We start from the raw sequence: 56847 nt of genomic DNA, 5'->3' as shown, positions 1-56847 counted from the left end.
TTTTAAAGGCTTCTTTGGCCGACTCAATCGCCCGGCTCATTTCATCTGCAGTGGCACAAGGAGCTTGTGCAATCACTTCCTGCGTCGCCGGGTTGGTCACCGGGATCCATTGCTCGGTTGTCGAGTCAATAAAGGCGCCATCAATAAATAGTTGGACTTGCTTGGTCATACAATGCTTCTCCCACGAATTCGAACATCAGCCCGCCAGGCTTATTATTAGTATGCTTGCCTGGCAGACTGCTCATTTAAAAAGAATGTTGTGTTACACCAGCTCCACAGCCAGTGCGACCGCTTCACCACCGCCGATGCACAATGAAGTGACACCGGTTTTCAGATTGCGTTTACGCAGCGCATGGATCAGAGTCACCAGCAAACGTGCGCCAGAAGCGCCGATGGGGTGGCCCAGTGCACAGGCACCGCCGTTGACATTGACTTTGGCAGGATCCAAGCCAAGCTCCTGAATCGCGAGCATGGTGACCATGGCAAAGGCTTCATTAATTTCCCACAAATCGACTTGCTCTTTATCCCAGCCGGCTTTGGCCAGGACTTTTTGCATGGCGCCAACCGGTGCTACGGTGAACAGTCCCGGCTCCATCGAATGGGTCGCATGCGCCACCACTTTGGCCAGTGGCGTCAGCCCTTTGGCTTTGGCATCGGATGCGCGCATCAGCACCAGAGCAGCAGCACCATCAGAAATGGAGCTTGAGTTGGCAGCAGTGATGGTGCCGTCTTTGGCAAAAGCAGGCCGCAGACCTGGAATTTTGTCGATTTTGGCATTGCCAGGCTGCTCGTCGATGGCAAAGGTGACTTCCCCTTTGCGGGTGCTGTAGCTGACAGGGGCGATTTCATCGGCAAAAGCACCGCTTTCAATGGCATTTTGCGCCCGGGTCAAGGAGTCGACAGCAAACTGGTCCATCGCTTCGCGGCCAATGCCGTACTCGTTGGCAGTGTCCTGGGCAAAACAGCCCATGGCTTTGCCGTCGTAGGCATTTTCCAGCCCGTCCAGCATCATGTGATCTTTGATTTCACCATGGCCCATGCGAAAACCAGCACGGGCTTTGGCCAACAGATAAGGCGCATTGGACATCGACTCCATGCCACCAGCAACCACGACATCAGCCGAACCAGCTTTCAGCAGATCGTGCGCCAGCATCACGGTTTTTAAACCAGAGCCACATACTTTGTTCAGGGTGGTCGCGCCCGCTGACAACGGCAAACCGGCTTTTAAGCTGGCCTGACGGGCAGGTGCCTGGCCAAGACCGGCCGGCAACACATTGCCCATAATGACTTCGCTGACAGCATCACCGTCAATTCCGGCTTCGGCCATCGCCGCTTTGATCGCCACCGCCCCCAGGTCCGTGGCGCTGACACTGGACAAACCGCCCATAAAACCACCCATCGCAGTGCGCTTGGCTGCGACAATCACAATTGCATCCTGTTCGGCCATCAGATTCTCTCCGTCATTGCTTCGTCAATTAAAAAGTCTGCGTCAGAGACTACACCATATTGACGTTTACGCCAACGTCAACCTTATACCACTATGGTGCAGTTTTGTCCCTTTTGTTCAGCGCAAGGCCCTGGTCCGCCCAGTTTAATTGGCATTTTTGCTTTACATCGGTTGGCAACCCCCCGGGGCAGTGACCGGTCCCAGCTTTACCTTTACGTAAACTTCACTTATAGTTGTCGGCAGATTTCAGGAAGGCAGTTATGACGCAAAAAACCGAAACCACCTATTCGATCAGCGAGCTGGCCAAAGAGTTTGATATCACCACCCGCAGCATCCGTTTTTACGAAGATCAGGGATTGCTGACGCCGATGCGCAATGGCCAAACCCGGATTTACAGCAAAAGGGATCGGGTGCGGCTGAAACTGATCCTGCGCGGTAAACGACTCGGCTTTAGCCTGGCAGAAACCGGCAAACTGTTCGAGCTGTACGATGCCGATAAAAGCAGCGTCACCCAGCTCAATACCATGCTGGCCTTGATCGAGCAAAAAAAAGCCGAACTGCACCAGCAAATGGACGACATTAAAGTGGTGCTGATGGAGCTGGTTACGGTAGAAAAACGCTGCCGCGAAACCCTTAGTCAGGCCAAACACAGCGGCAGCAAAACCGCCTCTGAAACCCTTGAATCAGAACCCTTTGAATCAACAGTGGAACAGCACCATGATCACGACTTATAAAACCCTGAATTTTGACCTTGGCGAAACCGTCGACATGATCCGTGAGCAGGTCAATGCCTTTGCCCGCGAAGAAATTGCCCCTCGTGCCGAGCAAATTGATCACGACAATGCGTTCCCGAACGAGTTATGGCGCAAGTTTGGTGATCTGGGCCTGCTCGGCATTACCGTTGATGAACAGTACGGCGGCTCTGGCCTTGGCTACCTGGAGCATGTGGTGGCGATGGAAGAGATCAGCCGGGCTTCTGCCTCGGTGGCCCTGTCTTATGGCGCCCACTCCAACCTGTGCGTGAATCAGATTTTCCGCAACGGCAATGAAGCACAAAAGCAAAAGTACCTGCCCAAGCTGTGCAGCGGTGAGCACATTGGCGCTTTGGCGATGAGCGAGCCCAATGCAGGTTCCGATGTGGTTAGCATGAAACTGCGCGCCGACAAGCAAGGCGATCGTTACATCTTAAACGGCAACAAGATGTGGATCACCAACGGCCCGGATGCGCACACCTATGTAATTTACGCTAAAACCGATGTCAATGCCGGCTCCAAGGGCATTACTGCCTTTATTGTTGAGCGTGGCTTTAAAGGTTTTAGCCAAGCGCAGAAACTGGACAAGCTCGGCATGCGTGGCTCCAACACCTGTGAGCTGGTGTTTGAAGACTGCGAAGTGCCGGCAGAAAACGTGCTGGGTGAAGTCGGCCGTGGTGTGCAGGTGCTGATGAGTGGCCTGGATTACGAGCGCGTGGTGCTCTCTGCCGGCCCACTCGGCATTATGACCGCTTGCATGGACGTAGTGGTGCCTTACATCCACGATCGCAAACAGTTTGGTCAGTCCATTGGTGAGTTTCAGCTGGTGCAGGGCAAAGTAGCCGATATGTACACCCGGATGAATGCCGCCCGCTCTTACGTCTATACCGTGGCTAAAGCCTGTGATCGCGGTGAAACTACCCGTAAAGATGCCGCTGCGGTGATCCTGTACGCTGCCGAGCTCGCCACCCAGATGGCACTGGATGCCATTCAGCTGCTGGGCGGTAATGGTTACATCAACGAGTACCCGACCGGACGTTTGCTGCGTGATGCCAAACTCTATGAGATCGGCGCCGGCACCTCGGAGATCCGCCGCATGTTGATTGGCCGTGAGCTTTTCACCGAGTCGAATTAATGAGTTTTCATCCAGAAACGGGCTTCGGCCCTTTTCTGGATCTACACAGCGGGCAGTTTCCAGCAACAGGTGACAGCAGTGACAAAAATTCTGAGTAAAGTAAACCCGCGCAGCGAAGAGTTCGTGCGCAACCAGGCTGCGATGGAGCAGCTGGTCGAGGATGTGAACAGCAAGGTGCAGCAAATCAAGCTGGGCGGTGGTGAAGCCCTGATCGCCCGTCATACGGCGCGTGGCAAGCTGTTTGTCCGCGATAGGATCCAAAAGTTGCTGGATCCGGGCTCACCCTTTCTGGAAGTCGGCCAGTTCGCCGGCTGGGACTGTTACGAAGACTACGTGCCCTGTGCCGGTGTGGTCGCTGGTATTGGCCGGGTCAGCGGCGTCGAGTGCATGGTGGTTGCCAACGATGCTACCGTCAAAGGCGGTACCTACTACCCGCTGACGGTGAAAAAGCACCTGCGGGCACAGGAAATCGCCGAGCGCTGCAACCTGCCCTGCATCTATCTGGTGGATTCAGGCGGTGCCAACCTGCCCCGTCAGGACGAAGTTTTCCCGGACAAACTGCATTTTGGGCGTATTTTCTTCAATCAGGCGCGGATGTCGGCCAAAGGCATTCCGCAAATTGCCGTGGTGATGGGGCTCTGTACTGCCGGCGGCGCTTATGTACCAGCCATGGCCGATGAGAGCATCATCGTCAAAGAGCAAGGCACCATCTTTTTGGCCGGCCCGCCGCTGGTCAAAGCCGCCACCGGCGAGGAAGTCAGCGCCGAGGAGCTGGGCGGAGCCGATGTGCACTGCAAAATCTCCGGTGTGGCCGATCACTATGCGGTCAATGATGAGCATGCACTGCAACTGGCCCGCAATGCGGTCTCGCGCTTAAACCGCAGCAAGCCACAGCAACTGGATGTGCGCGAGCCGGAAGAGCCGCTTTATGATGCCAAAGAAATTTACGGCATCGTCGGCACCGATCTGAAAAAGCCGTTTGATGTGAAAGAAGTCATCGCCCGCCTGGTTGACGGCTCGGATTTCGATGAATTTAAGCAGTATTACGGCAGCACCCTGGTCTGTGGCTTTGCGCGCATCTTCGGCTATCCGGTGGGCATTGTCGCCAATAACGGGATTTTATTCTCCGAGTCGGCGCAAAAAGGCGCCCACTTTATCGAGCTGTGCGGTCAGCGCAAAATTCCGTTGCTGTTTTTGCAAAACATCACCGGCTTTATGGTCGGTAAAAAATACGAAGCTGAAGGCATTGCCAAGCATGGCGCTAAAATGGTCACGGCAGTGTCCTGCGTCGAAGTGCCTAAATTCACCGTGCTGATTGGCGGCAGCTATGGTGCCGGCAACTACGGCATGTGTGGCCGTGCTTATGATCCCACCATGATGTGGATGTGGCCCAATGCCCGCATTTCAGTAATGGGCGGCGAACAGGCCGCTGGCGTGATGGCGCAGGTCACCAAAGATGGCCTGGCCCGTAAAGGCGAAACCTTATCGGCTGAGGCCGAGCAGGCACTGAAAAAGCCCATCGTCGCGCAGTACGAACAGCAGGGCCACCCCTACTACGCCAGCGCCCGTTTATGGGATGACGGCGTAATCGATCCGGCCCAAACCCGTATGACGGTTGGCCTGGCCCTGGCTGCTGCCTTAAATGCCCCTATTGCCGACACCCGCTTTGGCGTGTTCCGGATGTAATGCTGGAGATTACCTGTAATGGCTGAATCCTACCTGGAGCTGTCTGTATCCCCTCAGGGCGTCGCCAGTCTGACGCTGAACCGCCCCGAGGTGCACAACGCCTTTGACGATGTGATGATTGAGCAAATCATCGACGCCTTGCAGCAACTGGCAGAGAACCCTGCTGTGCGGCTGCTGCTGCTAAAAGCCAATGGCAAAAACTTTTCTGCCGGCGCCGATTTGAACTGGATGCGCTCAATGGCCGCCAAAGATTACCAGCAAAACCTGGCCGATGCCGGCCGGCTGGCCGAGCTGATGCGCAGCCTGGATCGCTTTCCAAAACCAACCATCGCCCTGGTGCAGGGCGCGGCCTTTGGCGGTGCTCTGGGGCTGGTGGCTTGCTGCGACATCGCCCTGGCCGAGCCCAAAGCCAGCTTTTGCTTAAGCGAAGTGAAAATTGGCCTGATCCCGGCCGTGATTAGCCCTTATGTAATGCGGGCCATTGGCGAGCGGGCCAGCCGGCGTTATTTTTTAACCGCCGAGCGCTTCTTTGCCGAGGAAGCCTTGCGACTGGGGCTGGTGCATCAGCTGGTGGCTGAAGGCGGTTTAGCCGAAGCCGCCGAGCAGCTGTGCCAGCAGCTGCTGCAAAACAGCCCGGCCGCCGTGACTGCGGCCAAGCAGCTAATTGCCGATGTCGACCAGCAGCCCATCAATGCCGCCCTGATTGCACACACCAGCGAAGCCATTGCCCGTATCCGGGTGTCGGCTGAAGGTCAGGAAGGTCTGACTGCATTTCTTACCAAGCGCAGCCCCGCCTGGCTGCCCAAGGATTAACCATGTTTCGTAAAATCCTGATTGCCAATCGCGGCGAAATCGCCTGCCGTATTATCGAAACCGCGCACAAGCTGGGGATCCGCTGTGTGGCAGTTTACTCGGAGGCCGATGCCAATGCCCGCCATGTCAATATGGCGGACGAAGCCTTCTTACTGGGGCCGGCACCCAGCAAAGACTCTTATTTAAAAGCCGATAAAATTCTGCAAATCGCCAAAGCGGCAGGTGCCGAAGCCATCCACCCGGGTTATGGCTTTTTATCGGAAAATGCCGATTTTGCCAAAGCTTGTGACGCAGCTGGTGTGGTCTTTATCGGCCCGCCGGTCGGTGCCATTGAAGCCATGGGTTCAAAAAGTGCCGCCAAAGACATTATGGCCAAAGCCGGGGTACCGCTGGTGCCCGGCTATCATGGCGATGAGCAGGCAGCGGATTTCCTGGCCAAAGAAGCGGAAAAAATTGGCTACCCCTTGCTGCTAAAAGCGGCCTATGGCGGCGGTGGCAAAGGCATGCGGGTGGTGTGGCAGCAAAGTGAATTTGCCGATGCATTGGCCGGTGCCAAACGCGAAGCCATGGCAGGTTTTGGCAACGACAAAATGCTGATGGAGCGCTACCTGACCAAGCCCCGCCATGTTGAGATCCAGGTGTTTGCCGACAACCATGGCCATGCCGTTTATCTGGCCGAGCGCGATTGCTCGATCCAGCGCCGTCATCAAAAAGTGATTGAAGAAGCCCCTGCGCCTGGTTTTAGTGAAGCCCAGCGTCAGTCAATGGGGGAAGCTGCCGTTAAAGCCGCTCAGGCCATTGATTACCGCGGTGCCGGTACCGTTGAGTTTTTGTTCGACGAAGACGGCTCTTTCTATTTTATGGAAATGAACACCCGTTTGCAGGTCGAACACCCGGTTACCGAGATGATCACCGGCCAGGATCTGGTGAAATGGCAGTTGCTGGTTGCCAGCGGCCAGCCATTGCCGTTGGCGCAGCACGAAGTGAGCCTGCATGGCCATGCCATCGAGGTGCGGGTCTATGCTGAAGATCCAGACAACGATTTCCTGCCGGCTACCGGCAAACTGACCTACTTGCGCCAACCGGAAGCCAGCCGTTATGTGCGGGTTGACAGCGGTGTGGTCGAGAACGATGAAATCAGCCCCTACTACGATCCGATGATCGCCAAGCTGATTGTCTGGGACGAAGATCGTGACCGTGCCATCAGCCGTATGCTGCGGGCGCTGGATGATTACCGCATCGCCGGGGTCACCACCAACCTGAGCTTCCTGACCAGTCTGGTCGAGCACCCGGCTTTTGTCGCCGCCGAGCTCGACACCAACTTTATTGAGCACCATCAGGAATCGCTGTTCGCACCAGCCACCAAAGAAAACAACCAAGCGCTGGTGCTGGCAGCTTTGTACATTCTGGAAACGCAAAAGCAACCGCAAAGCTGCAGCGATGCCTTCAGCCCCTGGCAGTTTAGCCATGGCTGGCGTTTGAATGAACAGCCGATGCAACTATTGAACCTGCAGCATCAGGAGCACAGCCATCAATTGCAGCTGCAGCAATTGCAAGATGCGGTGCTGGTGCAGCTGGATGGCCAGCAACTGCGCTGTCAGGCGCGTTTGCAGGGTGATGAGCTGATCGCCACCTTAGGTGAGCACAAGACCCGGGTGCGGATCAGTCAGTATCAGGACACCATCAGCGTCTTTATCCGCCACCATCGCTACGATTTCAGTTATCAGACCGAGCTGCTGACCGAAGCCGAGCTGAGCGACGACAGCGGCAGTCTGACAGCGCCGATGAACGGCACCATCGTTGCGGTACTGGTGGAAGCCGGCCAGCATGTCAAAGCCGGTCAAACCCTGGTAGTGATGGAAGCGATGAAAATGGAGTACAGCATCAAGGCCCCTACCGATGCCACCGTCAAAGCCGTGTTCTATCAGGCCGGTGAATTGGTGCAGGATGGTGCTGAGCTGGTCGAACTGGAGACGGAGGACGCCTGATGCTGCCAACCAAAGTTCGCCTGGTCGAAGTCGGCCCCCGTGACGGCCTGCAAAATGAAGTCGCGGTATCACTTGCGGCTAAAATCCAGCTGGTCAATCAGCTGAGCGCTACCGGGCTCGATACCATCGAAACCGGCGCTTTTGTGTCCCCTAAGTGGGTGCCGCAAATGGCCGACTCAGCCGAGGTTTTTGCCGGCATCGAGCGCAAGGCCGGTATTTGCTACGCCGCCCTAACGCCCAATTTAAAAGGCTACCAGGCCGCCAAAGCCGCCGGAGCCGATGAAGTGGCCATTTTTGGCGCGGCCTCAGAAGCCTTCAGCCAGAAAAACATCAACTGCAGCATCGACGAAAGCCTGGAACGCTTTGCGCCGGTGCTGGCCGCCGCCAAGGCCGATGGTATCCGGGTGCGTGGTTATGTCTCCTGCGTGGTGGGCTGTCCCTATCAGGGCGATGTGGCCCCGGCCGAAGTGGCCCGGGTCGCCAAAGCCTTACTGGATATGGGCTGCTACGAGATTTCACTCGGCGATACCATAGGGGTTGGCACGCCCAAAACCGTTGCTGCGATGCTGGATGCGGTGCTCACTGTGGTGCCGCTAGCGCAGGTGGCGGTGCATTTTCATGATACCTACGGCCAGGCGTTAACCAATATTTACACCGCGCTGCTACGCGGTGTTGCGGTGATTGACAGTGCCGTGGCTGGCCTGGGTGGCTGCCCTTATGCCGCCGGTGCGTCAGGCAATGTTGCCAGCGAAGATGTGGTTTATTTGCTAAATGGCCTTGGCATTGAGCACGGCGTGGATTTAAATGCGCTGGCACAAGCAGGCTGGGCAATTTGCGCCGAGCTCGGCAAGCCGGTTAGTTCTAAAGTAGGATTGGCTTTGCAGGCGAAGTGCCTTAAAAATTAAGCTGAATTCAGGCTCTTCGGAGCACGCAGGGGTTGCGTATCTTTTGGTGTGACGCATCCACCCCTGCTCGTTATAAGCAGCGGACGTCAGATGTTCGAAGCAATGAGGATTACAGATGGCAGGGTTTAATAAAGTCGTAGAAAGTTACGAAGCAGCGATGGCCGGGCTGGAAGACGGCATGACGGTAATTGCCGGTGGTTTTGGCCTGTGCGGTATTCCGGAAGGCTTGATTGCCCAAATCAAAACAATGGGTACCCGGGAGCTGACGGTAGTGTCCAACAACTGCGGCGTTGATGGTTTTGGCCTGGGCATTTTGCTGGAAGATAAGCAAATCAAGAAAATGGTCGCCTCCTATGTCGGTGAAAACGCTCTGTTCGAAAAACAACTGCTAAACGGTGAACTGGAAGTTGAACTGACACCGCAAGGCACGCTTGCTGAAAAAATGCGAGCAGGCGGTGCCGGTATTCCGGCCTTTTTCACCGCCACCGGTTACGGCACCCCGGTCGCCGAAGGCAAAGAGACCCGTGAAATTGATGGCCGCCATTATGTGCTGGAACCTGCCATTACCGGCGATTTTGCCATCGTCCGCGCCTGGAAAGCCGACCGTTACGGCAACCTGGTGTTCCGCCACACTGCGATGAACTTCAACCCAATGGCGGCCACCGCCGGCAAGATCACCGTGGCCGAAGTGGAAGAAATTGTCGAGCCGGGCGAGCTGGAACCCAGCCAAATTCACACCCCGGGTATTTATGTGCAGCGCGTGATCAAAGGCAACTTTGAAAAACGCATTGAACGCCGCATGGTTCGTCAAGGTTAAGGAGGCAGCAATGGCTTTATCACGTGAACAAGTCGCCATGCGAGTGGCGCAGGAACTGCAAGATGGCTTCTACGTTAACCTTGGCATTGGTATCCCGACCCTGGTCGCCAATTACGTGCCTGCGGGCATCGAGGTAATGCTGCAATCAGAAAACGGCTTGCTGGGCATGGGCCCCTACCCAACCGAAGCGGAGATCGATGCCGATATGATCAATGCCGGCAAAGAAACCGTGACCGCAGCGACCGGTGCTGCTATTTTCAGCTCAGCCGAAAGCTTTGCCATGATCCGCGGCGGCCATGTCGATTTAACGGTACTGGGTGCGTTTGAAGTCGACCAGCACGGCAACATCGCCAGCTGGATGATCCCAGGCAAACTGGTCAAAGGCATGGGCGGTGCGATGGATCTGGTGGCCGGCGCCCAGAACATCATTGTCACCATGACGCACGCCGACAAGCACGGCAACAGCAAGCTGTTACCGGACTGCACCCTGCCCCTGACCGGCGTGGGCTGTGTGAAGAAAATCGTCACCGATCTGGCGGTGCTGGAAGTACGCGATGGCGCTTTCCATTTGCTGGAGCGGGCGCCTGGCGTCTCAGTTGAAGAGATTCAGCAAAAAACCGGAGGTAAGCTGGTGGTTAACGGCGATATCCCGGAAATGCAGTTTTAATCGCACAGGGCGCCAGTAGAGAGCTTTTATTCCATACAGCTAAAGGTTGCATCTAAACGTACACACTACGCATAGTGGTGTGTACGTTTTTTTTGCGCCTACTCCAGCGGCAGTTACCATTTATTATTCGGCTTTGCTACGACTGCTATGTGCCAAAAGCGGACGTTGAATGTCCAAATATGAAACGTTAAATTAATGATCTATTACCTCAATATCATTCGTTGCGACAATTATTGAGCTGGCTAAAGCAGCCTAAAAGTTAATTAGTAATAAATCGTTTAAATTTGATTTTCAATCATAAAAATATTACTTTAAATAAATTTCATCCTAAGCAGGAACTCGTGTGATAGCTTTCCATTTTTTTGAGCATTTACCTTTACGTAGAATATTTGCTCTGCTTTATCGATTAAACAGGCGCTTGGAAAATTTTCACTTGCTTAGTGAAGAGAATACTTTATATGCCCGCGCTTATGCGGTGTCCATGCTCCAAATAGAATCCGTACTAACGGGTAGTGACTCTGGCGGGCCAAATCTCTTTACGAGTATTACTGATGTTCACGTTGCTGAGTCTTTTGCCAATATCCATGAAGAAGCATCTGATAATTATCTGTTTTCCTCTGCTCATTATTTGCTCAACGCTGTTAGTTTATGTGAATATTGCACGAAAAGTTGCCCGGGAATTGTTCCATATCATTACTATGGATTGGTCATTGAACTTTTACAGTTCCAAGTGAAATGTTTAAATCAATGTTTAGCTGAACTTAAACATGTTGAGGCTGCTGAATTATGCCAGACTATTCAGTGTGACCTAAAGCAAGCGTCGGGTTTGAATCACGGGGTGTTTATTGAGCTGGGTAGTTTTTTTGAACAGTTAGATTTGAACAACGGTTTGTGGTGTTCTCTTCCTTCATTTCAGGGTAAATACCCTTTCTCTGGAAATGTACAAAAGTTACTTGAATGTTCAGACAACGAGAATTCTCCAGAATTCCTGTATAAATACGTTTCTAAATCTACATTAGTAAAAATACTTTCCGGCTCGAGCATTAAGTTCACAGCGTTGTCTGAATTTAATGATCCTTTCGATGGGCAAATAACCCGTTCTTTTAGATACAGACGCGCTGAACTTGCATCAGCAGTTAAGGATTTACTCTTAAAACATGTGAGTGAAGGGCTTGAATTACCCTGTGTATTAAAATATGAAACGTTATTTGAAGGCAACGAAAAACAGCTGAGCAATGCTGAAAAAACAAATGCAACAGCTTTAATTATAAAAGAAATTACCGAAAAATATGACGGATTTCGTTTAGAGTCGAGGGACATTATAGATCCCAAAAAAGAAGCTACGATTATGATTTTGATAGTGCCAATGCTTTATCTATTGAAGATAGATAAAAGTTTTAATTACGTGCACAAAGAAAGCGTGATCAGTTTTATCAAAAAGGTATTTTCAGAGTTTGAAAATGGAAATGAAGTGATTACAGGAAGTCCAGTTTTCAATAAAGAGCAAATGCAACTATTGTCTAACGCCATACACGTTCTTTGCCTCAGCACGAATCAAAACTCTAAGCTTATGTGGGCGCACTATTCAGACGAGCATAAAGGCGCAATGATAAAAATAAGGACTGATCTTTTTAAAGATTCTGTAACTGGCCTTCTTAGGCAAGTCAAGTACAAAGATAAAGTACCCCACTCGCACTCTGTAGATGCTCTCGCTCGCTCATATTTAGGATTCAATGAATCTGTTGAAGATGACTTCTTAATTGAAACGTTAACCATTAAATCATGCGATTGGGAATACGAGAAAGAGTGGCGGGCATTTGGTAAAAAGGGAGGACTTGGGCCAATTGGCCTGACAAGTATCTCACTGGACATCATCGATTCTATCTACTTCGGATGCAGGTTTGATAAGTCTGACATCCGCGAGTTTTTGAATACTCATAAGCTTGCAGACACAAATATTAATTTGTTTTTTAGTGAAAAAGACGATGAGTTTTTTGAGGTTAACTACTTCCCATTCAGCAAAGGCAGGGTGAGGAATGCGGCAAAACACGATTCTGAATTCGTGATACAGGAAATTACCCGTATTCTGAATTGGACTTTTAAATCGTTAAAGCAAGAGCTAGACGCTAACCTGATGAAGCTGATTTCGCACGGCATGTTGGTTGACCTTTGTAGACACGAAGCCGCCGAAAAACTCGATGGATTATATGATGTCATAAATAAATGTATTGAATCAGCTAAACAGGCTCAATTTAATAATGAAGACGCATTGAAAATAGAACAAGTGAAGCAAAGTGAGCTTGGTAAATTTGTTCGTGCATACGATGAATTTAAACATTATCTGCAAGGCGAGTTAGGTGGCATCGAAATACCATCTGAAATTTAAGGCACAAGTCAGGTTGCTAAAGGTGCTGGTGAACACATAGTTGTGTAGCTGATGTCAGGTGTAACTTCTGCTTTTCGCTCTTAGCTGACGATCAATAAATTGGATAATTACTAAATCTGGTGGTTAGGTGAAAATTCAACTGATGTTAAGCAACCAGTAATGGTGGTGGTAAATTAAAAATCGGGGTCGTAACAAAAAATTAAAAATCGGGGTCGTAACAAAATAAATCCGGCATGCGTCATCTGCCCTGTGTGAAGCTGCACCGGAAGTGGGCCGCGCCTTAGCGCGGCTGGTTGGCAAGTACTACTTGCCCGCCGTTTCCAATTCGTGCCGGGCCGCAGTAGCCAGGAAGTGGCTACGGTCGCGGTAGCGATCTGGCGCTGCTTTGACCTTATGGTCGATACGGCTGATCAATGTATCAGGGATGCTGATATTAATGCGCTTAGGCTTACCCTCAAATGCAGTAATATCAACGTGGAGCATTAGCCAGGCATCGCAGTAGGCATAATCAGCTTGCTTCTGGTAGGTCAGGGCGCCCAAGTCACGCAAACCATCCGTAGCGGTGCCGTCTTCCTGCATGCTTTCCAGTACAAGCTGTATAGCCTCAGTTGCCATCGGTGCTATCTGATCTTCGGTATCTGCAGCACTGAAACAGCTAAACTTTTCACTGCACAATGCTGGCACTACAAGCCCGTAGGCTTCTGCCTCTGATTTTGGCGTTTCAATACCAACTGAAAAGTACATAACTCACCTCGTTAAATGCAGCGGGCTAGATGCCCGCTGACTTTTTTATCGCCTTCACAGTTCCGACTGGCAATGCCCCTTTTGGGTGCGGTACCGGGAAGGTTTTCCCTGTCACCGGGGAGTACCATATTTGGTGACTCCCTTTACCCTGCCGTTTCATGTAACAACCGGCTGCTTTTAGCTCTTGGATCAGGTCAGATGATTTCATAAGTACTCCGCTAACCTGCGTATTAGTATATACACACCGATACACACTCGCAAGAAAAGTCAACTTATTGGTTGTTTATGGGAGCATTGAAGCTCTAATAAAATAAACGTCAATAGACGTAAGTGGATTTTGGTGCGAGGGGTTGGTATGACCGAAAATTAGGGTCGCATTGACCAGGAGCAATCACCTGATATACTTTTGAGATATCAGATGATAGGTGACAACAATGTCTGCCATGATCCGTGAGTTTAGTCCCCGCCTCTCCACCAAGCCTGATATTTGGCAGCAGATCGGCATTGCTGAGCGTGGCTCTAAGCTGTATCAGGCACTGCACCAAGGCTTTGTCTACCAGGTGTTTGATAAACTGGCAGCACTGTCCACCCTGGATAAAAAGCAACTGGCAGCGGTTTGTCAGCTGGCCCCTGCTACCCTGGCTCGGCGTGCCAAAAGCGGCCGCTTTACTCAGGATGAAAGCGATCGGCTGTATCGCTTTGCCACCGTTTTTGCGGCTGCCAGCAGCTTGTTTGACGGCGATAATGCTGCCATCAAAGGCTGGCTGACACAGCCCGTATATGGCCTTGGCGATCAGGCCCCTATTGAGATGCTGGCCACCTCGGCAGAAAGCCAGGCAGTGCTGGATCTGATTGGCCGTTTAGAGCATGGCGTCTTCAGCTGATGCTGCTGTACCGGCTGGTGCATCAGAAATGGGCTGCTCAGGCGTTTGATGGCGAAGGTGCCAGGCTCTATGGCGGGCGCTGGAACAGCAAAGGCAAAGCCTGTATCTACACAGCAGGTTCGGAAGCTCTGGCTATGTTAGAAGTGCTGGTACATTTGAACAACCGAGTAGCACTAAAGCAGTTTCGCTTATTTCAGTTGCAGCTGCCGGACGATGCCTTACTTAGCCTAAGCCCACAGCACCTGCCCGCCAACTGGCAGATGCAACCGGCCAGCGCTGGGACCGCCAACATTGGTGACAGCTGGCTGCAAGAACAAGCCAGCCTGGCCTTAGCCGTTCCCAGTGTGTTGGCACCGCGTGAGCACAACATTCTGCTCAACCCAAGCCACCCCGACTATTCGGCCTGTCTTGACAATCGGATAGAACTGGATTTTATGCCGGATCCACGGCTCACGCCCTAAACAGTTCGCTATGTCGATAAAAGCTTTATCGCAATTGTTGTTGCAGCCAGCTTTTCATATCATCAAAGGACTCACGGAAAACATTGTGGCCGACATCCGGATAGATGTGCAACTGATGCGGCTGCTCCCGCTGCTCCAATAACTTGGCAAAACGCGTGGCATTGCTGACATGCACCCGATCATCCTGCTCGCCATGCAAAATCAGGATCGGCAGCTCAGCAGGGAATTCATCCAACCAGTTTACTACGGAGCGCTCAGCCAACGCCTCCTGCTTACGCTCGGCATAATTTGGGATCCTGGCCTGATACACATTTTCCATTTCAGGGCGAAACTCGAGCTCTTTCTCTAAATCAATCACACCAACAGAAAATACCAATGCTTTCACCTCTGGCATATTCCGCACCGCCATCAGGCTTTGCATGCCGCCGCGGCTGACGCCCCACATGGCAATCTTGCTTTGATCGGCTATTGGCATCTGCTGGATAATGGGCAATAAGGCTTCAACATCGGCAACATCGGCACCACCGAACTCATCCTGTTCACGGTAATTGCTGGCAATCACAATATAGCCCTGCTCTGCCCAGGTGATTAATTGGTGGTAGACAACTGGAAATCGTAAAGCGCCAAAATTGGCATTGCCACCCCGGTTGTAGATCAAAACTGGCAAGGGTTGCTCAGTTTTGTCAGGGTGCTTAGGAGCCACAACCACACCTCGTACTTCAACGCCATCAACCTGATAGATAAAGTCACGACAGTAAATCGTATTCACCCGCTGTTCAAATTGCGGTTGGGCAAATATACGACTCATCCGCTCTTGCTGCTCGGCAGGCATTTGCTCAATTCTTTGAGTTAAGGTGGTAAAATTCTCGAACGGCCCCCGAAAACAATTCGCCGTCGACTGAATCGACTCATGCGAACTAAAAGATCCAGCTTGTACAGATGACACCACCAAAGCCAAGCCCAATAACCAGCGCATACATTTTCCTTGTTGTGCTTTTTTTTCAATAAAATAAAAGCTAACACAAGCGATGGACTGCAACAATCTATAAACAGAGTATTGTCACAAAAAAGAAATGGGCATTTAAGTGTGAAGAAATCGGCAGATGCAGGGGCGCAATCATGCGCCCAGAGATTGATTGGTCAATTTATGCGGGTTTCTGCAAACGAGCCAGCAGACTGGACGTATCCCAACGGTTGCCGCCCATGCGCTGGACTTCGCTGTAGAACTGATCAACCAGAGCAGTCAGCGGCAGGTGGCTGCCATTTTTCCGGGCCTCACTCAGTGCGATACTGAGATCTTTGCGCATCCAGTCGACGGCAAAACCAAAATCGTATTCGCCTTTGAGCATAGTTTGATACCGGTTTTGCATCTGCCAGGACTGAGCAGCCCCTTGTGAAATCACCTCCACCACAGCAGCGGCATCCAAACCGGCGTTTTGGGCAAAATGCAGCCCTTCCGCCAGGCCTTGTACCACACCGGCGATGCAAATTTGATTGACCATCTTGGCAAGTTGCCCGGAGCCGGTCGGGCCCAGCAGCTTGCAGCAGCGGGCATAGGCCTGCATCACCGGTTCGGCGTTGGCGTAGGCTTCGCTGTCGCCGCCGACCATAATGGTCAGCACACCGTTTTCAGCCCCGGCCTGGCCACCAGACACCGGTGCATCCAAAAAGCCAATGCCTTGCTCAGCACAAGCTGCCGCCAGCTCACGGGCCAGCTCAGCTGAAGCGGTGGTGTGATCGATCAGCACCGAACCAGGCTGCATGCTGGCCAGCACCCCATGTTCGCCATAGACCACAGAGCGCACATCGTCGTCATTACCGACACACAAGAACACCAGCTCGGCGCCCATGGCGGCCGCTGCCGGGGTTTCACCATGCGCGCCACCATAACGATTAACCCAATCCATCGCTTTAGCTGTGGTACGGTTGTAAACCCGGGTGGCATAGCCCTGCTGCTGCAGGTAGCCCGCCATCGGGAACCCCATCACGCCAAGGCCGATAAAGGCCACATTCTTGATTGTTTTAGAATTTGTCATACCAGTGTCTTACTTCTGTCGTAAACTAATGAGATACCACCAAGCGTACAAAGATGGCTGCAAAAAGTAAAAAGCTTTCGGGGAGTCCCAATGAATAATCTGCATCATTTTACCGTGAAAGACGCTCAGGGCCAGCCACTGGATCTGGCGCAGTACAAAGGCAAAACTCTGCTGGTGGTCAATACCGCCAGTCAGTGCGGCTTTACCCCACAGTATCAGGAGCTGGAAACCTTGTATCAAAGCTACCAGGATCGCGGACTTGAGATCCTGGCTTTTCCCTGCAACCAGTTTGGCGGCCAGGAGCCCGGCACGGATCAGGACATTCAGCAGTTTTGCCAGCTCAACTATGGGGTGAGCTTTCCGGTGCTGGCCAAAGTTCAGGTGAATGGCCCGGACGCAGAGCCAGTGTTTGAGTTTTTAAAGAATCAGGCCCGTGGCCTGCTAAAAACCCGCGCTATCAAATGGAATTTCACCAAGTTTCTGGTCAACAGCCAGGGCGAAGTGGTGAAACGCTATGCCCCCCGCACCAAGCCACTGGCCATTCGCCAGAGCATTGAGGAGTTGCTTGCAGCACCAAAGCCTTGATCCCTAGCAATAAAGCCGTGCCATTTTTTGCTACACTGTGTACAAACTTAGCAAAGGAACTACGCATGAAAGTCACGGTGTACAGCGCAAAAAAATACGACCAACAGGCATTCAGCCGTTGGGCAGATCCAAAACTGGATTTTCATTATCTGGAGCTTAAGCTCAGCGAAGAAACCGTCAGCCTGGCCGCTGACAGTGCCGCGATCTGTGCTTTTGTCAATGACGACTTATCTGCCCCGGTACTGACCGCCTTGCAGGCACAGGGTGTACGGATGATTGCACTGCGCTGCGCGGGCTTTAACAATGTCGACCTGGATGCTGCCAAAGCGCTGGGCATTCAGGTGGCCAGGGTACCCGCCTACTCGCCCGAAGCCGTGGCTGAGCACACCGTCGGCATGATGCTGGCGCTGAACCGTAAGCTGCACAAAGCCTACAACCGGGTACGGGACGATAACTTTGCGCTCGATGGCCTGCTGGGGTTTAACATGCACGGCAAAACCGTTGGCCTGATTGGCACCGGTCGCATTGGCAAGGCCACTGCCCGGATCTTACTGGGCTTTGGCTGCACCTTACTGTGCCACGACTTGTACGAAGATGCCGAGCTGAAACAGCTGGGCGCCCGCTACGTGCCCTTGCCAGAGCTGTACCAGCAAAGCCATATCATCAGCCTGCACTGTCCGCTCACTCCGGAAACCCGTTATCTGATCAACGTCGATAGTCTGGCGCAGATGAAAGAGAATGTGATGTTGATCAACACCAGCCGCGGCGGCCTGATTGATACCAAAGCAGTGATTAACGCTCTTAAAAGCCGGAAAATTGGTTATCTGGGTTTGGATGTGTACGAACAGGAAGCCGATTTATTTTTTGAAAACCTGTCGGAAATGGTGATCGACGACGACGTCTTTAAACGCTTACTCACTTTCCCCAATGTGCTGATCACCGGCCATCAAGCCTTTTTTACCGAAGAGGCGATGCAGCAAATCAGTCAAATCACCAGCGACAATCTGGTTGCCTTCGACAAGGGCACAGCCAGTGGCAACGAGCTTTGCTAAACACCGGCCACTAAAAAGCGAGCCGAAGCTCGCTTTTTAAGGTCAACACGTCCTAGTGCCAGATTAGAAAAACTCATCCAGATAGGAATCGTCGTAATCGTCCTGCTCCGGCGGATTGCCGTCGTGAATTTCAAACAGTCGGTTTTGCAAATAGGCCTCACGCACAAAGGCGTAAGGATCAAAAGAGTCTTCCAGCAAATGCTCCATCGACATGGCTTTTTCGCGCTGGGTCAAGCCGCTTAGTACATAACGGGTGATGGTCAACGGAGTATTGAACAAACCCAGCGGCGAATACAGCGCATCCACCAGATCACCAGTGGTGTCACGCACTGTCGAGGGACCACGGGCAGGCACCATCAAAAATGAACCCTCACCGACGCCCCAGACCGCCAAGGTCTGACCAAAATCTTCCCGCCGTTCATGCAAGCCAATTTTAGTCGCCACATCAAACAGCCCCAAGACCCCCACCGTCGAGTTCACCAGAAAACGGCCGGCACTGATCGCCATGCTGGCCGGTTTTGCCTGCAAGCCAGCATTGACAAAGCTATCCGGCTCACGCAGGTTGCTTAAAAAGTTGTCTACACCGCGCCGCGCCGGGCTTGGCACCACCGCCATGTATCCGACCGTTGCCGGACGGAGAATGTTGGGATCCAGAATTTCATAATTGAGCTCCCACATGGCCCGGTTGAAAGGCTCCAGTTTATCTCTGGGATCCCGCTCGGGCTCTGGCGCATCCGGCGCACTGGCACAGGCAGCCAGCAGCCCGCTAAGGCTCAACAACAGCAGGCAACGCATTGCCAATGACTTTGTCTTCAAAATAGATCCTCTAAACGGCTTTACTGAGCTTTTAATTGCAAGGCGACCTGCACCCTGGCATCGGTAAAAGCTTGACGGGATGAGACCACTTCGAAACTGCCTTCAGTTTCATCGACCCGACCCGATGGTGAAAATCGTGCCACCACTTCCACTTCGTCAATGCTGGCCAGGGTCCAGCCGGTTTGCATCGACATCTCTTCAGTCAGCATCATTTGCAGCTCGCCAGCAGGCACCGGGATACGCTGAGCGGCCACTGGCATGGCAGGGCCATCCGGCTGGCGCACAAACACAAAAACGCTGGCATCCGGGTGCGACTGCCGCAAATCAGGATCAACCTCCAGCGTCAGGTAGACAGTTCGCTCTTCGCGCGCCTGCACGTCCTGCCCTAACTCTTGCAGCTTGTTCAGCACCACCGCATAACGCGGATCGGAGCTTGGCAGACGGTCCAGCAACAGGGTCCAGGCGGCAATGGCTTCGTCCAGGTCATCTTTTTCGTAAGCAATGTAAGCGAGTAAAGACAGCGCATCCAGATTGTCCGGTTCATTGGTCAATACCCGGGCCATAGCCCTGCCAGCTTTTGCTAACTTGTCATCGCCACCAACCACCAACATAGCCTGGCTGTAACTAATCAACAGTGAAGTGCGTTCCGGGGTCATCTGCAATGCTTTTTCAAAGGCGTCAATGGCATCCATCATCAGCCCTTGCGACATCCAAATGCGTCCCAATAAAAACCAGGCAGCAGCGTCATCACCCTCACGGGCCAGTTTGGTCCGCAGCGCCAAGGCAAAGCCAGTCAGCTCCTCATCATTCAAAGGCTCACCGCGGCCGAGCAAAGAGCGCTCGCCAAACTCAGGCAGCTTTTGCTGTGCCGTCTGCCAGTCGACCAGCTCACGGTAGTGACCATTCCAGCTGTAAATGCCGCCAACCATCGCGGCAACAGCCAGGGTTAAGCCACCGTACCAGCGCCAGCTGCTTTGCGATGCCTGCAATTGCACCGCCTTGGCTTCTTGTTCTAAAAACTGCTGCTTCAGCTCGTCTGCGGCACTGTCAAAATCTTGCTCTGCCAACTCGCCAGCATCTCGGGCTGTGGCCAGCAACTCCATCCGCTCGCTGAATAATTCCGCCGGCGTCTGCTGTTCGCCGACACGTGCACTTCGAGGCCAGGCCATAAATACCAGGCTCAGGGCCAACATCAACAGGGCCCCCAGTAGCAACTGCCACATCATGATTTTTTACTCCGATAAGCGTCGATAATGGCATCCAACTCCTGCTCCAATTCAGGATTGGATGCCCTGGCCGTTTGCGCGCTCTGGCGGCGGCGCAACATGTACCAGGCCATCAGCACCAGCCAAACCACCGGCAAGATCCAGAGCCAGATGGTTACCGGGTTCAGCGGTGGGCTGTAATGCACAAAGTCACCGTAACGGTCGACCATAAAGTCGATCACTTCTCGCCGGCTGTAGCCCTGCTGCACCAGCTCGTAGGTTTTATTGCGCATATCAATGGACACCACTGCATTGGACTCGGCAATGTTCTGATTTTGGCACTGTGGGCAGCGCAGTTGCTGCACCAGCTCTTGGTAGAGACTGCGCTTGGCATCGTCTTCAAACGGCAGAATTTCGTCACCCGCCAACAACGAAGTGCTGAACAAGACCCATGCGACCAGCAGCAACCGGCTCATGGCTTGGCTCCCTGATAGGCCAGCGAGGCTTGTTGCAGCTCCTCGAATGCCGGTGCAAAAAGATTGCGCCAAACCCGCGGGTTCAGATCGCCAACATGGTGCATCCGAATGGTGCCATCGGCATCGACCAGAAAGGTCTCAGGTGAGCCTGAAACCCCAAGGTCAAACGACAGGCGGCGGTTTTCATCCAGAATATTGAATTGGTAAGGATCGCCAAAGTAAGCCAGTTCCCGCTGCACATCACGCTGCAACTGGCCCAGGCTAAAGTGATCACCAAAAGCCGGATCCACCGGTAACGGATAATACAAACCAATGATGGGAATGCCCTGCTCCCTGAGCTCGGTCATAAAGCGCAGTTGAGCTTTGCAGGTTGGGCACCAAACGCCCCAGACACTGAGTAAAAAAGGCTCGCCGGTTAGCAGCTCGCGGTTCCAACGCTGTTGTGGCTGCATCAGATCCGGCAAGTCAAACTCGGGCATAGGCCGGTTTAACAACGCAGAGTCGCGGCTCCAGGGGTCGGAAAAGAGCCCAGTGTACAAAAAGACCGAAACCGCCAGAAAAATAGCCAAAGGTGCAAAAAACAGCCACTTACGCATGGGCGACCTCCTCGTTGTTGCGCGCCGGAGCCCTCAGGCGGCGCGTGACTTTACGGCGATAGCGCTCATCAAACAAGGACCAGGTGGCCCCTATCGCCATCAGCAAACCACCCAGCCATATCCAGCGCACAAAAGGCTTCACCTGGACTTTGAAGGACCAGGCATTGCCTGGTAAAGCTTCCCCTAAAGACACGTACAGATCCCGGCTTAAACGGGCGTGAATAGCCGCTTCAGTCATTACGGTACGCTGGATGGTGTAAAAGCGTTTTTCAGCATGCAGGTTGGTAATAAACCGACCATCGCGCTCGACTTTCAAATCGGCAGCCTCGCCTCCGTAGTTGGGTCCATCCAGCTTGTACAAATCCAATAAGGTAAAGTCATAGCCAGACAACGAGATGGTGTCGCCCACCTGCATCCGCACATCCCGCTCCACGCTGTAGGTGGTGGTCATGGCAATACCAATCACCATAACTGCAAAACCAATGTGGGCGGTGGTCATGCCGTAGTGGCTGGCACTCAGCTTACGAATACCTGCCAAGCCCTGACCAAACTGACGAATGCGCTGACCAACTTCGCCCAGTGCAGACATACCAACCCAGGCCCCTAACAACAAGCCAATCAGGGCCACATTGGCCTGTACCGACTGGGTAGCCGCCATCAAACCGACCGCAACAATCAGGGTTGCCAGCGCAATCATCGCCATCGGCGGGATCAGCGGCTGCCATTTTTGCTGTTTCCAGCGTACCCAGGGGCCCAGCCCCAACAACAGGCTGAACGGAATGGCCAGGTAAAAGAACATCGCATCAAAGAAAGGCTCACCAATGGAAATGGAACCCAGCCCCAGCTCCTGGTGGAACAGCGGCAACAAGGTCCCCAAAAATACCACCAGGGTTGCCGTTAGCATAAAGACGTTGTTGCCCCACAGCATCACTTCGCGTGAAAACAGCTCAAACCGGGCCTGACTGCGGACCGAACGCATCCGCAGCGCATACAGCAGCAAGGAACCCCCGATCACAATCAGCAAAAACACCAGCAGGAACAAACCCCGACTTGGATCGGTGGCAAAAGAATGCACCGACACCAGCACACCGGAGCGAACCAGGAATGCACCCAACAGGCTTAGCGAGAAGGTTGCCAGTGCCAGTAAGACCGTCCAGGATTTAAAGGTGCCACGCTTTTCCGTCACCGCCAAAGTATGGATCAGCGCCGTGCCCACCAACCAAGGCATAAAGGAAGCATTTTCAACCGGATCCCAGAACCACCAACCACCCCAGCCGAGCTCTTTGTAGGCCCACCAACTGCCAAGCATGATGCCCAGGGTTAAAAACATCCAGGCTGCCAGGGTCCAGGGCCGCGCCCAACGTGCCCAGGTGCTGTCAAACTTGCCGCTGAGCAATGCCGCAATGGCAAAAGCAAAGGATACCGCAAAGCCAACATAGCCCATGTACAGCAAAGGTGGGTGAATGATCATGCCAAAATCTTGCAGCAAGGGGTTCAGATCATTGCCCTCGGCCGGGAAGTACGGCAGGCTGCGCTCGAAGGCATTGGACATAAAGAGCGAAAAAGCAATAAAGCCAACGCCTATCCAGCCCATCACCCCCAGAATACGCCCCTGCATTAGCAACGGCAGTTGTTTGGAAAACAGCGCAACCGCAGCCGTCCACAAAGTCAGGATCCAAACCCAAAGCACCATAGAGCCTTCATGCGAGCCCCAGGTAGCCGTCAATTTGTAGTACCAGGGTAATACAGTGCTGGAATTGGACGCCACATTGATGACAGTAAAGTCATCGGTGTAAAACGCATAGGACAAAGCGGCGAATGCCAGGCCGGCAAACAATGCCGAGGCGATGGCCAAGGGCTTACCCAGCATTAAAGCCCGCTCGTTGCCGGTGTAGCTGCCATAAAGCGGGATCACCCCCAACATCAGGGACAGCACAAAAGCAAAGGTCAGTGCCAGTTGGCCTAACTCAGGGATCATCAGTAACCTCCGGTGGATTCGGTAGCGGTTTGCTGCGAGGGCGGCACATGCTGAATGCCTTTGAGCGCTTTGGCCACTTCGGGTGGCATGTACTCTTCATCGTGCCGTGCCAGTACCTCGGTGGCGCGGATCAGGCGGTCTTCAACCAGATGGCCCTGAGCAACGATGCCCTGTCCTTCACGGAACAGGTCTGGCAGGATGCCGTTGTACTCGACCGTTACGGTAGGGCCAATATCCACCAGGTCAAAACGAACCAACAAGGACTCAGGGTCCCGCACTACAGAGCCTTCAACCACCACACCACCGATGCGTAGACGCTGACCGATTTCCGGGCGCTTTTTATCAGGCCCGATGCCCTCGACCAACTGAGTTGGGGTATAGAATAAGTTGATATTCTGCGTCAGGGCAAACAGCATGGCACCGACTGAGCCGGCTACCAGAGTCAAGATGGCCAGAATGGACCAAAGGCGTTTTTGTCGTCTTGTTGTCATGGGTGCTCAGTCTCCTGATACTGCTTAACTCGTTGGGCCCGCGCCAGCTTCTGTCGGAAGTTTTGGTGAAAGGCTTTCAGCTCCCAAAAGCAATAACCCGCCAGCCCCACCAACAAACCATAGGTCAAACCATAGGCCAGCCAGATGTAAAAGCCATAGCCGCCCATCGCCAGAAAATCACTGAAACTGTCAAACTGCATTAGTGTCCTCCCAAGGTCGCACGTACCCATGGCCGGTGCTGCTCATGCTCTAAAATGGCGGTCCTTAGCCGCAAACAAACCAGAGCCAGCATCAGCAGATAAAAACCCAGCAAACTAATCAGCAAAGGCCACAGCATGCTGGGATGCACCGAAGGGGTGTCAAATTTCATAATGCTGGCCCCCTGATGCAGGGTATGCCACCACTCGACGGAGAAATGAATAATAGGGACATTGACCACGCCAATCACAGCCAACAAGGAAGCGACCTTGCCACCGGTCTGCCGGTCAGAAAAAGCGCCGTACAAGGCAATCACGCCCAGGTACAGGAACAACAAAATAAGTTGCGAGGTCAAGCGCGCATCCCACTCCCACCAGGTGCCCCACATCGGTTTGCCCCAGGCCATGCCGGTCAGCAATGAGATGGCGGTAAAAACGGCACCAATCGGTGCAATGGCCAGTACCGACCACTGGGCGACTTTGACCTGCCAGACCAGCGCAATAAAAGCGGCAATCGCCATCATGGTGTAGGTGCTCATCGATAGCAAGGCAGAAGGCACATGGATGTACATAATGCGTACCGTATCGAATTGCTGGTAATCCTGAGGGGCAAACACCAGACCCCAGACGTTGCCCACCAGCAGAATGGTTAGGGCCGACAGCATAAGCCAGGGAAACAAATGCCCGCAGAATCGATAGAGAGTTTCAGGTTTTGCCAGAGGGTGCAGCCATTTAAACATACTAACTCACATTAATTCGTAACGCACTGGCAACCGCCAGTGGCACCAAAGCCAACGCCAATAGTAACATGGCAACCAGAATCGCAAGTTGACCACTGTAAGACAACCCCATACCAGCAGCCTCAATTGCCGCACTGGCAAAAATCAGCAGAGGTATGTACAGCGGGACTATTAACAGTGCCAGCAAAATACCGCCTTTATCGGCCGACATGGTCAGAGCCGCACCCAATACGCTCAAAATGCTGAGCATAGGGGTTCCCAACAACAGCGTCAGCATCATGGCGATAAATGCCGCTTTATCAACGCCCAACAACATGGCCACCACCGGGGACAACATCACCAATGGCAAACCGGTACTGAGCCAGTTTGCGGCGGTCTTCGCCAGCACAAAGGCCATCACCCCCTGACGCGACGCCACCAGCTGCTCAATGACACCGTTGCGATAGTCATCGCGAAACAGGCGCTCAGCCGCCAGCAAAACACTCAACAGGGCCGCTATCCAGACAATCCCAGGCGCCATTATACGTAATTGGTTCGGCTCTGGTCCAACCCCTAACGGAAACAAGGTCAAGACAATAATGAAGAACAGCAACGGGTTCAACCAATCGGCCTTCTGCCGTGCCAACAGCACCAGCTCACGGCGTAAAAATGTCATTACCATCGGTAAGCCAGCTCCAGAGTTTTTAAACTGGGAAAGTCGACACTGAGCGGTTGATGCGTCGTCACAATAATGGCACCACCGGCTGCCAGTTGCTGATGAAAGCGCTGCTGCAAACGTGCAATGGAGTGCTGATCAAGGGCAGTAAAGGGTTCATCCAATATCCAGAGCGGTGCCTGAGTTAACCAAAGTCGGGCTAAGGAAACCCTGCGCTGTTGCCCGGCAGAAAGCATTCGGCAAGGCACATCTTCCAGACCGGCCAGGCCTAACTCACCCAGCAAGCTGAGGTTATCCTGGTATGGCAGCTCATAAGCAGCACGCCAAAATGCCAGATTCTCCAGAGCGGTTAAGTGCTCATGAATGCCGCTTTGGTGGCCGATATAACAAAGAGACGTAGCGAATTCGTCCAATTGCTGCGATAACGGCTGCCCCCGAAACAGGATCTCACCATCATCCGGTGTGGACAAACCGGCCAACAGACGCAACAATGAACTTTTACCAGCACCATTTTTGCCCTGCACCTGCAGCAGCTGTCCGGGTACCAGCTCCAGATCCAGCCCCTGGAACAGCACTCTGTCCTGGCGGATACAACTTAAGCCGCGGGCACAAAAGAAGTCGGTCACAGTGGCCTCCTGGTAAAATTGCGCGGATCTTACCATATTCCGATTGGAATACGAACGCGTCAGCGGAGCACAAGCATGGTAAAAGTGACAAAAACATGAACCCGATCAAACTTGAGCACCTGATGCAGGTAACAGCTGCCGGCCGCGGCACCACAGCGGCCATTCCCTTGCAACCAGACAAAGCCTACCCAGGCATTCTGTTGACCGATCCGGTACAAGGCGCACGTCTTTTGCAACTGAATACCGCCCAGGGGATTTTGCAACTGCGACTGCCACAAAGTGTCACCGCCCCGAATGGCAGTGCGATGCAGGCCAGCTTTCAGCAATTGCCGGACGGCCGGGTTCAGGTCCAGTTGCAAGCCAGGGGCGAAGCCGTTCAAAGCTTTCCTTTAAACCAACAACAAGCACTGACCCTGGCATTGAACTGGCGTGGCGACAGCCGACCCGTGACCGATCTCAGCAGTGCCAGTACGGCCACCCATTTGCCGGTCGAGCTGCAAAGCAGCCGGCAGCAAAGCCAAATCCGTCTGCCTCAGGGCATGGTTCTGCCCTTACCTAACGCCTTGCACCGCACCATACAGTCGCTGATGGTGCAATTTCCACAGGCTCGCATTGAAGCCAGCATCAGTCTTGGTACAGGTCAGGAGCCCAGTTTGTTTCTTGAGGTGAAAACAACCAGCCAAGCCAGAACTACGCCTTTGGTACCTTCGATGCCTGGCAACCTGAGTATGCCCAAAGCAGCCGACAGAAGCAGTCCTCAACCACCAGGCCAGACGCACTCAGAGCCGCCCCCGCAGCGCTTGCAGTACCAGCAATTGACCTTGCCGGCACAGCTGCAGCAGCAGCTGTTGGCGCAAGTTGCCAGCGCCATACAGGGCCAAAGTATTCCGGCCCGCTTGCAGCAACAGTACCTGCAACTGGGCAACCTGATGCTGCCTTTGCCTCAGGTTCGCTTAGCTGCTGGGCACTATCAAATCCAACTGCAACAGGAGCAGCAAAATTGGCAACTGCAGTTTTTGTCGCAACAGCAAAGCAGTGCCAAACTGCAGCTGGCCAAAGATGCATTTAACCGCCCGATTCAATGGCAAGCAGCGCAAACAGGAACAGCCGCAGAGCCTGCGGCTCAGCAGCAAAGTGGCAACAAAACACAGCCGGTGTTGGAGCAGGGCTGGCGTTTGCTGCAACCACTGCTGGCAGAGAGTCCGGCCCGGCTCGCCAGCCTGCCTGAGTTACCAGCCCCTTTGCAGCAAGCCCTGCAGCACATCCGCCAACAACTGCCCTCAGGGCAGCGGGTCATGTCGGGTGCTGAAATCCAGCAACAATTGCAGGCCGTGCTGCAATTTCATCCGCTGCAGGCCCCAGCCAACAGCAGCAGCGCCGCCGGTACCTTTGCCCTGGCCATTCAACTGCTGCTGGGACGACTCAGCCGGGGTGCCAGCCCAATGGCCAACCAGCCAGCGGCGCAGCGTCTGATGCCGTTGCTGCAACAACTGGACAGTCAGAGTGCAGGTCAATTGCTGCGACAATTGGCCAGCCACAGTGGCGCCATGCAGCAAAGCCAATTGGCCAGCACCGAGTTGCAGCAACAACAGAGCGGTCAGTTCCTGCTGCAGCTGCCGTTGCAGTGGGATCAGCAAAGCACCCAATTGCAATTGAAAATTGAGCAGCGTGATGGCTCCGACAACCAAAGCGGTCAGACCAATAAAGTCTGGCAACTGACCATGCATTTTGATCTGACCGAGCTTGGAAAAGTACTGGCTACCGCCAAACTCGATGGCAATCGCCTGAATCTGCAAATTTACACCGAGCAAGCGCAGACCCAGACTTTGGCCGAACAGTTTATCCCGAGGTTAAGCGAACGACTTGAGGCGCAGGGCATTGAGGTAGAGCAGGTACAGTGTCAATCAGGAGCCGTTCCGGCCAGCTTATTCAACCGCCACAGCAGCTTGATTACCGTGAAGGCCTGATGATGAGCACACCAGACAACAAAAGGAAAAATAAATCAGCTACAGCGCTACGCTACGATGGCAAAACGGCGCCAGAAGTGATTGCCAAAGGCCATGGCGCTCTGGCGGATGACATTCTGGCGGTGGCCAAAGCCCATGGTATTTTGATTCATGAAGATGAAGAGCTGAACAAACTGCTGACGCAACTGGAATTAGGAGACACCATTCCAAAAGAGTTGTATGTCATTATTGCTGAGTTGATTGCATTTTCTTACGTGTTGCAAGGGAAGTTTCCGGATGAGTGGGACAACATTCATCAACGAATTGATTTAAAAACTTAGTACCTGCTACCCAAAGGCATGCCCTAACCTTTTTGCTGATGCAAATGAAACAGCAACTCGGCCTCGGCTCTTGGTAGTTCGCATTCCCGCATGATTTCTTCCAGATCAGCGCCCAGTTGCACCATCTTCATCGCCCGGCTGTAAAGTTTGGATTCTGGCTCCGTCAGTTGCAAGGCCTGCAGCTGTTCAGCTTGCTCTGACAACTGCTGTTGCTGGTTTTGCAGCTCGGATTCCAGCTGAAGCACCCGCTGCCCCACCCCAATCACGCCAGCGCGCAACTCTGCCAGCTCGGCCCGAACCAGCTGAAGTTGTTGCGCTGAATCTGACTCTGATTGGGTTGTGGAGTCCGCACTGTCCTGCTGCAAAATGCGTGGCTCAGACAGTGCCTGATGATTTGCTCCGACCGTAAAACTGCGCCAGAGTAACCACAGCAACAGCAGCGTCAAGACGCCCAACCAGGCAATGATCATCGGCAGTTTCCGTTAGAGTGCACTGATTTCATCCCACTCTTCATCGGTGAGCAGTTTATTCAGATCCACCAGGATCAACAGCTCACCCTCGCGATTGGTGACCCCCTGGATAAATTTGGCACTCTCGTCATTGCCAACATTGGGCGCAGTATCAATTTCTGATGCTTTCAGATACACCACCTCGGCGACGCTGTCGACCAGAATACCCACCACCTGCTTGTCCGCTTCGATGATCACGATACGGGTATTGTCGCTGACCTCAGCGCCTTCCAGGCCAAAGCGGGCCCGGGTGTCAATAACGGTGACCACATTGCCACGTAAATTGATGATTCCCATCACATAATCCGGAGAGCCTGGTACCGGAGCAATTTCGGTATAACGCAAGACTTCCTGTACCTGCATCACATTGATGCCATAGGTCTCGTCCTGCAGTTTGAAAGTGACCCACTGCAGAACCTCATCCGTGGTGTCGCTGTCTTTTGCAGTCTGCTTGGCTACATTACTCATTCCAGCTCCTCATTGGCGGTCACAACACCGCTCTGTTACACGTCATCTTCACTGCTCAGACCCTGCCGCAGCATTTCTGTCAAAGCATCTACATCCAGTAAAGCACACATATGCTGTTTGATCAGCCCGGCAAGCCAAGGTCTTTTGCCACTGGACTCCCGCCACTTTACCTCATCCTGCGATAAAGTCACGGTGTTGATCAGTTTATCGCACGCCAGCCCCCACGGGGTGTTGCTTAACATTATAACATACTGATACGAATGCGATTCAGCTTGAGCCTGGTCAAATTTTTCCGGCATCACCCAAAGGCCGGTATCCACCACATTGATTTTCAATTCACGCTGCAACATCACGCCTTTAAACCAGGCAGGCTTGCCCGGCATGGTATTGACGCTGCTCATTTTATGAATGCCACCCAACTCCTTCAATGGCAAGGCAATGGTTAAACCGGCCACGCTGAAAAACAGCGCCTGGAAATTGCCCTCCCGATAGGACTTGGCCGTTTGAACGGCGTCTTCGCGAAAACCCGGCTGCGACTTGCGCGTGAGCACTTCGGTCTGCAACTCGGTATCGGCCAATTTGGGCATGACCGGGGGCGCTTCTGCTTTTGCCTTCGCTTGAGTCGTAGCCTCGCTAGCGACCTGCGTGGTGGTGACTCTCGCCAGCAACGACTCCAGCTTTTGTTTAACCTCTGGGACTTCCGGCGCCGGAGCTGCTGTTGGCGCAGCCGCCGGCTCCTCATCGGTCAGCAAAGCCGTTAAGTAATGTTGCATCACTTTCTGACTGCTGTAGCGATCAGACATGCTCAGTCTCCGGCAACTGCAGTAAATAACTCAGCAAGGTGTTGTAAGCAAAAACACCACGCGAGCGCGGCGCATACACCGGAGGTGGTGTTTGCGCCAAACTGGCATCACGAAACTTGGTGTCGACCGGGATTACTGCCGACCACACCTTATCCTGGTACTTGGCTTTTAACTCTTTGTACGCTTCGAGCGACGCTTTGGTGCGTTTGTCGTACATGGTCGGGATAATGGTGTAGCGGTAACTTTTTTGCTGGGAGTGGGTCATCAATCCCATGGTTGCGATCATGCGCTCCAGACCTTTAATGGCCAGAAACTCAGTCTGAACCGGGATCAGCACCCGATCACTGGCTGCCAATGCATTGACCATCAGCACCCCCATCACCGGGGGGCAGTCCAACAAAATGTAATCGTAATCCTTACTTAATTTGGCCAATCCCTTTTTTAGAATCAATCCCATGCCATTTTTGTTGCCAAGGGAGCGATCCAAGGTCGCCAAGGCCATCGAGGATGGCAGAATGTCGAGGTTTTCAACACCACTGGGACAAAGTGATTGCAGGATTTCCTCCCGGCTGATGTCTTTGCCCCGGATAAAAATATCGTAAACACTCACTTCCAACTCTTCGGCATCAATGCCAAAGTAGTAGGTCATGGAGGCATGGGGATCAATGTCCACCAGCAGAACACGATAGCCACGTTCCGCCAACAAAGCGCCTAACGAAACCGTGCTGGTGGTTTTGCCCACCCCGCCTTTTTGATTTGCTATTGTCCAAACAACCACATTAAGGTTCCTGCTGAGGTAACGGAGGCTCATCGGGCACTTCGTCACGGGTCGTAATCCGGATGCCACCACCCGGCAGGCGAATGACGCGAATGCTGGCTTCACCCTCTGTTATGCTTTCCAGCTGCTGGAGCACCTCGGGCGGGATTTCCGCTGGTGCATCCTGCAAGTCGATGCTGGCCGCTTCGGCTTGATAACCGTACTTCGAAATGGCAATCACCACCCGACGGTTTTGAGCCCGTCCCTCTGGCGTGGTGTTATCCGCAGTCGGATAAAACTCGCCATAGCCCTCAATGGCCATCCGTTGAGGGGCTACCGCCATGGCTTCCAGTATACGGAGTACCGAGGTAGCCCGTGCCACCGACAGTTCCCAGTTTGAAGCAAAGATTTCATTGTTAATCGGCACATTATCAGTATAGCCCCGAACCCGGATAAAGTTGTTGATGGGCACAATGATGCCCGCAACGTCATTCAAAAGCGTCTGGGCAGCGAGGGTGGCGGTGGCACTGCCACTGGGAAATAACAAACCACTGCTGAGCTCAATGGTCAGCCAGTTGTCGTCTTGTTCAACCCGAGCCAGGCCCTCCTCCATCAGGTTGGCCAGCGCCTGAGTTAACTCTTCTTGCAAAGAGGTCAAGGGCGTTCCCAGCAAGCGCTCGGAAACCTCGGATAACTCGGTGCCATCAGCGACCAACTCAGGACCTTTTGCCGGCTCTAAGGATGCACCGTACAAATCAAAGTCGCTCTGAGGGCCGGGCTCCAGCAATACCGAGGTCCCTTCCAGGCCGGTACCGCGACTGTCTGAGCGTTCAAAGATCCGGGTAAGGGTTTCCGATAAAGCACGGTATTCTTCGTCTTTGACAATGGACATGGCATAAAGCACGACAAAAAGTGCAAACATCAGGGTCATGTAGTCGGCGTAGGAAACCAGCCAACGATCCAGCTCATCGGCTTCAACTTTCTGATGTTTGTTTTTATGCCGGTACATAACTCATCCCTAACCAGCCCGGTAGGCGTTGAGCTTGCGCTCCAGAGTGCGCGGGTTTTCACCATGCGCAATCGAAAGGAGTCCTTCGATAATCATTTCATGGTGCAAGGTGTGTTGGTGGACCAGATTTTTCAACTTGTTGCCCACCGGAATAAAAATCAGGTTGGCAAAACCAACACCGTAGATGGTGGCTACAAAAGCGGTGGCAATTCCAAGGCCCAGCATTTCTGGATCGGTGATATTGGCCATGGCCTGGATCAGGCCAAGCACAGCGCCCACGATACCAATGGTCGGGCTGTACCCGCCCATGGCTTCAAAAATTTTGGCACCACGCAGCAGCCGCTCACGCTCCAGCGTCAGCTCCGCATCCAGCGTATCTTGCAACACCTGAGGATCTACACCATCCACCAGCAGATTCAGGCCCCGGTGCACAAAGGGATCTTTCTCATCCAAAGCACGGCCTTCCAGAGCAAGAAAGCCACTGGCACGGGCGGCGTTGCTCCACTCGATCATCTGGTCGAGCATGCTGCTGGTGGGCAAGTTATGGCCTCGAACCACCCAGGGCAAGAGTTGAAAACCCAATTTGAACTGGGCGAATGGAGTTTGCACCATCACGGCCCCGAGCGTTCCCCCCACCACAATAATAAAGGCAGGAAGGTGCAGCAAGGTAAGAACAGAGCCACCTTCCAAAGCAAAGCCACCAACAACCCCTACGATAGCAACGAAAAATCCTATCAGCGCAAGTTTATCCATGCATCACTTCTGTTATTAGTTTTGTGGCTGTATCGGCAAGGCTAACTTCGACATCCATCAGGCCAGCCGCAGCCACAGCTTGCGGCATCCCATAGACGACACAACTGGCTTCATCCTGAGCCCAGATACGAGAACCATATTGTTTTAATAAGCGGGCTCCCTCTCGTCCATCCGAGCCCATCCCGGTTAAAATCAAGGCCAACACCTGGTCGCGGTACACTCTGGCCGCACTGCCAAAAGTGATGTCGACACTGGGTTTGAAAGTAATTCTGGGTGAATCATCATCTTTAATTTTTAGCCGGGCTTGATCCGCTTTACCATCCACCAGCATTTGCTTGCCCCCGGGGGCCAGGTAGGCCACCCCTGGTCTTAGTACATCATTGTCTTCGGCCTCTTTGACAGAAATTTTAGCCAACCCATTCAAACGGGTTGCAAAAGCACCGGTAAAGGCAGCAGGCATGTGCTGGATTAACAGGATGGGCAAGGGAAAGTTTGCCGGCAGCGCGGTAATAATTTTTTGCAGCGCGACCGGTCCGCCGGTCGAAGTACCTATCGCCAACAGCTTGTAGTTGTTGCCGCTGGATTTAAAGGGTTTAGTGACTGCGGGCCTGGCAGGAGCAGCGGTTTCTTTGAGCCGCTCAGATAGCTTGGGGCGTTCAAAACTGCTGCGGGTTAAAGCTGGACGACTGGATGCCAGGCTTCGACCAGGTAGACGCCGTGCCACCGCCTTCACACGCTGCCGCAGCAAGTTAGCGGCTTCGTCTTTGTCGCGGGCAATGTCTTCGAACTTTTTCGGCAGGAAGTCTACCGCCCCGGCATCGAGCGCATCAAGGGTGGCTTTTGCACCTTCATGCGTCAAGGAAGAAAACATCAAAATTGGAATGCGCTGTTGTTGCATGATGGCGCGCACAGCGCTAATGCCATCCATCACCGGCATTTCAATATCCATGGTGATGACATCGGGTTTCAGGGCAATGGCTTTATCAACAGCTTGCTGGCCATTGTTCGCAGTATCAATGACCTCCAGCTCAGCATCCGCATTCAGTATTTCGGTTAAGCGGCGACGAAAAAAGCTGGAATCATCGACCACCAGAACTTTTATTGCCATTGAGTACTCGCTTTAGTTTGCGGTTTTGCTAAAACGCTCGAGTTTAATTTTGGATTTCCGGGCGTAGTGCTTCAACAAGCTGGGTACATCCAGAATCAATGCAATGCCGCCATCCGAAGTGATGGTGGCACCGGCCATCCCCGGTGTACCTTGCAATAAGTGGTCCAGTGGCTTAATGACCACCTCTTCTTGGCCAATTAGGGAATCAACCACAAAACCAATTTTTTGGGTGCCAAGCTGCAAAATGACCACATGCCCCTGCTCGCGGCGAACCGTTTTGCTGGAGCCTTTGACCAACCAATGTTCCAGGTAAAACAGCGGGATCGCTTTGTCGCGGACAATGATGGTCAACTGGCCATCGACATTGTTGGTTTTGGCCAGATCCAGCTGCACAATCTCATCAATGGTCCCTAAGGGCAAGGCAAAGGTCTGTTTACCAACCACCACCATCAAGGTTGGAAGAATGGCAAGCGTCAGAGGCACTTTGATTTCCAGTAAAGTGCCTTTACCAAGTTCAGAATTGATGTGCACGCTGCCGTTTAGCTGGGTGATTTTGGTTTTCACCACATCCATACCGACGCCGCGGCCGGAAATGTCTGAAATTTGCTCTTTGGTTGAAAAGCCAGGAGCAAAAATAAGATTGAAAGCCTCGTTGTCCGACATCCGTGCCGCTGCATCGACATCCAGAATGCCACGGTTGATGGCAATGCCTTTCAGCTTTTCCGGATCCATGCCGGCCCCATCATCCTCAATGGTCAGCAGGATGTGATCGCCTGCTTGCTCGGCAGCCAGCTTTACCCGCCCGGTACGATCTTTACCGGCGGACTGGCGGACATCTGGCATTTCAATGCCATGGTCAACGGAGTTTCGCACCAAGTGCACCAATGGATCGGCCAAAGCTTCGACCAGGTTTTTATCCAGATCGGTTTCTTCACCTTCCAGCTCCAGCGTAATTTCTTTTTTCAGCGACCGAGCTAAGTCCCGCACCACTCTTGGGAAGCGACCAAAGACCTTTTTAATTGGCTGCATCCGGGTCTTCATCACCGCGCCTTGAATATCCGCTGTGACCACATCCAGGTTGGCAATGGCTTTACCCATTTCTTCATCTTTGGTGCTGGTAGCCAGGCTCACCAAACGGTTGCGCACCAACACCAGCTCACCAACCATGTTCATGATTTCATCCAGCCGCTTGGTATCAACCCGGACGGTGGTCTCAGGCTGAGCTGCTGGCGGCGCGGGAGGTGCGGTCGGAGCAGTTGCTTTTGGCGCCGCAGGAGCACTGTCAGGTTTCGCAGCTGGCGTACTGGCTGCGGCCGCAGCAGGCTCAGGAACTTTTGGCGCTGGTTTGCGTTCCGCAGGCGTTTTATCCGCTACCGCTTGCGGAGATTTGCCTTTGCCGTGCAAATCATCCAGCAAAGACTCAAATTCATCATCGGTAATTTCATCGCCTTTGCCAGCTGGGGCAGCTTTTTCGGCGGGTGCAGCCTTGGCTTCGCCATCTGTGGATTTGAAACTGCCTTTGCCATGCAACTGATCGAGGATGGCTTCAAACTCATCATCCGTCATATCGCCCTGCAGCGAAGGGTCCAGCGCTGGCGGTTCGGCAGAAGCGGCCTGACCCGGTGCTTTGCCACCATGCAGCTCATCCAGCAAACGCTCAAACTCGTCTTCGTCCATGTCATCGATACCAGCGGCATCACTGGCGGAGGCCTCTGGCGGAGTTTCCGCAACGGGAGGGGCTGACACTGGCGGCGCAGCAGCGGCTACCGGCTCGGAGCTGCCATCATCAGGCTCACTGAGACGGTGCAGCGCATCGAGTAAAGCCGGATCGGCCGGGGTCAATGGCTGCCGACTTTGTACCTGAGCAAACATGGCGTTGACGGTATCCAGCGCCTGCAAAATGACATCCATCAACTCTGGCGTCACTTGCCGCTTACCGGTACGGAGAATATCAAAGACATTCTCAGCACCGTGACAGGCATCGACCAATTCGGTCAACGAAAGAAAACCAGCACCACCTTTGACAGTATGAAAACCACGGAAAATGGCATTGAGTAAATTGGAGTCGTCGGGGTTGTTTTCCAACTCGACCAATTGCTCTTGCAACAGCTCCAGGATCTCGCCGGCCTCGACCAAAAAGTCCTGTAGAATGTCTTCATCCATATCAAAGCTCATGCTTGGCCACCTCTTAAAACCCTAGACTCGACAATAGGTCATCCACATCATCCTGCCCGGTTACCACATCATCGCGACCTTCGGCATCGATGATGGGACCTTCAGCTTCGGCTGCTGCTATCTGTTTCTTCGCTTTTGCCGGTTTCGGGCTCTCTGGTAATAAATCGGGGTTGCTCTCCCCAAAAGCAGTTAACAAGCCAATTAGGCTGTCTTCAACTTCGCGCACCAGTTCAATCACCCGACGCAAAATTTGACCCGTCAGATCCTGATAATCTTGCGCCATCAACACTTCGGTCAGCAGACCGTTCAGGCTACCGGCATCGGTGTTCGCCTGTTCTAAAAAACCATTCAGACTGTGGCACAGGGCTTTGAACTCGCCAACTTTCAAGTCGCGGCTCATTAAGCGTTGCCAGGCAGGCATGATGTTTTGCAGGTTTTGTCCTAGCTGATCGGCAATCGGCAGGCAGGACTCTACTGCATCCATGGTTTTGTTGGCTGCCTGCTCGGTCATATCAATCACGTGATTCAACCGCTTTTTGGCATCCGGGATATCTTCTTCCAGCAAGTTGCTAAGCGAGGGATCCAATTGAAAATTTTTCAGTGAATCGTGCAACTGACGCGTCAGTTTTCCGACTTCCGAAAAAAGCTCTGCAGAGCCTGGTACTGCGATTTGCTGTACCAGTTGATTTGCCGCTTCATTTTCACCCATCTCCAACAGCTGCACCAACTCTTTGGCTTGCTCAAGTGAAATGGATGGTGCCGTGAGTGCGGACATTGCATTACTCCCTTGTCTGCGTCAGGTTATCCAATCCTTTCAAACACTTTGGATAGTTTTTCCTGCAAGGTTGCGGCGGTAAAAGGCTTCACAATGTAGCCATTTACCCCAGCCTGAGCTGCTGCAATAATTTGCTCTTTTTTGGCTTCGGCAGTAACCATCAACACAGGGATGTGCTTGAGCTTGTCGTCCGCACGAATGGCGCGGAGCAAATCGATGCCTTGCATACCTGGCATGTTCCAATCGGTGACCACGAAATCAAAATCACCACCTTGCAACATGGGCAAAGCAGTACTGCCATCATCTGCTTCAGATACATTGGTAAACCCAAGGTCTCTCAGCAAGTTCTTAATAATTCGACGCATGGTTGAAAAATCATCAACCACCAGAATCTTCATGTTCTTATCCAAAATCCCCTCCGCTGAGAAAATCGTTATCGGACATGTTCAATAACTTTTGATTACAACCAATCCTGCATTCTGGACTTTAAACGAACCAGCGCCTGACTATGGATTTGACTGACACGGGACTCACTGACATTCAGTACAGCACCGATCTCTTTCAAGTTTAGCTCATCATTGTAATACAGCGATAGTACTAATGCTTCCCGCTCGGGCAAATTGCTGATGGTCTTGATCAGGCTTTGCTGAAATGCTTCATTGGCCTGATGTTCGAACAACTGATCGGTTTCGCGATCATCCGCTGTTGCCAGTACATCTTCAGTGACGCCCAGGTCCTCAATACCTAAGATCCGGCCGCAACTGACATCACTCAACATATGATGGTACTCATCGAGAGATATATCAAGTTTTTCAGCAACTTCTACATCTTTAACATCACGGCCAAGCTCTGCTTCCAATTCCGCAATGGTTTCGGCGATTAAACGGGCATTGCGATGCACCGAGCGTGGGGTCCAGTCGCCACGACGCATTTCATCGAGCATCGCACCACGGATCCGGATACCGGCAAAGGTTTCAAAGCTGGCGCCTTTGCTGCCGTCAAAGTTCTTCGCTGCTTCCATTAAGCCTATCATGCCGGACTGAATCAGATCGTCAACCTGCACGCTGGCCGGTAACCGTGCCAACAGATGATAAGCGATCCGTTTGACCAAAGGTGCGTGACGCTCAATCAGCTGATTGAGTTGATCCGCTGCACCGTAAGCCGACAACTTCGCATTCACGCCAGACCTCGCTGCGCTTTATCGGGTTGATGAACCAGCTGTTCCAGGAAAAACTCGAGATGCCCAGAGGCTCCGGGCGGTGTTGGCCACTTGATGGCTTTCATCGCCAATGATTTCACTGCCAGACTGGCCCCCGTCTTTGGAAAAGCCTCCACAAAAGCACGCTGCTTGCGTGCGGCTTTGCGAACATTTTCATCGTACGGAATGGTTGCGACCAACTCCAGATTGACATCCAGAAAACGATCGGTAACCCGCGTCAATTTGACAAAGAGTTCCTGCCCTTCACGCAAACTACGCACCATGTTGGCAATAATTTTAAAGCGCTGAACCTCGTGATCACGGCTTAAAATCTTCATCAGAGCATAAGCATCGGTGATGGATGAAGGCTCATCACAGACCACGACTACCACATCCTGCGAGGCTCTGGCAAAGCTCATCACCATATCGGAAATGCCGGCGGCCGTATCGATTAACAACACATCGACCCGGGTTTTCATTTCGCTAAAAGCGCGGATTAAACCAGCATGTTCTGCTGGCGTTAACTCGGTCATGTTTTGCGAGCCGGAGGTGGCAGGAATAATTTTGATACCCGCCGGGCCTTCGATCAGAATGTCGTCCAGCTCGGCTTCACCAGCCAGCACATGCGACAGGTTCTTGTGCACCCGTAATCCCAGCATGACGTCGCAATTGGCCAAGCCAAGATCAGCGTCAAGTACCATCACACGCTTGCCAAGTTGTGCCATGGCGATGGCAAGATTGAGCGACACATTGGTTTTACCAACGCCGCCTTTGCCTCCGGTAACTGCAATTACTTTGACCATCTTTGTTTTCATTGTCCTCAGGCCTGCGGCCTGATCATCGATTGGCTCATGACTATGCATAGGCTCCTTCCGCTCGGCGCTCGACAGGAGCTTCCCATTGATGCGCCGTACTACTGTATGCGATGCGTAATTTTTCTGCTTGCGCTACGATGTCATCCGCTCTGGCGATACGTATGTCTTCAGGCACGCGCTGTCCATTGGTGAGGTAGCATACCGGCAAGGCATTTTGTAGCGCTGCATTGATAATTTCACCTAAACTTAAGCATTCATCAAGTTTGGTAAAAATACAACCTGATAATGGAATTCGTTTAAAGTGCTCAACGCTTTCCTGCATCACCCGGGCTTGTGCTGTAGCAGACAATACCAAATAGCTCTTTATTTTTACAAGAGAATCCTGCACCAAAGCGGCAAGTTTTTCCGCCAGTCGCAGGTCACGCTGACTCATCCCTGCGGTGTCAATCAAAACCAGGCTGCGATTGGAAAATTGTTTCAGTAAAACCGCCAACTCTTCGCTGTCTTTGGCTTGACGAACCGGACAGCCAATGATGCGTCCAAAGGTGGCCAGTTGATCCAGAGCACCGATCCGAAAGGTATCGGTGGTGATCAAGGCCACCTGATCGGCACCGTGTTTGCGGGCATACTGGGCTGCCAGCTTGGCAACGGTGGTGGTTTTGCCCACGCCGGTCGGCCCCACCAGGGCAACAACACCCCCTTGTCGCATAATGTCGTTGTTACCCGTGGTCAGCTGACCAGCAAGCAGTTCCAGCGCAGTGTTCCAGGCCTCCCGTTCACAGATGTCCTCAGGCATAAAGCAGGCCAGCTGATCGGCCATGGCCGAGGACAAGCCCATTTGCTGCAGTTGCTCTATCACCATGGCACGAATCGGTTCGCTGCGTGCCAGCTCTTGCCACATCAAGCCCGAGACCTGATGCTGCAGCAACTGACGCATCGACAGCATTTCGCTGCGCATGGCATCAAACTCTGTCTGCCATTGCTGTTGCTGCTTTTGTTGCAACTGATTAAGCTCTTGCAAGCTGACCACATTGCTTGCGCCATTGTTTTGACGCTCCGTCCGTGGCTCTGCTTTGCTGGCTTTGAATGCCGGGGCAACTGGCGCGGAACTCGGCTGACCAGACTGCATACTCATCTGCCGCGCCAGCAAGGCGCGCAGTGAGTCGGCTTCATCGTCCACCGCCGCCTCCACCCGCCGAGGCTGTGCCTTCAAACTTTGACGCCCAGCCACTTTGGCAGGCTCCTCTGTCTCTACCTTGGCTGGTTGCGAAGCCTTAGCTGGCTGGGCATCGGCATCCAGTGCCGCCACAATTTCAACACCACCAGCTACTTTTTTATTGGACATGATGATGGCATCCGGCCCCATAAACTCCTTGACTTCATCCAAGGCGGTCCGCATATCTTTGGCAACAAAGCGTTTAATTTTCATGGCTTATCTCCTAGCTGGCCTGGCCTACCACACTGACAATACGAATTTGTTTGTCATCTGGAATTTCCTGGTAAGACAGCACTCGTAACCCTGGAATGGTGTATTTCACAAATCGTGCCATCACAGAGCGTAAAATACTCGACGTTAGTAAAATGGCGGACTCGCCGTTTAATTCCTGATTCTGACTGGCTTCTTGCAGGGACTGTTGGATCCGCTCTGCCAGACCCGGCTCAATACCGCCACCATCATTACCGGCGGCTTGCATCGATTGATGCAGCATCTGCTCCAGCTCCGGTGCGAAGGTAATCACCGGCAGCTCTTGTTGACTGCCAGCAATCTCCTGCACAATCAAGCGGCGCAAAGCGATACGGCAAGCAGCTGTCAGCACATCCACGTCCTGGCTCTTCACGCCATACTCCACCAGAGTTTGCACCAGGGTTTTCATATCCCGGATAGGTACGCCTTCGTTGAGCAGGTTTTGCAAGACTTTGACGACAGTGGTCAGTGGCAAGGTATCGGGGATCAGGGCCTCAACCAACTTGGGTGAGGTTCGTGCCAGCATATCCAGCAAGTTCTGAACTTCTTCATGGCCCAACAAGCTGGCCGCATTGTTGGTTAGGATTTGACTCAAATGAGTAGCGACCACAGTCGCGGCATCGACCACGGTGTATCCCAGGGTTTGAGCATGTTCACGCTGGTCTTTCGCTATCCAGACCGCTTCCAATCCAAAAGCAGGATCCCGGGTGGCAATGCCTTTGACGGTGCCAAACACCTGACCGGGATTGATGGCCAATTCATGATCATGCCGCAGCTCCGACTCCCCAGTCGTCACACCCATCAGCGATACCCGGTAACTGTTGGGCTCCAAGTCCAGGTTGTCACGAATGTGCACGGCCGGGATTAAAAAGCCCAGCTCTTGCGATAGCTTTTTACGTACTCCTTTGATCCGGGTCAGCAATTCACCACCCTGTGATTTGTCAACCAAGGGGATCAACCGATAGCCGACTTCCAACCCAATGGTATCGACCGGCTGCACATCGTCCCAACCAATTTCTTTGATGGTCTGAGGCTCCTGATGGGTATCCAGCTCAGGCCCCTTGCTTACCAGCTCGGCAACCTGCTGCTGCTCTTTACGAAGCAGAAAGTAAGCCACGCCACCAACAATCAGCGACAATGAAATAAACGAAAAATGCGGCATGCCTGGAACAATGCCCATCACCATCAAAACACCGGCAGCAATAAAGAGCACCCGGATATTGGCCAGCTGGCCGGTAAACTGTTTGCCCATGTCTTCAGAGCGGTTTTGGCGGGTGATAATGATGGCGGTGCCAATGGACAACAACAGCGCAGGAATTTGGGCCACCAGGCCATCCCCAATGGTCAACAGGGTATAGACTTCCACCGCCTGACCAAAGGTTAAGCCATGCTGGATCATGCCAATGAAAAGACCACCAATCAGGTTTATGGCCAAAATGACGATGCCAGCAATAGCATCGCCTTTGACAAACTTGCTGGCACCATCCATCGAGCCGTAAAAATCGGCTTCCTGAGTGACTTCATCCCGCCGGGTACTGGCTTCTTCTTGCGTCAGCAAACCGGCATTCAAATCGGCATCAATCGCCATTTGCTTGCCAGGCATGGCATCCAGGGTAAAACGGGCTGTGACTTCGGCTATCCGGCCGGCACCTTTGGTAATGACCACAAAGTTGATGATGATCAGAATAAGAAACACCACCAAACCAACTGCGTAGTTGCCACCAATCACCACAGAGCCAAAGGCTTCTATCACCTTGCCGGCAGCATCTCCGCCTTGGTGGCCTTCAAGCAGCACCACCCGGGTGCTGGCAACGTTCAGCGCCAGCCGCATAATGGTCGCGACCAGCAACACGGTCGGGAAAATACCAAACTCCAGCGGCCGCAAGGTGTAAATGGTCACCAGCAGCACCACCAGAGCGAGCGCAATGTTGAAGGAAAACAGAATATCGAGCAAAAACGGCGGTAACGGCAACACCACCATCGACAGAGCAGCCATGATCAAAAACGGCGTACCCAGCCCTTTTAAGTGAGTCATCTTGCTGCGATCGAATCGATTGAAGTAACTGGCTAACTGCATGGTGTTCCCAACAAAATTTTGGCGCTATTCAGACAAAAGCAAAAAATGCTCCAACTTGTCGGCCAATGCGTCGGTTTGACACTAATCGTAGTAATAGTCGGTTGGAATCGGCAGTTGCTTGCTGAGTTTTTGCGGCCGCTTACCCCGGCCTTTTAAGAACAGATTCAGCTGATAGACATAGGCCAGGACCTGCGCCACCGCCGCAAAGAGTGCGTCTGGAATGGGCCGGTCCAACTCCGTGGTGTAGTAAATGGCACGTGCCAAAGCTGGCGACTCCACCAGAGGCACTTTGTGCTCTTTGGCTACTTTTCGAATTTGCAGCGCCATCACATCGATGCCTTTTGCCACCACCACCGGGGCTCTGTCCCGGCCTTGCTTATAACATAGCGCCACCGAGTAATGCGTTGGGTTGGTGACGATGACATCGGCTGAAGGAACTTCCTGCATCATTCGCTTCATCGACATCTGCATCTGGGTGCGGCGAATACGAGCTTTGACCTTGGGGTCCCCTTCCATGTTTTTGTGTTCATCCTTAACCTCTTGCAGCGTCATCATCAGCTCTTTGTTGTGCTTCCAGGCCTGGTAAGGCGCATCCACCAGGGCAATGAGGATCACACTACAGGTCAGCCCAAAGAACATCCAGCCCAGGATCCAAAGTGCATCCTCAATGTTGTTGGGTGCGCTCATTACCGACAGTGTCATGATGTCCCGGAAAAACAAATTCAGCAATCCAAGCGCCATCCCTACCACCACCAGCACTTTAAGAATGCTTTTGCCAAGCTCCACCAAAGCCTGCAAACCAAACATTCGCTTAAAACCTTTGATCGGGCTCATTTTGCTGGCCTTTGGCGCGGCTGCTTCCCAGCTGAAGTTAAAGCCTCCCAGCAAACAGTTACCAACAAAGGCCGCCACCAGCACAAAAGCAAAAATGATCAGCATCGGCGGCAGCAGCAACTGCATGATCTCGCCCCAGGCGGAAAACATCGACTGGGTGTCAAAGATATCTTTGGGTTGCAAGCTGAACATCCGCTTGCCGATGGTCAGAACCCGGCCGGCCAGCATCGGGCCAAACAGCAGCAAAGCTGTGGCACTGCTGATCAACACAAAAGCGGTCCCCAGATCTTTGGAACGGGCAATTTGCCCTTTCTTTTTAGCGTCTTCAATTTTCTTGGGGGTGGGCTGTTCGGTCTTTTCACCACCAGATTGACTTTCGGCCATATCCCCCCCTTAACAGCCGATGATACGGCAGCTGTAATCCAGCGTTAACTGCCACTGGATGCCGTAATGGATAAGGAAGGTATCCAGCGTCAGCCATAGGATCAATAAGCCGGATAACATGGTAATCGGGAAGCCGATGGCGAAGATATTCAACTGCGGCGCAGCACGGGTCATAATGCCGAACGACAGGTTGACCACCAGCATCGCTATAATAGGGGCCAGCGTAATGGACAAGGCGGTGGCAAACATCCAGCCGGCAAACTCAATCAGTTGCCAAATTTGCAAGCGTGACCACCAGGCATCGGTAATGGGTAAGGTATCAAAGCTCAGCACCAGCATCTGAATGGTAATCAGATGCCCATCAAAAATAAAAAACAGCAAGGTGGCCAAAATCAGATAAAACTGACCGATTGCCGGCACACTGACACCACTGGCAGGATCCACCATGGACGCAAAGGCTAAACCACTCTGAGTTGCCAACACCTGACCGGCAATAATAAAGGTATTGACGAAAATCAGCGTCATAAAACCGATGGCAAAGCCCAGCGTGACCTGTTGCATCACCTGCAGCACCATGCGAAACGACATCAAATCGGGGTTAGGCACTGGCGGGATCACCGGCATAATCATCACGGTCAGCGCCACAATCAACACAATGCGGATCCGCATCGGCACATTGCGGGTGCCTAGGCCTGCCATAATCATAAAGACCCCACTCACTCTGGCCATCGGCAACAAAAAGTCTGCCAGGGTCTGCATGATAAGGTCGAGATGAAAGTCCATTGCCTTCTCGCTCAGCCGACTACAGAAGGAATGCTGAGGATCAAACCTTCAGTGAAATCCATGATCACCCGGGTCAGCCAGTGGCCACCGAAAATAAGTGCTAGAATGGTCACAATCAAACGAGGTAAGAAGCTCAGCGTCTGTTCGTTAATCGAGGTAGCCGCCTGAAACACCGCGACAATCAAGCCGACAAAGAGCGAGGGCAAAATAATAGCGCTGACCAACAAGATAACGATGTAGAGCGCATCGCGCAGCACATCGACAAAGACTTCAGGGCTCATGGTTAGGTCCCCAATCCAAAGCTGGTGGCCATGGTTCCCATCACCAGGATCCAGCCATCCACCAACACAAACATCATCAATTTAAAGGGCAAAGAAATGATCATCGGCGACAACATCATCATCCCCATCGCCATCAGAACACTGGCCACCACCAAATCAATGATCAAAAATGGAATAAACAACATAAAGCCAATCTGAAAAGCCGTTTTTAGCTCACTGGTGATAAAGGCCGGAATAATCACCGTGATAGGCAGATCCATCAAATTATCCACTTCCTCCACCCCGGCAATGCTGGCAAAGGTATCCAAGTCACGCAACCGGGTCTGGTGCAGCATAAATTCTTTCAGTGGAATAATGGCTTGCTGCACCGCTTCCAGCGACGTTTTCTCTTCCGCTAAATAGGGTTGCAGCGCCTGATGATTGATTTCATTGAGTACCGGCGACATGATAAAAAAGGTCAGAAAAAGCGCGATGCCAATCAACAGCTGATTTGAGGGGGACTGTTGCAAACCGATGGCCTGGCGCAAAATCGCCAGCACCACGATGATGCGGGTAAAGCTGGTCATCATAATGACCATCGCCGGGATAAAACTCAGCGCGGTCATGATGGCTAGGACTTGCAGCGTTACACTGTATTCCTGAGAGCCATCCGGGTTGGTGGTAACACTGATGGCCTGCAAGGTGCCGACATCAGCAAAAACAGCAGGGCTAAGGCCAAGCGCCAACAACACCAGAATAAGTCGCAACATAGAGCATTTTTACTTTTTCATCCACGATTGCAACTGACTATGAAATTCTGATGCCAACTTTTCTTCAGGCAGGGGCTCTTCCAGCTCAAACAGGTAATTTATCTGCTGAGCGGTCACACCCAAAACCCGTTGTTTCCCTTGCATTTCAACAACTAACAATCGCTCTTTCGGCCCTAACGGAATGGTGGTAATTACCTTCATGTGTTGGCTGCCGGGAATGCGCAGTGTCAATTTTTTGAAAGACCAGCCCAGCAACACCACCATCAGGATTACAAAAGCCAGAGAAATGACGATTTGACCGAGCGATAACCCAGAACTTGAGCCAGCCCGACTCAGCGTCTGATCGCCCCCGGCTCTGTCCCGGCTAAAGCGGTAAGGTGAGCTGGCAGTTTCTTGTGTTGAGGTAGGCTCCATGCCCTCAAGCACCGCATCAACCTCGACTGCACTGCTGGGCTCATGCTCAGCAGCAACGATCTCAGCTTCAGTGGTCAACTCCGGCTCAGCGGCAGACTCTGGCTCAGCGGCAACAAGGGCACCACTGAGCACTGCACAGAAAAAAAGCCCGTAGAAAAACACTGCTCGCATTAGCGTAACTTCTTAATACGTTCAATTTGACTGATCACATCGGTCAGGCGGATACCGAATTTATCGTTCACCACCACCACTTCGCCATGCGCTATCAGGGTACCATTGACCAAAACATCCAGCGGCTCACCAGCGACCCGCTCCAGCTCAACCACGGAACCCTGATTGAGTTGCAACAAGTTGCGGATACTGATTTTGGAGCGCCCTACTTCCATCGAAATGGTGACCGGAATATCCAAAATGGTATCCAGCTTTAATTTGTCTTCACCACCCGCTGGGCTTTCCTCTTTCAATTCATCCAGCTCAACAGGACTCGCACCGTCCGAGCCTTCGGCTTCAGCCATGGCAGCTGCCCATTCATCCATGGTGTCTTTATCATCAGCCATCGTCACTAATCCTCATTCCGCGCCGACAAGTTTAAATCGGCTTCCAGTTCGGAGATATCGGCGTCACTATCCAGTCTGCGTCCACCCTTGGTAAAGACATGCAACTCAGACTTGACCGACTCCGGTCGCTTAATTTTCTCAATAATCTTCAATGCCACACTGTCGCGGGACCGGCCCATTTTAGCGCGGAAGGTTGGCAAGTCTTCAATCAATACAGTGATGTGCTCCGGCAACTCAACCGGAATAATGTCGCCTGCCTTTAAGTCCATCACTTCTTGCAGCGTTAAATCCACATCCAGCATTTTGGTGGTCAAGTCCACTTCCACATCCATGATTTCATCGCGCATGGCCTTACTCCAGCGCAAATCGGTATCTTCTTTATCGCTTTGCACCCCGGCATCAAGCAACTCCCGGATGGGCTCCAGCATGGAATAAGGTAAGGCAACGTGAAAGTCGCCTCCACCGCCATCCAGCTCGATATGAAAGGAGCTGATCACCACCACTTCGGTTGGGCTGACAATGTTGGCCATGGCCGGATTCACTTCAGAGTCCAGGTACTCAAAGGAAACGTCCATGACGGGCGCCCAGGCCTCTTTGTAATCTTCAAAAATCAGCTTGAGCAGCATCTGAATAATACGACGCTCGGTCGGGGTAAATTCACGCCCTTCGATTTTGGCATGGTAACGACCATCACCGCCAAAGAAGTTGTCGACCAGAATAAACACCAGACGGGCTTCCATGGTAATAAGCCCAGTGCCTTTTAAGGGACGAAAGCGCACCATGTTCAAACTGGTTGGGACAAAAAGGGTATGCACGTACTCACCGAACTTGATCATCTGCACACCATTGATCGAGACTTCAGCAGAGCGCCGCATCATGTTAAACAAGCTGATCCGCATATGACGGGCAAAGCGTTCGTTGACCAGCTCCAGAGTCGGCATCCGCCCCCGGACAATCCGGTCTTGTGAGGAGAAATCGTACTCGGTAGCTGAGCGGCCAGGGCCACCACCTGCCTCGTCAATTTCTTCTTCTTCAATGTCATCAACGCCGTGTAATAAGGCATCAATTTCATCTTGTGACAATAAGTCCGTCACGGCGTTACCCTTTTATTGCATCACAAAACCGGTGAAAAGCACCTCTTCCACCACCACTGTTCCGGTGACCCGCAGCAGCTCTTGCTGCAAGTCGCTTAGCGCCTTGTTGCGAAGGCTTTCTTTGCCGGCGGCTGTAATCAAGTCATCGGCGTTGGCGCTGCTAAAGGTTTGCAGCAGCGTTCCTTCTATCAAAGGAATGTGTCGCTTGGCCAAGGTATCGTTGTTGCTGCCCCGAACCAAAAGCTGCACCCGAATTTGTACCAGTCGGTCCCGGCTACTGCCCGGTACATTGAAAATAAATGGACGTGGTAAAGGAACATAAAACGCTGCGCCAGTCGGCGCAGCCGGTGTGCCATCCTCACTCACGGCAGCTGTTGGTCCGGCAGATGGTGTACCGCCTGAGCCATCTGAAAACCAGAACAGAATGCCAACGGCGGCAATCACCAGCACGGCTAAGGTGCCACCAACGATCAGCAGCAGTTTCTTTTTGCTGCCACTTTCTGCAATTTTTAATTCATTGTCGTCTGCCATGCCCTGCCTCGCTTCGTGTTGTCTGGCTGTTATTGTGACCCTTGCGACACAGGATCGCAATTGAGACCCGGACAAAATTAGCGGCATCTGTAACAGGGTTGCACAGGATTGGGCAGGATTTAAGCATAGTAATCCACCAATCGTTCCGAGGCCGCTGCTACCACTTGACGCTGTTCTGCAGGAACCCCCTCTTCCTCAGCAGCCGAACTACCAGCCGATGAACCTTGCTGTTGCCCTTGCTGCCCGGATTGCTGCTGCGCCACCTGACCATCGGCCAGTTCAATGCCTTGCTCACTCAGCATATCGCGCAAACGCGGTAGCTGTTGTTCCAGTACTTCCTTAGCGTGCGCTTGCTGCACCAAAAACTGCACACTGGCTTGCTCTTGCTGCATGCTCACCCGAATGTGCATGCTACCCAGTTCTGCTGGTTCCAGCTTAATATCAGCGCTGTGCACCGAGTTACGCACCATCAGCACCAGTCGCTCCCGCAATTGGCCGGATGCATCGGCAGCCAGCAGGTTTACCGGCTGACGCAACAGCTCACTGACGGTAGGCGTGCTGGTAATGACCGGCGCTGTGCTACCCTGCGCTTGCATCAACTGACTAACACTGGTACCACTGGCCTGCATAACGGGTGTTGTCATGGTAGTACTAACAGATGCTTGCAACTGGCTGCTGGCCGCTGTTCTGGCCATTGCCGAATCCTTGTCAGCCGCTTGCTCAGAGAGTAAATCGAAGCGTCCCCCCGGCTCTGACGGGGCATCGGCTTTTGCTTGCTGCCAGGCAGCCTGAACACCGGCCGAGCCAAGCTGATCTTTTTGTGCGCCGGACTGTTCACCAGTGCCGCGATTGCCGGATGACAGCACCGTTTCAGCTGCCTTGCTCTGAAGCTCTGCCCGCTCTTGAGCTGCGCTGGCTAAAGTTCCGGCTGAAACGTCTGCTTTGCTGCCTGCCGGTAACACCACAGCAGCAGGCACCGGCTCAACACCCACCATCTCAGCCTCAGCTTGTGCGAGCTGAACTTCAGACAATGGCTGAGCTTTGACTTGCTGGCTCTCAGTAGTCATCTTGCCGGTTTCATCCGACACTTTGGATGTCTGATGGCTGCCTTGTACCGAAGAAAGTACGCTCTTGTCAGAGGTAGTGCTGCTCTTATTTTTCGCGGGCATCTCGCTGACCAAGTCCACGGTTCCTTCTTCGTCAGACTCTTTGTCGGCACTTTGCTCGCTACTTGCTGCCAATGACTGTGACCAAGAACTTGCTTGTGATATGACTTTGTCTGTCCCAGCAGTGGCCTCTGCGGCTTCGTTGCCTTTAACAGCCTGCTGTTGCAGCCCAGATGTCGTTTGCTGTCCTTGCTGAGTAAGCTGCCCTTTCAGGGTCACTGATTCTTTCTCTATGCGCTGTGCTTTTTCGCTCATTGGTAGCGCTTCTTTTGACGCTGACTTTTCAGACGCTTGCCCAGAGTTCAGCCAACGCGCCGCCAATGAAATTGACGCCGCTTTTGCCTTTGGGCTTGCTTCTGATAGCTCTGCATCTTCAGCAGCATCATCGCCCAGATGATCCACATCATTCAAACCAGGTAGCGCTGTTGCATCAAACGCAACCGCCGTTGCTTTATCTGACCTGTTATTGATTCCAACACCGATAAAACCTTCTTTGGCAGCATTCAGCTGCGCTTGGTTACTCTGGCCTGCAGTCAGACCTGCGGACTGACGCTGACCATTCCGAATAATCGCCAACCAGGCTCTGGCTGCGTCTTTATCGTCGTCGGAACTGTTTTCATCGGCGATAATCGCCTGCAAATTTTCAGAGTTGAGCAAGTCAGCATCGTCGTCCTGCGGCGCCGCAACGGCAGCTTTTTGCCGTTCGGTCGTGTCGGTATCTTGGGTTGAGCTGTTGCTAGCGCTGGCCAGAGACTTGGCAAAAGGCAACAGTTCTGCGGTTTCATCGTCCATGCCATGGCGTGCTTCCGTGGCTGTTTCACCCATGGATAAAACTGGGCCAGCGCCCGAAAGCAGAAACATCTGTAGTGCATCGGCCATGCGGCTTTCCTCGCGACAAATTAAGGAGTGGTATCCTTAGCTGCTGGCACCTGAATCAAGCTGCTAGCGGCTGATAACACCCTGTTTAGGGCACACGTCTTTTGAACATTCAAAATTCAGGCCAAGATGGCAACTAGGAGGACTGACGCCGGACAAATTGCTGCATGGCGACTTCATCCTGCATCTGTTGTTCAGCTCGGGCGGCTTTGGTCAAAGCCTGTTGTCGCTGCTGCTCCAACAGGTACTCCATCGCCTTGCGCTTCTTTTGCATTGCCAACCATTGCTGCCGGCGCTGTTCCATCACCGCCTGTGCCTGAGAAACCTGCCTGGCTTGTTGCTCCAACGCCTGATCCAGCTTGGCAATAAAGTTAACAAACTGATTGTACTGACGACTCTGCAGGCCGGAACTGCCTTGCTGCTGGCTTTGCTGAATGTACTCGGTGCGGTAATCCGCCAGCCCCTGGTATTTTTGCTCGGCCTGACGACTGTATTGCAGCGCCTGTACAAAGTTGGCTTGCAGCTTTTCTTCGCGCTCCAGCTGTACTTTTACCAATAATTCCAGCTGTTTATTCGCCATGATGCATTACCCCGGGCTCTGTGTCTGTGCCTGAGCAGGCAACGGCAAAAGTTGCGTCAAGGCATGCAAACTTTCGTCGTAAGGCACCACATCTTTCATGCCTTGTTGCAAGAAGCGTTGGATGGCCGGCATCAGCGCTACCGCTTTGTCCAGTAGCGGATCGCTGCCTTTGACATAAGCCCCGATGGCAATCAGATCCTTGCTTTGCCGGTAACTGGCATAGAGCTGCTTTAACTGCCGCGCCATCAGTTGATGCTCCATGCTGGTGACCGCTGGCATCACCCGGCTGATGGATTGCTCAATATCAATGGCCGGAAAATGCCCACTGTCTGCCAGCTGGCGGGAAAGCACGATATGACCGTCCAAAATAGCCCGCGAAGCATCGGCAATGGGATCCTGCAAGTCATCCCCTTCGGACAACACCGTATAAAAGCCCGTAATGGAACCTTTACCGGCGGCTCCATTGCCAGCCCGCTCGACCAAGGCAGGCAACTTTGCAAAGACTGACGGCGGATAACCTTTGGTTGCTGGCGGCTCACCAACGGCCAATGCGATTTCACGCTGCGCCTGGGCGTAACGGGTGATGGAGTCGACCAACAGCAACACATCCAGCCCTTGATCACGAAAATACTCGGCAATTTGCACGGCGGTCTCGCAACCTTTTAACCGCATCACTGGTGAGACATCCGCCGGCGATGCCACCACAACGGCGCGCTGCCGACCTTCCTCGCCCAGAATATCGTCAATAAACTCTTTCACTTCGCGGCCACGCTCACCTACCAGGCCAACCACGATGACATCCGCACTGGTGCCACGCGTCATCATGCCTAGCAGCACACTTTTACCGACACCGCTGCCAGCAAAGAGCCCCATCCGCTGACCTTTGCCCACCGTCAGAGCAGCGTTAATGGCGCGAACGCCCACATCCAACGGCATTCGAATCGGTTGACGCTGCAAAGGGTTAATCGGTGCTTTGCGCGGGCTGGCAAAGGTTGACGCAACGATAGGGCCTTTCCCATCCAGAGGTTTTCCCGCCCCATCAACCACCCGACCCAGCAATGCCATGCACAGCGGCACCCCTTGCTCATGCAATACCGGGGTGACTCTAGCCCCCGGCACGACGCCAGAAATATCATCTTTTGGCATTAAAAAAATACGATCGGCGGCAAAACCTACCACTTCCGCCAACAATTCCCCATCGGCCGTTTCAACGGCACAGCTTTGACCAATACCGGCACTGCAACCGGTGGCTTCCAATGTCAGACCCACCACCCGCACCAACTGGCCCGATACTGCAGGGCGGGAATGACGGATAAACTGCTGTTGTTGTTGCAGTCGCTTGGCCAAGGTTGCGGTCATGATGACGACTCCTTGCCTGCATTTGCCGGAGCTGACTCAGTCTCTCCCTTTGACGAGGCATCGTCATCGGAGGCCAAAGACGCCTCCTCGTCATCTGGCGCGGGCGATGATTCAACAACCTCAGCAGCTGCCGATTCTGGGGGCTCGGTCTCCAAGGCAAGAAAGTGCGCCAAAGCGGTTTGCACCCGCTGCTCCGTGGTTCGGTCAACACTGGACTGCTCAGTCACCAGCCGGCAGCCGCCACGGCTTAAGGTGGGCTCCGCCTGCAATTGCCAGCCCCGCTCCGCCAGCTGCTCGGCAGCATACTGTTGCTCGATGATGGCAAGATCGTCCGGATGCAGCCGAATTTTCACCTGACCATGACGCAACGGCAGCGCATCGACCGCCTGTTGCAAAGCTTGCAAAATCACCTGAGGATTGATGGTTACCTCGGTTTGCACCACCGCTTTGGCCATGGCCAGGGTTAACGCCAGCAAGGCTTGCTCAACCTCGTTATCCAGTTGCTGCAGCGGTTGATGCAATTGATCCAACAAGTGTTCCAGTGCCTGAAACTGCTGTTCACTTTGCTGCTTGCCTTGCTCCAACCCAAGCTTTTTCCCTTCAGCCAAGCCCTGCTTGGTGCCATCTTCCTGACCTTGCTGTCGGCCCTCTTCATAGCCTTTGGCAAAACCTTCTTCTTTGCCTTCGGCAAAACCTGCCTCGTACGCCTGCTGGCGCAAGGTTTCCATTTGCTCGGCAGTTAGCGGCTGCAGGCTTAGCTCTTCATCTGAAGTCTCGTCTTCCGCTGGCTCCGGTTGCTTGGGATCTGGTAAGGTTTTATTGAACGCATTGGTGCTTTTGTACTTTCGTATCCGATCGCTGAGATCGGGTGTATCCCACTCTTTCAATTGTTCCAGCGTTTCTGCATCGGGCGAGAAAGGCCGTTTGTAGCGAAATTGATCCGCACTCATTTGGCACCCTTCTTACAAGAAGTCATCACCACCACCACCACCAAGCATGATTTCACCGGCATCGGCCAGTCGCCGCGCTGTGGCCAGAATTTCTTTTTGCGCCGCTTCGACATCGCTGACCCGAACCGGTCCCATGGCCTCTAAATCATCACGCAACAGCTCGGCTGCCCGCTTCGACATATTGCTGAATATTTTCTCTTTCAGTGCATCATCCGCACCTTTTAAGGCTTTCATCAGAATATCTTGTTCAACTTCACGCAGCAGGGTTTGAATGCCGCGGTCTTCAACGTCAATCAGGTTTTCAAACACAAACATCAGATCCTGGATTTGCTGCGCCATTTCTTCGTCATTTTCCCGAATAGAGTCAAGCAGCTGGCCTTCGATGTTGGTATCCAGGTAGTTCAAAATATCGGCCGCTGCTTTCAAGCCGCCCATTTTCGCAGTCTGAGCACCGGCCTGCCCTGCAAACTGTTTCTCCATAATTTCGTTCAACTCCTGCAGTGCAGCAGGCTGCACTTCTTCGAGGTTGGCGATGCGCATGGTTAAATCCAGCCGTACTTTTTCCGAGAACTGCGACAGAATTTCTGCCGACTGCTCCGGTGCTAGGTACGACAAGACAATGGTCTGGATCTGCGGGTGTTCGTTACGGATAATATTGGCCACTTGCTTGGAATCCATCCATTTCAATGAATCCAGGCCTTTGGCACTGCCACCCAGTACAATCTGGTCAATCAGGTTGGCTGCTTTTTCTTCGCCCAGCGCCGCCGTCAGTGCCCGCTTGATAAATTCTTCACTTTGGAAACCAATGGTGCTGAAGTTTTGAATTTGTTCAATGAACAAACGGTGCACAGCTGAGATTTTTGCCTGATTCAGGTCGGTCATCTGAGCCATGGCAGAGCCCACCTTTTGCACCTGCTTGGGCTCCAGGTGCTTCAGGATCTGGGCGGCATCTTCTTCCGACAGACTCAGCAATAGAATCGCTGCTTTTTCTACGCCATCAAGCTTTCCAACATCAAAGCTGGGCTTTTCAATATTCTCAGTCATCTTCTTCCAACCAGTTTCTGACCACCAGGGCCGACAATTCAGGCTCGTTGGCTACCAAAGCCCGCACTGCTTTTAACAAATCTTCATCACCATGCAAGTCCGGCAGCATCAAGGTACCATCCTCGGCAAAACCGACGGCAGTTTCATCAAAGTTGGACTTCAACATATCAATGGTGTCGTCTCCCAAATCCAACCCTGTTCCCAGTGCATCTTCGTCATAGGCATCGCTGGTATCTTCAGGATAGATCAGTTTCTTCAGCATGGGGCGTACCACCGACAGGATCAGTACAATGATGATCAAACCGGCAATTGCCAAACGCATCAGCCGGATGAACCACTCTTCCTGATAAAAGAAGACGGTTGGCTCAGCCTCTACTTCCATCCGGGTAAAGGGGACCGTCACCACTTCAATGGTATCACCACGCTGCACATCGTACCCGATGCTGCCTTGCAGCAGCCGGCGTATATTGGTCAGTTCCGCCTGAGTACGCGGCTGTGGCGTCATGTCGCCCTGCTCATTCGGCGCCAGCTTGTAATCCACTGCGACAGAGACGCTGACCCGGCGTACCACACCCGACTGCTGAGAGCTGTGGCTGATGGTGGTATCCAGTTCGAAGTTACGGGTTGTCTCGCGGTGATTGCGTCCGGGTACTACCGGCGTAGCTCCGCCGCCGGTTGCTTCTTCCGGAATAGCGGATGGCATCGGTGGCTGGTTGGATAAAGCGCCGGGAATCCCCCCACTTAGTCCACCTACACTGCTTTCTTCAATGCTCATTTCACTGCGGATGGCCGGTAAGTCCGGGTTAAAACGCTGCTGTGTTTGCTCTAAAGTGGTAAAGTCCATCACCACATCGACCTGGGCCGTGTAGTTGCCAACGCCCAGCACCGGCATCAAAATACTGTCAATGCGTTGACGGTATTCATCTTCCCGTGTCCGCTCCATTTCGTACTCGCGCCGTTTGCGGGCAGAAGCCATGTCTTGTGAGCCACTGTTCAGCAAACGTCCATTCTGATCGGTGACTGTTACCCGGGATGGCTCCAAATTCTGTACTGCGGATGCAACGATATCGACAATGGCATCGACTTCACTGTCCCGGATCACCCGACCACCACGGGCGGTAAGCAGCACTGTCGCCGACGGCTGACGTTCGCGGCGGGCAAAGACATTCTCAGGGGGGATTGCCAGCAACACCCGTGCTCTGGCCACACTTTGCAATTCTTCGATGGTGCGGGCCAATTGTTGCTCACGGCTGTGCTTCAAGCGCTCGGACTCCAGCCGCTGGCTAACACCAAAGCCGCTGTCCTGCATTAAGATGTCGGTGCCAGAAGAAGGCTCTTGCGCCAGCCCAGCCCGGGTCATGCCTAAACGAATGTTTTGGAATTGATCTTCAGGCACATAAATTACATTGCCATCCAGCCGGTATTTCACCCGCTGACTGTCCAAATGATCCAGCGTTTGAATCAGCTCTTCGGTGGCAAAGGTACCCAACGGGCGCATTTCAGGCTGACGAGCCCATAAAATAATCAGCAGAGCAATGGCCAGACAGATGGTCAGCGCAATGATCATGGTGATCTGACGCAACAGATCGGGTCCGCCCAAATTGCTTAAAAAGCCGGACTTTTGCTCCTGTTGCTCACCAGAGTTAAAGTCGTCGCCGCTTAACGCCAGTTCAGTGGATTGATTCTCTGCCACAGCTTACCCCTTAGCACTTACACCGGCATGGTCATAATTTCTTTGTAGGCTTCCACCACTTTATTACGCACCTGAACGGTGGCATCAAAAGCAATGGACGATTTAGAGGCCGCAATCATGGCCTGCGCAATGGTGACGCCTTCCACGCCATTTTCAACATCACTGGCAAGGCCACGGGCATTCATTTGCAAGCCATTCACTGTATCCAGAGCCCCTTTTAGCATGACACCAAAATCGCTCTGGCTCTGATTCACCGAGGCCGGACCAAAGGGCTCCGGCCGTTGCACCCGTTGCGCGGATTGCGGCCCCTGGGCCTGCTGTGCCATGGCTTGCATCTGATTGTACAGCGACACTCCCGGACCTTTGATTTGCATGGCGATACCCTCTGTCAAAAAATTGTGCTTTACAGAGATAAAGCATAGAGCGTGCCATAATTAAATCATTTGAAATCAGTTTATTAAAGAAATTAGCCGTCCAGAGATAAGCTCAAGGTTGATAAAGCACTGCTCGACTGCCATGCTGAGTAGCAAGCAAAGTACCATTCCACAGCAAAACCGTAATGACTGCATACAAAGGAAATACAAATGAAGTTTAATGGGAAAATCAATTACATCGAACTGCCCTGCCGGGATATGGCGGCGACCAAAGCATTCTTTAGCAAGGTATTTGGCTGGGGGTTTGTCGATTATGGCCCGGAGTATATGGCCATTACCGATGCAGGCATCGACGGTGGTTACTACCAAAGTGAACATGTAGCGCTAACTCAACATGGCAGCGCCCTGGTGGTACTGTATAGCTCTGAGCTGGAGCAAACCTTAACCGATGTGAAAGCGGCAGGTGGCCAAATACTGCAAGAAATTTTTAGCTTTCCGGGCGGGCGGCGTTTTCACTTTACCGATCCAAGTGGCAATGAGTATGCAGTTTGGTCGGAGCAGTAGACAGCAGAGAAATAAAAAGCATTGTTTTTATAACTTATAGAAATAAAGTTTGACAGTATCGAGAAAACCTATACACTGGCCGTGCTTGATTAGTTTGTTCGTTATTTATGCAAAACCTCGAATGTTATTGCCGTTTTAGTAACTCTTCCTGTATTCATAAGTTAAAACATCTCTCACAGCACAATCGCCTGACATCAGGCATCTTATTTATTAATTAATACAGGTACATACCATGTCTAATACAACTACCGGCACCGTCAAATGGTTTAACGAAGCG

General features: G+C 52.8%; 61 protein-coding genes and 1 pseudogene (2 of these 62 only partly in view). 17 read left to right on the top strand and 45 right to left on the bottom strand.

Annotated elements, in window-relative coordinates:
• A protein-coding gene (locus Q3O59_RS04470; RefSeq protein WP_305944416.1) for a CoA-acylating methylmalonate-semialdehyde dehydrogenase crosses the window boundary here: on the bottom strand, positions 1-169 show its start. It extends 1328 nt beyond the left edge of the window; the window shows 169 of its 1497 coding nt (coding positions 1-169); the start codon lies at positions 167-169; the stop codon falls past the left edge of the window.
• Between the two features lie 93 nt (positions 170-262).
• Positions 263-1447 (bottom strand): thiolase family protein, encoded by a 1185-nt coding sequence (locus tag Q3O59_RS04465; RefSeq protein WP_305944415.1) that lies wholly within the window; start codon positions 1445-1447, stop codon positions 263-265.
• A gap of 260 nt (positions 1448-1707) precedes the next feature.
• On the opposite strand from Q3O59_RS04465, the pseudogene Q3O59_RS04460 reads away from it, so the two are divergent.
• From Q3O59_RS04460 to Q3O59_RS04420, 9 genes and pseudogenes are all read left to right on the top strand, one after another.
• Positions 1708-2088 (top strand): annotated as a pseudogene (locus Q3O59_RS04460) (MerR family transcriptional regulator); the annotation flags it as partial.
• 76 nt (positions 2089-2164) lie between these two features.
• A complete protein-coding gene (locus Q3O59_RS04455; RefSeq protein ID WP_305944414.1) occupies positions 2165-3334 on the top strand; it encodes an isovaleryl-CoA dehydrogenase in 1170 nt (389 codons plus the stop codon).
• Between the two features lie 78 nt (positions 3335-3412).
• Positions 3413-5020 carry a carboxyl transferase domain-containing protein gene (locus Q3O59_RS04450; protein WP_305944413.1) on the top strand — a complete coding sequence of 536 codons (1608 nt, stop codon included), beginning with the start codon at positions 3413-3415 and terminating at the stop codon, positions 5018-5020.
• 18 nt (positions 5021-5038) lie between these two features.
• On the top strand, positions 5039-5833 hold the full coding sequence (locus tag Q3O59_RS04445; protein WP_305944412.1) for an enoyl-CoA hydratase/isomerase family protein: 795 nt from the start codon (positions 5039-5041) through the stop codon (positions 5831-5833).
• Positions 5834-5835: 2 nt separating this feature from the next.
• A complete protein-coding gene (locus Q3O59_RS04440; protein WP_305944411.1) occupies positions 5836-7821 on the top strand; it encodes an acetyl-CoA carboxylase biotin carboxylase subunit in 1986 nt (661 codons plus the stop codon).
• Positions 7821-8726, top strand: a complete 906-nt coding sequence (locus Q3O59_RS04435) for a hydroxymethylglutaryl-CoA lyase (protein WP_369812344.1) — start codon at positions 7821-7823, stop codon at positions 8724-8726. The genes Q3O59_RS04440 and Q3O59_RS04435 overlap by 1 nt, the downstream gene beginning before the upstream one ends.
• Before the next feature lie 115 nt (positions 8727-8841).
• A complete protein-coding gene (locus tag Q3O59_RS04430; protein WP_305944410.1) occupies positions 8842-9543 on the top strand; it encodes a CoA transferase subunit A in 702 nt (233 codons plus the stop codon).
• Between the two features lie 10 nt (positions 9544-9553).
• A complete protein-coding gene (locus Q3O59_RS04425; protein ID WP_305944409.1) occupies positions 9554-10210 on the top strand; it encodes a CoA transferase subunit B in 657 nt (218 codons plus the stop codon).
• 343 nt (positions 10211-10553) lie between these two features.
• Positions 10554-12596, top strand: a complete 2043-nt coding sequence (locus Q3O59_RS04420) for a DUF2971 domain-containing protein (RefSeq protein ID WP_305944408.1) — start codon at positions 10554-10556, stop codon at positions 12594-12596.
• Between the two features lie 303 nt (positions 12597-12899).
• Here Q3O59_RS04420 and Q3O59_RS04415 read toward each other — a convergent pair whose 3' ends face one another.
• Positions 12900-13340 (bottom strand): type II toxin-antitoxin system HicB family antitoxin, encoded by a 441-nt coding sequence (locus tag Q3O59_RS04415; protein ID WP_305944407.1) that lies wholly within the window; start codon positions 13338-13340, stop codon positions 12900-12902.
• 25 nt (positions 13341-13365) lie between these two features.
• Positions 13366-13548 carry a type II toxin-antitoxin system HicA family toxin gene (locus Q3O59_RS04410; RefSeq protein WP_305944406.1) on the bottom strand — a complete coding sequence of 61 codons (183 nt, stop codon included), beginning with the start codon at positions 13546-13548 and terminating at the stop codon, positions 13366-13368.
• Between the two features lie 226 nt (positions 13549-13774).
• Here Q3O59_RS04410 and parS point away from each other — a divergent pair, with 226 nt between their 5' ends.
• Positions 13775-14224 (top strand): type II RES/Xre toxin-antitoxin system antitoxin, encoded by a 450-nt coding sequence (gene parS / locus Q3O59_RS04405; protein WP_305944405.1) that lies wholly within the window; start codon positions 13775-13777, stop codon positions 14222-14224.
• Positions 14221-14685: an RES family NAD+ phosphorylase gene (locus Q3O59_RS04400; RefSeq protein ID WP_305944447.1), complete on the top strand. Its 465-nt coding sequence runs from the start codon at positions 14221-14223 to the stop codon at positions 14683-14685. The genes parS and Q3O59_RS04400 overlap by 4 nt, the downstream gene beginning before the upstream one ends.
• Positions 14686-14710: 25 nt before the next feature.
• On the opposite strand, the gene Q3O59_RS04395 is transcribed toward Q3O59_RS04400, so the two are convergent.
• Entirely contained in the window at positions 14711-15661 is a 951-nt protein-coding gene (locus tag Q3O59_RS04395) for an alpha/beta hydrolase family protein (RefSeq protein ID WP_305944404.1), read from the bottom strand.
• Between the two features lie 169 nt (positions 15662-15830).
• Positions 15831-16721: an NAD(P)-dependent oxidoreductase gene (locus Q3O59_RS04390; protein WP_305944403.1), complete on the bottom strand. Its 891-nt coding sequence runs from the start codon at positions 16719-16721 to the stop codon at positions 15831-15833.
• A gap of 90 nt (positions 16722-16811) precedes the next feature.
• On the opposite strand from Q3O59_RS04390, the gene Q3O59_RS04385 reads away from it, so the two are divergent.
• Both Q3O59_RS04385 and Q3O59_RS04380 read left to right on the top strand, forming a co-directional pair.
• Positions 16812-17306, top strand: coding sequence for a glutathione peroxidase (locus tag Q3O59_RS04385; RefSeq protein ID WP_305944402.1), 495 nt, complete (start codon positions 16812-16814; stop codon positions 17304-17306).
• Positions 17307-17371: 65 nt separating this feature from the next.
• Positions 17372-18358, top strand: a complete 987-nt coding sequence (locus Q3O59_RS04380) for a 2-hydroxyacid dehydrogenase (RefSeq protein ID WP_305944401.1) — start codon at positions 17372-17374, stop codon at positions 18356-18358.
• Between the two features lie 63 nt (positions 18359-18421).
• On the opposite strand, the gene Q3O59_RS04375 is transcribed toward Q3O59_RS04380, so the two are convergent.
• Genes Q3O59_RS04375 through ccmA form a run of 10 tightly spaced genes read right to left on the bottom strand, consistent with a single transcriptional unit; the run spans position 18422 to position 26174 of the window.
• The gene (locus Q3O59_RS04375) at positions 18422-19153 is read right to left on the bottom strand and encodes an MlaA family lipoprotein (protein ID WP_228589340.1); all 732 of its coding nucleotides are present in this window, start codon (positions 19151-19153) and stop codon (positions 18422-18424) included.
• 41 nt (positions 19154-19194) lie between these two features.
• Positions 19195-20400: a c-type cytochrome biogenesis protein CcmI gene (gene ccmI / locus Q3O59_RS04370; RefSeq protein ID WP_305944400.1), complete on the bottom strand. Its 1206-nt coding sequence runs from the start codon at positions 20398-20400 to the stop codon at positions 19195-19197.
• Positions 20397-20855: a cytochrome c-type biogenesis protein gene (locus Q3O59_RS04365; RefSeq protein ID WP_305944399.1), complete on the bottom strand. Its 459-nt coding sequence runs from the start codon at positions 20853-20855 to the stop codon at positions 20397-20399. Before Q3O59_RS04365 ends, ccmI begins: the two co-directional genes overlap by 4 nt.
• A complete protein-coding gene (locus Q3O59_RS04360) occupies positions 20852-21451 on the bottom strand; it encodes a redoxin family protein (RefSeq protein ID WP_305944398.1) in 600 nt (199 codons plus the stop codon). The genes Q3O59_RS04365 and Q3O59_RS04360 overlap by 4 nt, the downstream gene beginning before the upstream one ends.
• Positions 21444-23429 carry a heme lyase CcmF/NrfE family subunit gene (locus tag Q3O59_RS04355; protein WP_305944397.1) on the bottom strand — a complete coding sequence of 662 codons (1986 nt, stop codon included), beginning with the start codon at positions 23427-23429 and terminating at the stop codon, positions 21444-21446. Before Q3O59_RS04355 ends, Q3O59_RS04360 begins: the two co-directional genes overlap by 8 nt.
• Complete coding sequence (gene ccmE / locus Q3O59_RS04350) at positions 23429-23920, bottom strand: cytochrome c maturation protein CcmE (protein ID WP_305944396.1); 492 nt, start codon at positions 23918-23920, stop codon at positions 23429-23431. The genes Q3O59_RS04355 and ccmE overlap by 1 nt, the downstream gene beginning before the upstream one ends.
• Positions 23917-24120 (bottom strand): heme exporter protein CcmD, encoded by a 204-nt coding sequence (gene ccmD / locus Q3O59_RS04345; protein ID WP_228589327.1) that lies wholly within the window; start codon positions 24118-24120, stop codon positions 23917-23919. Before ccmD ends, ccmE begins: the two co-directional genes overlap by 4 nt.
• Positions 24120-24857: a heme ABC transporter permease gene (locus tag Q3O59_RS04340; RefSeq protein ID WP_228589326.1), complete on the bottom strand. Its 738-nt coding sequence runs from the start codon at positions 24855-24857 to the stop codon at positions 24120-24122. Before Q3O59_RS04340 ends, ccmD begins: the two co-directional genes overlap by 1 nt.
• A 1-nt stretch (position 24858) precedes the next feature.
• Positions 24859-25518 (bottom strand): heme exporter protein CcmB, encoded by a 660-nt coding sequence (gene ccmB / locus Q3O59_RS04335; RefSeq protein ID WP_305944395.1) that lies wholly within the window; start codon positions 25516-25518, stop codon positions 24859-24861.
• A complete protein-coding gene (gene ccmA, locus Q3O59_RS04330) occupies positions 25512-26174 on the bottom strand; it encodes a cytochrome c biogenesis heme-transporting ATPase CcmA (protein ID WP_369812343.1) in 663 nt (220 codons plus the stop codon). Before ccmA ends, ccmB begins: the two co-directional genes overlap by 7 nt.
• Positions 26175-26233: 59 nt before the next feature.
• On the opposite strand from ccmA, the gene fliK reads away from it, so the two are divergent.
• On the top strand, positions 26234-28105 hold the full coding sequence (gene fliK, locus Q3O59_RS04325) for a flagellar hook-length control protein FliK (RefSeq protein WP_305944393.1): 1872 nt from the start codon (positions 26234-26236) through the stop codon (positions 28103-28105).
• A 2-nt stretch (positions 28106-28107) separates the two neighbouring features.
• The gene (locus tag Q3O59_RS04320) at positions 28108-28425 is read left to right on the top strand and encodes an EscU/YscU/HrcU family type III secretion system export apparatus switch protein (RefSeq protein WP_305944446.1); all 318 of its coding nucleotides are present in this window, start codon (positions 28108-28110) and stop codon (positions 28423-28425) included.
• A gap of 23 nt (positions 28426-28448) precedes the next feature.
• Here the strand turns inward: Q3O59_RS04320 and Q3O59_RS04315 are convergent, their stop codons facing one another.
• The 29 genes from Q3O59_RS04315 to fliE all read right to left on the bottom strand — a co-directional run bounded on the left by Q3O59_RS04315 (position 28449) and on the right by fliE (position 56006).
• Complete coding sequence (locus Q3O59_RS04315) at positions 28449-28895, bottom strand: DUF2802 domain-containing protein (protein ID WP_305944392.1); 447 nt, start codon at positions 28893-28895, stop codon at positions 28449-28451.
• Positions 28896-28907: 12 nt separating this feature from the next.
• Positions 28908-29402: a chemotaxis protein CheW gene (locus tag Q3O59_RS04310; RefSeq protein ID WP_228589321.1), complete on the bottom strand. Its 495-nt coding sequence runs from the start codon at positions 29400-29402 to the stop codon at positions 28908-28910.
• 35 nt (positions 29403-29437) lie between these two features.
• Entirely contained in the window at positions 29438-30205 is a 768-nt protein-coding gene (locus Q3O59_RS04305) for a chemotaxis protein CheW (RefSeq protein ID WP_305944391.1), read from the bottom strand.
• Positions 30198-30983: a ParA family protein gene (locus tag Q3O59_RS04300; protein ID WP_305944390.1), complete on the bottom strand. Its 786-nt coding sequence runs from the start codon at positions 30981-30983 to the stop codon at positions 30198-30200. The genes Q3O59_RS04305 and Q3O59_RS04300 overlap by 8 nt, the downstream gene beginning before the upstream one ends.
• Position 30984: 1 nt before the next feature.
• Positions 30985-31971, bottom strand: coding sequence for a flagellar motor protein MotB (locus Q3O59_RS04295; protein ID WP_305944389.1), 987 nt, complete (start codon positions 31969-31971; stop codon positions 30985-30987).
• Between the two features lie 9 nt (positions 31972-31980).
• Positions 31981-32724: a flagellar motor protein gene (locus Q3O59_RS04290; RefSeq protein WP_305944388.1), complete on the bottom strand. Its 744-nt coding sequence runs from the start codon at positions 32722-32724 to the stop codon at positions 31981-31983.
• A complete protein-coding gene (locus Q3O59_RS04285) occupies positions 32717-33832 on the bottom strand; it encodes a protein-glutamate methylesterase/protein-glutamine glutaminase (RefSeq protein WP_305944387.1) in 1116 nt (371 codons plus the stop codon). Before Q3O59_RS04285 ends, Q3O59_RS04290 begins: the two co-directional genes overlap by 8 nt.
• A 12-nt stretch (positions 33833-33844) precedes the next feature.
• On the bottom strand, positions 33845-36007 hold the full coding sequence (locus Q3O59_RS04280; RefSeq protein ID WP_305944386.1) for a chemotaxis protein CheA: 2163 nt from the start codon (positions 36005-36007) through the stop codon (positions 33845-33847).
• A gap of 13 nt (positions 36008-36020) precedes the next feature.
• Positions 36021-36782, bottom strand: a complete 762-nt coding sequence (locus Q3O59_RS04275) for a protein phosphatase CheZ (RefSeq protein ID WP_305944385.1) — start codon at positions 36780-36782, stop codon at positions 36021-36023.
• A 26-nt stretch (positions 36783-36808) separates the two neighbouring features.
• Positions 36809-37192, bottom strand: a complete 384-nt coding sequence (cheY, locus tag Q3O59_RS04270) for a chemotaxis response regulator CheY (protein ID WP_228589313.1) — start codon at positions 37190-37192, stop codon at positions 36809-36811.
• A gap of 50 nt (positions 37193-37242) precedes the next feature.
• Entirely contained in the window at positions 37243-37962 is a 720-nt protein-coding gene (locus Q3O59_RS04265) for an RNA polymerase sigma factor FliA (RefSeq protein WP_305944384.1), read from the bottom strand.
• Positions 37959-38843, bottom strand: a complete 885-nt coding sequence (locus tag Q3O59_RS04260) for a MinD/ParA family protein (protein WP_305944383.1) — start codon at positions 38841-38843, stop codon at positions 37959-37961. Before Q3O59_RS04260 ends, Q3O59_RS04265 begins: the two co-directional genes overlap by 4 nt.
• Positions 38836-40224 (bottom strand): flagellar biosynthesis GTPase FlhF, encoded by a 1389-nt coding sequence (gene flhF, locus Q3O59_RS04255; protein ID WP_305944382.1) that lies wholly within the window; start codon positions 40222-40224, stop codon positions 38836-38838. The genes Q3O59_RS04260 and flhF overlap by 8 nt, the downstream gene beginning before the upstream one ends.
• Positions 40225-40234: 10 nt before the next feature.
• Positions 40235-42337 carry a flagellar biosynthesis protein FlhA gene (gene flhA, locus Q3O59_RS04250; protein ID WP_305944381.1) on the bottom strand — a complete coding sequence of 701 codons (2103 nt, stop codon included), beginning with the start codon at positions 42335-42337 and terminating at the stop codon, positions 40235-40237.
• An 81-nt stretch (positions 42338-42418) separates the two neighbouring features.
• A complete protein-coding gene (gene flhB, locus Q3O59_RS04245; protein ID WP_305944380.1) occupies positions 42419-43555 on the bottom strand; it encodes a flagellar biosynthesis protein FlhB in 1137 nt (378 codons plus the stop codon).
• A gap of 9 nt (positions 43556-43564) precedes the next feature.
• Complete coding sequence (gene fliR / locus Q3O59_RS04240; RefSeq protein WP_305944379.1) at positions 43565-44338, bottom strand: flagellar biosynthetic protein FliR; 774 nt, start codon at positions 44336-44338, stop codon at positions 43565-43567.
• A gap of 11 nt (positions 44339-44349) precedes the next feature.
• Positions 44350-44619: a flagellar biosynthesis protein FliQ gene (fliQ, locus tag Q3O59_RS04235; RefSeq protein ID WP_091341823.1), complete on the bottom strand. Its 270-nt coding sequence runs from the start codon at positions 44617-44619 to the stop codon at positions 44350-44352.
• Positions 44620-44621: 2 nt separating this feature from the next.
• A complete protein-coding gene (fliP, locus tag Q3O59_RS04230) occupies positions 44622-45368 on the bottom strand; it encodes a flagellar type III secretion system pore protein FliP (RefSeq protein ID WP_228589306.1) in 747 nt (248 codons plus the stop codon).
• A 9-nt stretch (positions 45369-45377) separates the two neighbouring features.
• Positions 45378-45953 carry a flagellar biosynthetic protein FliO gene (gene fliO / locus Q3O59_RS04225; protein WP_305944378.1) on the bottom strand — a complete coding sequence of 192 codons (576 nt, stop codon included), beginning with the start codon at positions 45951-45953 and terminating at the stop codon, positions 45378-45380.
• On the bottom strand, positions 45953-46339 hold the full coding sequence (gene fliN / locus Q3O59_RS04220) for a flagellar motor switch protein FliN (RefSeq protein WP_305944377.1): 387 nt from the start codon (positions 46337-46339) through the stop codon (positions 45953-45955). The genes fliO and fliN overlap by 1 nt, the downstream gene beginning before the upstream one ends.
• 5 nt (positions 46340-46344) lie before the next feature.
• Positions 46345-47433, bottom strand: a complete 1089-nt coding sequence (fliM, locus tag Q3O59_RS04215) for a flagellar motor switch protein FliM (RefSeq protein WP_228589303.1) — start codon at positions 47431-47433, stop codon at positions 46345-46347.
• 12 nt (positions 47434-47445) lie between these two features.
• Complete coding sequence (gene fliL / locus Q3O59_RS04210; protein WP_305944376.1) at positions 47446-47964, bottom strand: flagellar basal body-associated protein FliL; 519 nt, start codon at positions 47962-47964, stop codon at positions 47446-47448.
• A gap of 119 nt (positions 47965-48083) precedes the next feature.
• Positions 48084-50009, bottom strand: coding sequence for a flagellar hook-length control protein FliK (locus Q3O59_RS04205; protein ID WP_305944375.1), 1926 nt, complete (start codon positions 50007-50009; stop codon positions 48084-48086).
• Between the two features lie 133 nt (positions 50010-50142).
• Complete coding sequence (gene fliJ, locus Q3O59_RS04200) at positions 50143-50586, bottom strand: flagellar export protein FliJ (RefSeq protein WP_305944374.1); 444 nt, start codon at positions 50584-50586, stop codon at positions 50143-50145.
• Between the two features lie 6 nt (positions 50587-50592).
• Positions 50593-51945: a flagellar protein export ATPase FliI gene (gene fliI, locus Q3O59_RS04195; protein WP_305944373.1), complete on the bottom strand. Its 1353-nt coding sequence runs from the start codon at positions 51943-51945 to the stop codon at positions 50593-50595.
• On the bottom strand, positions 51942-52895 hold the full coding sequence (gene fliH / locus Q3O59_RS04190) for a flagellar assembly protein FliH (RefSeq protein ID WP_305944372.1): 954 nt from the start codon (positions 52893-52895) through the stop codon (positions 51942-51944). The genes fliI and fliH overlap by 4 nt, the downstream gene beginning before the upstream one ends.
• A gap of 12 nt (positions 52896-52907) precedes the next feature.
• Complete coding sequence (gene fliG / locus Q3O59_RS04185; RefSeq protein WP_228589297.1) at positions 52908-53939, bottom strand: flagellar motor switch protein FliG; 1032 nt, start codon at positions 53937-53939, stop codon at positions 52908-52910.
• A complete protein-coding gene (gene fliF, locus Q3O59_RS04180) occupies positions 53932-55632 on the bottom strand; it encodes a flagellar basal-body MS-ring/collar protein FliF (protein ID WP_305944371.1) in 1701 nt (566 codons plus the stop codon). The genes fliG and fliF overlap by 8 nt, the downstream gene beginning before the upstream one ends.
• A gap of 17 nt (positions 55633-55649) precedes the next feature.
• The gene (fliE, locus tag Q3O59_RS04175) at positions 55650-56006 is read right to left on the bottom strand and encodes a flagellar hook-basal body complex protein FliE (protein ID WP_305944370.1); all 357 of its coding nucleotides are present in this window, start codon (positions 56004-56006) and stop codon (positions 55650-55652) included.
• Between the two features lie 210 nt (positions 56007-56216).
• Here fliE and Q3O59_RS04170 point away from each other — a divergent pair, with 210 nt between their 5' ends.
• Positions 56217-56570: a VOC family protein gene (locus Q3O59_RS04170; protein WP_305944369.1), complete on the top strand. Its 354-nt coding sequence runs from the start codon at positions 56217-56219 to the stop codon at positions 56568-56570.
• Positions 56571-56802: 232 nt separating this feature from the next.
• On the top strand, positions 56803-56847 hold the beginning of the coding sequence (locus Q3O59_RS04165) for a cold-shock protein (protein WP_305944368.1). Its footprint extends 165 nt past the window's final position; only the first 45 of its 210 coding nucleotides appear in the window; the start codon lies at positions 56803-56805; its stop codon lies off the right edge, out of view.

The sequence above is a fragment of the Alkalimonas delamerensis genome (assembly GCF_030717955.1).
In the GTDB taxonomy this organism is placed as follows: Bacteria; Pseudomonadota; Gammaproteobacteria; order Enterobacterales; family Alteromonadaceae; genus Alkalimonas; species Alkalimonas delamerensis.
This window is presented reverse-complemented; position numbering and strand designations above follow the sequence as displayed.

Coding starts and splice junctions, on each gene's coding strand:
- fliL (WP_305944376.1), bottom strand. CDS start 47,964: ATGGCAGACGACAATGAATTAAAAATTGCAGAAAGTGGCAGCAAAAAG.
- fliP (WP_228589306.1), bottom strand. CDS start 45,368: ATGTTGCGACTTATTCTGGTGTTGTTGGCGCTTGGCCTTAGCCCTGCT.
- Q3O59_RS04320 (WP_305944446.1), top strand. CDS start 28,108: ATGAGCACACCAGACAACAAAAGGAAAAATAAATCAGCTACAGCGCTA.
- parS (WP_305944405.1), top strand. CDS start 13,775: ATGTCTGCCATGATCCGTGAGTTTAGTCCCCGCCTCTCCACCAAGCCT.
- fliR (WP_305944379.1), bottom strand. CDS start 44,338: ATGGACTTTCATCTCGACCTTATCATGCAGACCCTGGCAGACTTTTTG.
- Q3O59_RS04455 (WP_305944414.1), top strand. CDS start 2,165: ATGATCACGACTTATAAAACCCTGAATTTTGACCTTGGCGAAACCGTC.
- fliI (WP_305944373.1), bottom strand. CDS start 51,945: ATGACCGCAACCTTGGCCAAGCGACTGCAACAACAACAGCAGTTTATC.
- Q3O59_RS04415 (WP_305944407.1), bottom strand. CDS start 13,340: ATGTACTTTTCAGTTGGTATTGAAACGCCAAAATCAGAGGCAGAAGCC.
- Q3O59_RS04440 (WP_305944411.1), top strand. CDS start 5,836: ATGTTTCGTAAAATCCTGATTGCCAATCGCGGCGAAATCGCCTGCCGT.
- Q3O59_RS04465 (WP_305944415.1), bottom strand. CDS start 1,447: ATGGCCGAACAGGATGCAATTGTGATTGTCGCAGCCAAGCGCACTGCG.
- Q3O59_RS04385 (WP_305944402.1), top strand. CDS start 16,812: ATGAATAATCTGCATCATTTTACCGTGAAAGACGCTCAGGGCCAGCCA.
- fliO (WP_305944378.1), bottom strand. CDS start 45,953: ATGCGAGCAGTGTTTTTCTACGGGCTTTTTTTCTGTGCAGTGCTCAGT.
- Q3O59_RS04430 (WP_305944410.1), top strand. CDS start 8,842: ATGGCAGGGTTTAATAAAGTCGTAGAAAGTTACGAAGCAGCGATGGCC.
- ccmD (WP_228589327.1), bottom strand. CDS start 24,120: ATGCAGTTTGACAGTTTCAGTGATTTTCTGGCGATGGGCGGCTATGGC.
- Q3O59_RS04305 (WP_305944391.1), bottom strand. CDS start 30,205: ATGTCTGATCGCTACAGCAGTCAGAAAGTGATGCAACATTACTTAACG.
- Q3O59_RS04365 (WP_305944399.1), bottom strand. CDS start 20,855: ATGAGCCGGTTGCTGCTGGTCGCATGGGTCTTGTTCAGCACTTCGTTG.
- Q3O59_RS04360 (WP_305944398.1), bottom strand. CDS start 21,451: ATGCGTAAGTGGCTGTTTTTTGCACCTTTGGCTATTTTTCTGGCGGTT.
- fliH (WP_305944372.1), bottom strand. CDS start 52,895: ATGAGTGCGGATCAATTTCGCTACAAACGGCCTTTCTCGCCCGATGCA.
- Q3O59_RS04445 (WP_305944412.1), top strand. CDS start 5,039: ATGGCTGAATCCTACCTGGAGCTGTCTGTATCCCCTCAGGGCGTCGCC.
- fliE (WP_305944370.1), bottom strand. CDS start 56,006: ATGCAAATCAAAGGTCCGGGAGTGTCGCTGTACAATCAGATGCAAGCC.
- ccmI (WP_305944400.1), bottom strand. CDS start 20,400: ATGATGTGGCAGTTGCTACTGGGGGCCCTGTTGATGTTGGCCCTGAGC.
- ccmA (WP_369812343.1), bottom strand. CDS start 26,174: ATGGTAAGATCCGCGCAATTTTACCAGGAGGCCACTGTGACCGACTTC.
- Q3O59_RS04355 (WP_305944397.1), bottom strand. CDS start 23,429: ATGATCCCTGAGTTAGGCCAACTGGCACTGACCTTTGCTTTTGTGCTG.
- Q3O59_RS04380 (WP_305944401.1), top strand. CDS start 17,372: ATGAAAGTCACGGTGTACAGCGCAAAAAAATACGACCAACAGGCATTC.
- Q3O59_RS04395 (WP_305944404.1), bottom strand. CDS start 15,661: ATGCGCTGGTTATTGGGCTTGGCTTTGGTGGTGTCATCTGTACAAGCT.
- Q3O59_RS04390 (WP_305944403.1), bottom strand. CDS start 16,721: ATGACAAATTCTAAAACAATCAAGAATGTGGCCTTTATCGGCCTTGGC.
- flhF (WP_305944382.1), bottom strand. CDS start 40,224: ATGAAAATTAAACGCTTTGTTGCCAAAGATATGCGGACCGCCTTGGAT.
- Q3O59_RS04170 (WP_305944369.1), top strand. CDS start 56,217: ATGAAGTTTAATGGGAAAATCAATTACATCGAACTGCCCTGCCGGGAT.
- flhA (WP_305944381.1), bottom strand. CDS start 42,337: ATGCAGTTAGCCAGTTACTTCAATCGATTCGATCGCAGCAAGATGACT.
- Q3O59_RS04285 (WP_305944387.1), bottom strand. CDS start 33,832: ATGGCAATAAAAGTTCTGGTGGTCGATGATTCCAGCTTTTTTCGTCGC.
- Q3O59_RS04290 (WP_305944388.1), bottom strand. CDS start 32,724: ATGGATAAACTTGCGCTGATAGGATTTTTCGTTGCTATCGTAGGGGTT.
- fliQ (WP_091341823.1), bottom strand. CDS start 44,619: ATGAGCCCTGAAGTCTTTGTCGATGTGCTGCGCGATGCGCTCTACATC.
- Q3O59_RS04310 (WP_228589321.1), bottom strand. CDS start 29,402: ATGAGTAATGTAGCCAAGCAGACTGCAAAAGACAGCGACACCACGGAT.
- Q3O59_RS04340 (WP_228589326.1), bottom strand. CDS start 24,857: ATGTTTAAATGGCTGCACCCTCTGGCAAAACCTGAAACTCTCTATCGA.
- Q3O59_RS04260 (WP_305944383.1), bottom strand. CDS start 38,843: ATGCATAGTCATGAGCCAATCGATGATCAGGCCGCAGGCCTGAGGACA.
- Q3O59_RS04295 (WP_305944389.1), bottom strand. CDS start 31,971: ATGTACCGGCATAAAAACAAACATCAGAAAGTTGAAGCCGATGAGCTG.
- Q3O59_RS04435 (WP_369812344.1), top strand. CDS start 7,821: ATGCTGCCAACCAAAGTTCGCCTGGTCGAAGTCGGCCCCCGTGACGGC.
- Q3O59_RS04375 (WP_228589340.1), bottom strand. CDS start 19,153: ATGCGTTGCCTGCTGTTGTTGAGCCTTAGCGGGCTGCTGGCTGCCTGT.
- Q3O59_RS04275 (WP_305944385.1), bottom strand. CDS start 36,782: ATGTCCGCACTCACGGCACCATCCATTTCACTTGAGCAAGCCAAAGAG.
- Q3O59_RS04205 (WP_305944375.1), bottom strand. CDS start 50,009: ATGGCCGATGCACTACAGATGTTTCTGCTTTCGGGCGCTGGCCCAGTT.
- Q3O59_RS04280 (WP_305944386.1), bottom strand. CDS start 36,007: ATGAGCTTTGATATGGATGAAGACATTCTACAGGACTTTTTGGTCGAG.
- Q3O59_RS04315 (WP_305944392.1), bottom strand. CDS start 28,895: ATGATCATTGCCTGGTTGGGCGTCTTGACGCTGCTGTTGCTGTGGTTA.
- fliG (WP_228589297.1), bottom strand. CDS start 53,939: ATGACTGAGAATATTGAAAAGCCCAGCTTTGATGTTGGAAAGCTTGAT.
- fliN (WP_305944377.1), bottom strand. CDS start 46,339: ATGGCTGATGATAAAGACACCATGGATGAATGGGCAGCTGCCATGGCT.
- fliK (WP_305944393.1), top strand. CDS start 26,234: ATGAACCCGATCAAACTTGAGCACCTGATGCAGGTAACAGCTGCCGGC.
- flhB (WP_305944380.1), bottom strand. CDS start 43,555: ATGGCCGAAAGTCAATCTGGTGGTGAAAAGACCGAACAGCCCACCCCC.
- fliJ (WP_305944374.1), bottom strand. CDS start 50,586: ATGGCGAATAAACAGCTGGAATTATTGGTAAAAGTACAGCTGGAGCGC.
- Q3O59_RS04425 (WP_305944409.1), top strand. CDS start 9,554: ATGGCTTTATCACGTGAACAAGTCGCCATGCGAGTGGCGCAGGAACTG.
- ccmB (WP_305944395.1), bottom strand. CDS start 25,518: ATGGTAATGACATTTTTACGCCGTGAGCTGGTGCTGTTGGCACGGCAG.
- ccmE (WP_305944396.1), bottom strand. CDS start 23,920: ATGACAACAAGACGACAAAAACGCCTTTGGTCCATTCTGGCCATCTTG.
- Q3O59_RS04410 (WP_305944406.1), bottom strand. CDS start 13,548: ATGAAATCATCTGACCTGATCCAAGAGCTAAAAGCAGCCGGTTGTTAC.